Source organism: Proteus sp. STS61-E (assembly GCF_040932335.1).
GTDB lineage: Bacteria > Pseudomonadota > Gammaproteobacteria > Enterobacterales > Enterobacteriaceae > Proteus > Proteus mirabilis_B.
In genome coordinates this window covers 115,343-173,013 of the sequence record NZ_JBFQGE010000005.1, presented here as the reverse complement: position 1 = coordinate 173,013, position 57,671 = coordinate 115,343, and the positions used below count along the sequence as shown (strand labels likewise).

The following is a 57,671-nucleotide window of genomic DNA, read 5'->3' as shown; positions in this document are numbered from 1 at the left end:
GGAGAGTCAATTCCGTCTTCCTCAGAGTAATCTAACTCAAAATAATGCATATACTCTTCTTCAGAAGAAAAATTACTGCCAATCCATAAATGTACTCTATTTTCCATATTGATTACCCTGCGAAATGCCATTGTGCATAGCATTAATATCATTAATAAATTCTAAGATAGTGATATCAAATATTGAAAGCAAGAAATAGTGGCTTAGAAAAATACGGGAAGAGAAAATTGCTGAGGCTGTAAAACGCAAAAACCCCAGCATTTATGCTGGGGTTTGGAATGTTGGCGGAACGGACGGGACTCGAACCCGCGCCCCCCTGCGTGACAGGCAGGTATTCTAACCAACTGAACTACCGCTCCGCGTATCCTTTCGGACGAGGTGAATATTACGAATCTCTTGCCTTGTCGTCAACTGTTTTTCTAACAAAAAGATGCATTTGGATAGTTTTTAATCTCAACTAACCATTTCTGCTTTTTTTATATTCAGACTGCCTCATCATTTGATGCCGGACGCCATAAACAATGTCCGCCTTTCTTTTCAACTAGGTCTAATCGAGACTCATGCTCGGCAAGTTCTTCTGCAGTTGCTCTTATTACTCTTAATCCTGAAACGGGGCGTTCAATACGCTGAATATCATTTTGCTCTTGTTCGTTACTTGATTCACCATCCATTGAAAATGCTAGTGCTGTTTGTCCACCGGTCATCGCCAAGTAAACATCAGAAAGTATTTCAGCATCCAATAACGCGCCGTGAAGAGTACGTTTAGAGTTATCTATTAAGTATCTATCACATAAGGCATCAAGGTTATTTCGTTTACCGGGGAATAATGCCCTCGCCATTGCAAGGCTATCGGTAATTTGGCAGAACGTTTCAGTAGGCGGAATATCCCGATTAAGCTTTCTAAACTCATAATCCATAAAGCCGATATCGAACGATGCGTTATGAATGATAAGCTCTGCGCCACGAATATATTCTAAAAATTCATCAGCGATATCAGCAAAAGAAGGACAATCCTCTAAAAACTCATCACTAATACCGTGAACTTCAAACGCTTCGGGATCAACTAATCTTTCAGGCTTAATATAAACATGGAAATTTCGCCCTGTTAATCGACGATTGATAACCTCTACGGCACCAATTTCAATGATATTATGACCTTCATAATGAACGCCCAGCTTATTCATACCGGTGGTTTCGGTATCAAGTACAATTTGTCGTGTGATTGGAGTGCTCATAATCCGTTTTTATGTCAGACTTAGGGTTAGTTTTTCGTATTAATCAAAAAGGATAAGTCGCCTTTATGCACAAGCAGGTAGAAATATTCACCGATGGTTCATGCTTAGGCAACCCAGGCCCCGGTGGTTATGGCGCTATTTTACGCTATCAACAACATGAAAAAACCCTGAGTGAAGGTTTTTTTATGACCACCAACAACCGAATGGAACTTCTTGCCGCTATCGTAGCATTAGAAACATTAAAATTCCCTTGTAAAATTACACTGACAACAGATAGCCAATATGTCAGGCAGGGTATTACGCAGTGGATCCATAGCTGGAAAAAGCGCCAGTGGCGTAAAGCAGACAAAAGCCCTGTGCTTAATGTCGATTTATGGAAACGCTTAGATAGTGCTATTACTCGTCATGAAATTGAATGGCATTGGGTAAAAGGCCATGCAGGTCATGATGAAAATGAACGTTGTGATGAATTAGCAAGAACGGCGGCTCAATCACCCACACAAGAAGACACTGGCTATATTGAAAGCCAGAAAGATAAAACAGCCAACGAGTAATGTTTTATGGCTCTGAGTGATTGCGTGTAGCCCCTAAAACTCGACCTTTTACACTCATGCGAGGCAATGCAAATTTCAACGCTGTGGGTGTTAAAGGAAGCGTTCTTTTGCGAGCGATAATTAAATTTAAACAGCCACCAGTGTGATAGCGGCTACCATCACGTTTTATTGGTCTTGAAAATGGCATAATCTGGAAGTTCTGTTGTGTCATCACTTCGTAATTTAGCACACTAAGCCAATCAATTTGGCGACGAAGTGAAAACATACGACTTGAATAAGGCTGTTTTTGTCGCAAAAGAGGCGTGCATTTGCCCAGTCCTAGTAAACTAATAGGGTTAAAGCTCGTTAATACTATCCAGCCATCATCAATTAAAACACGATCAGCTTCTCTTAATAGCCAATGGGGATCTGCACTATAATCAAGTACATGAGCCATAAGGCAAACATCAACCGATTTATTTTCAAAGGGTAGATAATCTAAAGACGCGATAACATCCGCATTTATTGCATTCGATGTCACATTGACTTGATGTGAAACGATACTTAATTTGGTATCCAGTTCGGCACTGAGTTGACCGAGTTTCAGCAAATGAAAGCCATACATTTTCGGCCACCAGTTTTGTAAACGCAGTTCAATCGCCATGCGATAATATTCTCCCCAAGGAATATCACGCCAAGAATCCGGCATTGTAATTGGTTTTACTGAACGCGCTGCTTTCATCGTTTAACCCTTTATATTTTATAAGTAAGGTAACTTATATGGAGCTTATCAGAATTCCTGCTTTATCCGATAACTACATTTGGCTATTAAGTAATGAAAATAGTGAATGTGTGATTGTAGATCCGTCACAAGCCAAACCTGTTATTGAAATGCTCTCACAACGCTCACTAACACCTATCGCGATTTTATTAACCCATCATCATGACGATCATGTTGGTGGTGTTGCTGAACTTGTAAAAAAATATCCTAACATCGACGTTTTTGGCCCACAAGAAACACAAAGTAAAGGGGCTGAAAATATTATTCATAATCAAGAGCGCATTATTGTTGGCTCTTTTACTTTTAATGTGATTGGCACACCAGGCCATACATTGGGTCATGTTGCTTATTATTGTGAGCCCTATTTATTTTGTGGAGATACACTTTTTTCTGGTGGTTGTGGTCGTTTATTCGAAGGCACAGCACAACAAATGTTCAGTTCATTACAAAGATTGAGTTCTTTACCTGATAACACATTAATTTGTTGTGCTCATGAATACACCCTATCAAATATGACCTTTGCACATCATATCATGCCAGAAAATGCACTTATTACCGATTATTTAGCCCAAGTTAGTGAAATGCGTAAAAATTTACAACCTACTGTGCCAATAACACTGAAAAACGAAAAGAACATTAATCTTTTTTTGAAATCTGACGATATTGATTTGCAAAGGATTTTAGGTATAACCACTAATACTTATGCTCCAATTAAGACATTTACAAAATTAAGAGAATTAAAAGACAACTTTTAATTCCTATTGGTTGTTTTATTTTGGCACACTAAGTATCATTTGGTTCAAAAAACACACAGGATGAATTTTTCTATTATGAAGACAAAAGCGATTTTGTTCTCCATATTGCTACTGGCAGGTTGCCAGCAATCGGAGAACATTAAACCTAATTTGTCTGCGATCACACCAATATCAACGAAAGGGACTTCAACTTCTCACCAACCTCAATATGATGTAAAAACCAATTTATGGGGTTATGTGGTAAGTGAATTGAAAATGGACCTCCCTGAAAATGAAAGGATCTCGCAGCAAGAATTATATTTTTTAAATAATCCCAAACATATACAGAGCGTTGCTGCTCGTGCTGAGCCTTATATGTATTCGATTATTGATGAAATTGAAAAACGTGAATTACCGATGGAGCTTGCACTTGTTCCTGTCGTTGAAAGTGCGTTCAATCCCCATGTTACCTCTTCTGCAAATGCAGCGGGTTTATGGCAATTTGTACCAATAACTGGTAATTACTATGGTTTGGCACAAAACCAATGGTATGACGGTCGTCGTGATGTCATGGCATCAACTAAAGCGGCACTTGATTTGCTAGAGCGCTTGTATGTAATGTTTGATAGCGATTGGGCACTTGCCCTTGCTGCTTATAACGCAGGTGAAGGCCGTGTTATGCAAGCAATAAAGGCAAATGAGAGTCAAAACTTACCAACAGATTATTGGTCGCTTTCTTTACCTAAAGAAACGATGAATTACGTACCGAAAATTCTTGCTTTAAGTAAGGTTATTCGTGAAAACGAAGAAAACATTACCTTTCCCAAAAGCAACTATCGCGATAAAGCATTAGCTTCATTTGATGTCGGTGAGCAAATCACGTTAAATAAAGTCGCTGAATTAAGTCAGTTACCTATTAATACCGTGAAAGACTATAATCCCGGCTATAAACGTGGAATAACTGCACCGAATGGCCCTCATGTCATTATGTTGCCTCGCAATAAGCTTGACCAATTCCGTAACGCTTTTGAAGATGAAGCTGTATTAGAAACTATTCGCTTGGCTGTTGCCAAAACGAATCAATCTATTAAGCAAGAAGGCATTTATAAGGTTCGTTCAGGGGATTCGTTTTACGCTATTGCTCGTCGCTATAATATGAGTATAAAAGACTTACAGCGTATTAATGGGTTAAATGCAAAGAGCACTTTGCTGGTTGGTCAGACATTAAAAATTCATAATGCAGGTAGTGTCAGTAGCACTACAACAACGAAACCAACAAAACCTTCACCAAGCTATTATAAAGTGCGCCAAGGTGATTCTTATTACAGTATTGCCCGTCGCCACGGCATTAACCTAAAGCAGTTAATGAGCTGGAACGCTGACATTAAAATGTTAAAACCGGGTACTCAATTAACACTGTATGTAAAATAGTCTTCTGTACTTTAGTTTCTTTAAAGCCATCAATATATTTAATACCTTAGAGGTGATAAATAGAGATGGCTTTTTTCTTTCTTCTCTATGGGTGATCCTTCCCAAGAAAACCGCATCTTTCCATTCTTTTAATTCTTTTCATTCTTCCCTTTATTCCTTTCCCTCTATTTGAGTTCGTATGATTACGACGCCCTCTATTACTCCAAATGATAGGCAATAAAAAAAGCGCCTGATATTTAACTATCAAGCGCTTCATTTTTATCTTTATTTGATTAATTTAGCGTACTAACTTATAGCCAGAAGAACCAAGCAAACAGAGAGATAACTAAGATACACACTAGGTTCAGTACACCACCGACACGTACCATCTCTGTCTGTTTAATATAACCAGAGCCAAAGACAATCGCATTTGGTGGGGTGGCAACAGGTAACATGAACGCACAAGATGCACCGATACCGATAATCATAGTTAACGCCATTACTGGCATACCTAATGCTTGTGCAACTGTTGCAAAGATTGGTACTAATAACGCCGCACTCGCTGTATTACTGGTAAATTCAGTTAATACGATGATGAAGGTTGTTACTGCAAGGATAATCACGAACCAGTGGCTTGCACCGAAGGTTTCTTTCATGAAATCTGCCATTACAAGGCTTGCACCAGAAGACTGTAAAATAGCGCTCAGTGTTAAACCACCACCGAACAGCATTAATACGCCCCACTCTGTGTTTTCTTGGATTTGGCTCCAACTTGCTACACCTGTTACACCGATAACAATCGCTGCACTGACTGCAATGACAGTATCTAAATCTTTTACACCACCAAAAGCACTGCTGATGAAAGAACTGAAGATCCAACATACTACGGTAACTAAGAAGATAATCATGGTGATAACACGTTTGTTATTCCACTCTAACACTTCTAATTTCAGGTCAAATTTATGTTTTAAGTTAGGGCGTAGCATCAGGTACATCACAATAAACATGATAGGCAATAACACCACCATGATTGGAATACCATACTTCATCCACGTGATGAAATCTAAGTTCAACTGAGCCGCTGCAATCGCATTTGGTGGGCTACCAACCAGCGTACCTAAACCACCGATACTTGCACTATAAGCAACACCTAATAATACGAATACAAAAGTATTGCGCTCTGAACGAATATCTAAGTTAGATAAAATACCTAACACTAAAGGTAACATCATTGCCGCTGTTGCTGTGTTACTGATCCACATTGAGAGTAATGCGGTAACACCAAATAACAGCAATACAGCAATTGAAAGTTTACCTTTTGCAATCATCAACAAGCGGTTAGCAATTAAGCGATCTAGCCCTTGAATATGAAGCGCTGTCGCTAATGCAAAGCCACCGAAGAATAAGAAAATGATGGGATTCGCAAATGACTTTAATGACTCATTGGTATTCATTAGCCCAAGTACAACGGCTAAAATAGGTATAAATAATGCTGTTATCGTAACGTGAATGGCTTCTGTCAGCCATAACACACCCACAAACACCATTAATGCTAAACCTGCATTGGCCTTTGGATCATAAGGTAAAAATTCTAGCAGAAGCAGTAATAACACCACATCAATAGCTAGAATGATTAACCCTCGTTTGTTTATCGGGCTCGACTTCGCCGATGGGGCTAAATTGGACGCGTCCATGATAATACTCCACATTAGCTGATATGAACATTAGGTTCACTAAGCCATAATTGTTAACGAAATAGGTTATATGTGAAATATAAAAACATTTCTCGTCATTGAAAATGCGCAAAACTAATAATTGGGATCTCATCCACGAGAATTAACCAATTTATTAATAAAAGAGTAATAATTGAACACTATTTCCTCTTACACATCACACTTTTTCAAAGATGTTAAGAATAAATATTCTGTTTTTTCTGAAAAAAAATTAAAAAAAAGAGGAGAACTTAAGGTTCTCCCCTTTCAAATTAATAAGATTTTTTAATCAAAGGTGCAAGATTATGCTTGGCCTTTAACTTCTTTCAGACCGTTGAAAGGTGCTTTGTTACCTAATGCTTCTTCGATACGGATCAGTTGGTTGTATTTAGCAACACGGTCAGAACGGCTCATAGAACCCGTTTTGATTTGACCTGCTGCTGTACCAACTGCTAAGTCAGCGATAGTTGCATCTTCAGTTTCACCAGAACGGTGAGAGATTACAGCTGTGTAGCCAGCATCTTTCGCCATTTTGATTGCTGCTAAAGTTTCTGTCAGTGAACCGATTTGGTTGAATTTGATCAGAATTGAGTTAGCGATGCCTTTGTCGATACCTTCTTTCAGGATCTTAGTGTTAGTTACAAACAGGTCGTCACCAACCAGTTGGATTTTGTCACCAAGAACTTTAGTTTGGTATGCGAAACCATCCCAGTCAGATTCGTTTAAACCATCTTCGATAGAAACGATTGGGTATTGTTTAGTCAGTTCTTCTAAGTAATGAGTGAACTCTTGTGAAGTGAAGGTTTTGCCTTCGCCTTTCAGTTCGTAGTTACCCGTTTCATTGTTGTAGAACTCAGAAGCTGCACAGTCCATAGCCAGAGTAACGTCTTTACCTAAAACGTAACCTGCTTTCTCAACTGCTTCTTTGATAGCAGCTAATGCAGCAGCGTTAGATTCTAAGTTTGGTGCATAACCACCTTCGTCACCAACTGCAGTGTTCATACCTTTTGCTTTCAGCACTTTTGCTAAGTGATGGAAGATTTCTGAACCCATACGCACAGCTTCTTTCAGAGAAGGCGCGCCAACTGGTTGGATCATGAATTCTTGGATATCAACGTTGTTATCTGCGTGCTCACCACCATTGATGATGTTCATCATTGGCAGAGGCATAGAATATTGACCGTGAGTACCGTTCAGATCAGAAATGTGCTCATACAAAGGCATACCTTTCGCAGCAGCTGCTGCTTTTGCGTTTGCTAAAGAAACCGCTAGGATTGCGTTTGCACCAAAGTTTGATTTGTTTTCAGTACCGTCTAAATCGATCATGATTTTATCGATGTTAGCTTGGTCTTTTGCATCCTGGCCAAGGATCGCTTTAGCGATTGGACCATTAACAGCTGAAACTGCTTTCAGAACACCTTTACCTAAGAAACGTGATTTATCACCATCACGTAATTCTAAAGCTTCGCGAGAACCTGTTGATGCGCCTGATGGAGCAGCCGCCATACCAACAAAACCACCTTCTAAGTGAACTTCTGCTTCAACTGTTGGGTTGCCACGAGAATCAATAATTTCACGACCAAGTACTTTAACGATTTTGGACATTCGGTTTTCCTCTGTACAAGTTAAATTTCCGAGAAGAGATACCCTATCTCTTCTCATATATCCTATTTCAGCAGGCCTTTTTGGTTATCAAAGGCTGCTTTCACAAAGCCTGCAAATAACGGATGGCCGTCACGCGGCGTTGAGGTAAACTCTGGGTGGAACTGACAAGCAACAAACCAAGGATGGTTTGGATTTTCAATAATTTCCACCAGTTTGTTATCTACTGAACGACCTGCAATACGTAAACCCGCATCTTCGATACGTTTTAATAGTAGATTATTTACTTCATAACGGTGACGATGGCGCTCTGTAATGGTGTTTTTGCCATACAGTGTACGAACTAAGCTATCACCACTTAAATGGCAAGGCTGAGCACCAAGGCGCATCGTGCCACCTAAATCACTTTCATCTGAACGCACTTCAATGTTGCCATTTTCATCGCGCCATTCAGTAATTAATGCGATAACTGGATATTTGCAATCTGGTGCAAATTCAGTGGAGTTTGCGCCTTCCATACCAACGACATTACGTGCAAACTCAATCATAGCAACCTGCATACCTAAGCAAATGCCTAAGTAAGGGATTTTATTTTCACGCGCATATTGAGCAGCCATAATCTTGCCCTCAACACCACGTTCACCAAAACCACCTGGTACTAAGATTGCGTCTAACCCTTTAAGCATTTCTACGCCACGGGTTTCAACGTCTTGTGAATCAATTAATTTGATATTTACAGTAACACGGCTTTTGAAACCACCATGTTTTAATGCTTCAATCACTGATTTATAGGCATCTGGTAATTCAACATATTTACCAACCATACCAATGGTGACTTCGCCTTCAGGATTAGCTTCTTCGTAAATAACTTGTTCCCACTCTGCAAGATTTGCAACTGGGCAATCTAAGCTGAATCGTTTACAGATATAATCATCTAATCCCTGTGATTTCAATAGTGCAGGGATTTTATAAATGGAATCGACATCTTTTAATGAAATAACCGCTTTCTCTGGCACATTACAGAACAGTGCAATTTTGGCACGTTCGTTTGCAGGAATAACGCGGTCTGAACGGCAAATCAACGCATCAGGCTGAATACCGATCGACAATAATTCTTTTACAGAATGCTGAGTTGGTTTGGTTTTCACTTCACCAGAAGCGGCTAAATAAGGCACCAATGTTAAATGCAGGTAGAATGTGTGCTCACGGCCCACTTCTGCAGCCATTTGGCGAATCGCTTCTAAGAATGGTAAAGATTCGATATCACCAACCGTCCCGCCGACTTCAACTAAAACGACATCATGGCCTTCACCGCCACGGATGATGCGTTCTTTGATTTCATTAGTGATATGAGGAATAACTTGAATTGTAGCCCCAAGATAGTCACCACGGCGCTCTTTGCGTAATACTTCAGAGTATACGCGACCTGTCGTGAAGTTATTACGACGAGTCATTTTCGTGCGAATGAAGCGCTCATAGTGTCCTAAGTCGAGATCAGTCTCAGCACCATCGTCAGTGACGAAGACTTCCCCGTGCTGAATTGGGCTCATAGTACCTGGATCGACGTTGATATACGGATCCAACTTCATCATGGTGACATTGAGTCCACGGGCTTCGAGTATAGCCGCCAGAGAGGCTGCGGCAATGCCTTTACCCAGAGAGGATACGACCCCGCCGGTCACAAAAATATAATTCGTTTTCATGCTGAACCTGAAAGTTTAGGTGTATTAGGATGATGGATATAACTGGACGGGAACACAGTATACCCGAACCTTATTTTCGCTACAAACATTCTTAGTAGTATAAAGTTCTTTTTCATCACGCCACTTATCCGTTTAAACACGAAAAAACAGTAAAAATTCAATAAACTAAACCCGTGAAAATATTTCTCAAGCATTTTAGCTTAATCCTTTCAGCTAAGATACCACTTTTAGAAAAGAGATGCTTTATTTTTTTCACGACATTAAGTGTAGCAGGTTTATAGCGAGATCTTTTGCTTATGATCATGCTTTTAATTTTTTTGAGGTTAATCACATTTTTAATGCAATAAAATGTAACTACAATATTTAAAATCACCTAAAAACAAAAAAACGAAATTACCTTTTATAATTTCGCTTTTTAAAAATTTTTATAAAAATAGCTGAAAAAACGAGATGTTACAGGCTATTTTTATCGCATTTTATGTCACGCTGGTGTTAATTTGCGAGTCACAATTCACTCAATCTGTTGTTTCTTTGCTTTCTGCCAACAGATCTCCATCTCTTCCAATGAAGCATTTTCTATGCCTATGCCATCTTCCGAGAGTGTTTTTTCAACAAAGCGAAAGCGTTGTTCAAATTTACGGCATGCTCGATTTAATGCTTGTTCTGGTTTTTGTTTTAAATGCCGAGATAAATTTACAACTGAAAATAGTAAATCACCCAATTCATCTTCAATTTTAGACGCATCTTGAGGTGCTTTTTTCACCTCAGCCATCACTTCATCAATTTCCTCAAACACTTTACCTAAAACAGGTTCAAGTTCATTCCAATCAAATCCGACAGAAGCACATCGTTTCTGAATTTTTTCTGCTTTCATCAAAGCGGGTAATGTGGCGGGAATATCATCTAATAATGAAAATTGTGCTTTTGCCTCACGCTCTTGCGCTTTAAGTTTTTCCCAGCGATGTTTTTCTGTTGATAAATTGTTTTCGCTTTCAGAGGCAAAAATATGAGGATGACGACGTTCTAGCTTATTACTAATGGCGTCACAAACATCATTAAAATCAAATAACTTTTGCTCTTGCGCCATGCGTGAATAAAAAACAACTTGATAAAGTAAGTCGCCTAACTCTTCTTTTAAATCAGTAAAATCTTTACGAGTAATAGCATCTAACACCTCATACGTTTCTTCTAATGTATAAGGTGCAATAGTGTCAAAAGTCTGCACTTTATCCCATTCACATCCAGTATTAGGATCACGTAACTGCGCCATAATTTCTAATAAACGAAAGATTTCACGATTTTCTGACATCATATTGCCTTTTAAATAAGAGTGAGCTTTATCCTGTTTAACACATTTTTAGATAAAAAAATGCCGAGAACAGTTGTCTCGGCATCTTATCATTTTAATGTTTTAGTGAGAAAAGCGTTTCGCCTCTATCACATCAGGCAACTGATTAAGTTTTGCCAAAATACGACCTAATACTTGGAGATTATAAATCTCAATATTCATGTCGATTGTTGCAATTTGTTGCTTCACATCACTACGGCTGCTGACACCTAGCACATTGACTTTTTCATTCGCTAAAATAGTGGTGATATCACGTAATAATCCACTACGATCATTGGCAACAACGCGAACGACTAATGAATAACCGCTAGAATAATTCTCTCCCCATACCGCATCAACAATACGTTCTGGTGCATGAGAAAGCAGTTCAGCAAGTTGCTCACAGTCTGCTCGGTGAATCGAAATACCACGACCTTTAGTAATAAAGCCGACAATATTGTCACCCGGAATAGGTTGGCAACAACGTGCGATATGATGCATTAAGTTACCCACACCTTCGACAACAATGCTTCCACCTGATCCTGTGGCTCTAGGTGCTGGCGTTTTGTTTTCAAGTGTCCGCAGAGCTTCTTTATCTTCATCTTCCGCAGTGGCTTTATTTAATTTACTTTGAATAAAGTTCACTAACTGGTTAATTCTGATATCACCGACACCAATACCAGCTAATACTTCATCAACACTATGCACGTTATAACGCGCAATCAGCAGTTTTTCTGCTTCTTTCATGTTGATATCCATATGCGCCAATTCATTATCTAAAATCTGGCGTCCAGCAAGAATATTTTTATCGCGATCTTGCTTACGGAACCAATTATGAATTTTCGCACGCCCACGACTTGTGGTGACATAGCCTAAGTTAGGATTTAACCAATCACGACTTGGATTAGGGTGTTTTTGCGTGATAACTTCAATTTGATCGCCCATCTGTAATTGATAGCTAAACGGTACAATACGCCCGCCAATTTTCGCCCCAATACAGCGATGTCCCACATCACTATGAATATGATAAGCAAAATCAAGAGGTGTTGATCCCGCAGGTAAATCAACTACATCACCTTTTGGTGTAAAGACATAAACTCTATCATCAAAGACTTGGCTACGGACTTCATCCAGCATTTCGCCAGAATCTGCCATCTCCTCTTGCCATGCAATCAGTTTACGTAACCATGCAATACGGTTTTCATAACTGCCTGTACCGCCTTTCGTTGCAGCGCCAGTTGCACCTTCTTTATATTTCCAGTGCGCAGCCACACCCAATTCGGCATCTTCATGCATTTGGCGAGTACGAATTTGAATCTCAACTGTTTTGCCTTCAGGCCCTAACACAACAGTATGAATAGATTGATAGCCATTAGGTTTTGGATTTGCGACATAATCATCGAATTCATCAGGTAGATGACGGAAATGCGTATGCACAATCCCTAATGCCGCATAGCAATCTTGAAGCCGTTCCACGACGATACGTACCGCTCTCACATCAAATAACTCATCGAATGCGAGATTCTTTTTCTTCATTTTGCGCCAAATACTATAGATGTGTTTGGGACGTCCATAGATATCTACATCGACATTCTCTTCTTTCATATAACCACGTACTGTACTGACAAAATTATCAATGTACTGTTCGCGATCGATACGACGCTCATGAAGTAAACTTGCTATTTTTTTGTATTCATCAGGATGAAGATAGCGGAAACAAAAATCTTCTAATTCCCATTTTAATTGACCAATACCCAATCGGTTGGCTAATGGTGCATAAATATTAAAACACTCTTTAGCAGCCAGTACGCGCTCATCTTCTGTGGCATCTTTCACTTCACGTAAATGGGCAATACGTTCTGAAAGTTTAATGACCACACAACGGAAATCTTCCACCATAGATAACAGCATACGGCGCACGTTATCTACCTGAACCGAACTTGTTTCATTAGTGTGTGTCGCTTTTAATTGGCGTATGGCATCCATCTCCATAACACCACGCACTAAGCTCCAAATAGCATCACCAAAGTGTTCAGTAATAATTTCCTGATCAATAAGATTTTCTTCAGCAAGTGGGAAAAGAAGCGCTGCCCTCATGCTGTCTTTATCCATGCTTAGTGTCGAAAGAAGTTCAACCATTTCAACACCACGCCACAATAACAGTTCGGCATCTTCACGCCCTTGAACAGTACGATGGCAGTATTCCCAGGTTTGCATGATTTCACTACCCGCATTGACATGGGTTAAGTTCAAGCTATTGACCCATTTATCAACAGCAAACTCTCCTGCAGGTGTTAAGTGAGCACTTCTTACTGCAACCATATTCTCTCCCTACACGGTATAAATCTTATTTGCGACTTATTTACTGGCTAACTGTTTATTTTCGACTAAACAGCGCCATTGATTCCAGATGACCCGTTTGTGGAAACATATCCAACATTTTTAAACCGGTTAGCTGATATCCAGAATCTAATAATATCTTACTATCTCTGGCTAACGTGGTCGGATTACAGGAGACATACACGATTTTTTCTGCGGATAACTTCACAATATGTGACATTACCTCCAAAGCGCCTGCTCTTGCGGGATCTAACAACACTTTGTTAAACCCTTCTTTCGACCACGACATCGCAGAAAAATCAGCCGATAAATCTGCATGCCAAAAATGCGCATTACCTAGTTGGTTTAGTTCTGCATTCTTTTTCGCCATTTCAACTAGCGCAGGTACACCTTCGATACCCACTACTTCACTGACATGTTTTGCGATAGGTAAAGTGAAGTTACCCATACCACAAAACAGATCTAACACGCGATCTTCTGGCGATAAATCAAGCCATTCAATAGCTTGAGCAACCATCTTAGGATTTATTTCATCGTTTACTTGAATAAAATCAGTAGGTGCAAAACGTAAATTTAGACCTTCTATTTGATAGAAGGGTTCCTTCTCAATTGAAGTTAATCGTGCTATCTCGCTATTATCACCTGCAAGATACATCGTAACTTGATGAGTTTGAGAGAAATCACGCAAACTCTGTTTATCACTCTCTGACAATAGTGATAAATGACGTAAAATCACCAACGGCCCATTATCAGCGAGCACCATTTCAACATGCCCTAAATCACGTACTGATGTTAATTGTTTAAGACATGTCCAAAGAGGAGACAATAAATCATTTAACTGAGGTTTTAATACTGGGCATTTTTTTATCATGACCAAATCATTAGAGCGTTCTTGGCGAAATCCCATTACCAACCCCTTTTCAGGCTGATAACGCAAACCCAATCTTGCTCTACGACGATAACCATATTCAGCCCCAGCAATAACAGGCTCCGCTGAAATTACCACACCCGTTTCACGTTTAATAAGATGTGATAACACACTTGCTTTTGTTGTACGTTGTAGCGCAATCGGCACATGTTGCTGCTGACAACCACCACAACGCTCATAATATTCACAATGAGGCGTTATACGCTGTCCACTGGTAGTTAAACGCTTAATAACCTCGCCTTTAGCAAACTGGCGCTTTTCTTCTGTTAAACGAATACGAGCAGTTTCTTGTGGGAGTAATCCTTTTACAAAAATCGTTTTGCCCTCAGCATGAGCAATACCTTGACCATTTGCATCCAATGCACTGGCGGTCACTTCCAGAGTTGTCGCCTGTTTTTTCACAGAGCGTTTTTTAGGGGAATAAAACTGCACCATAGTATTAAATTAAGTATCAATGACGGATTAACAGTGAAATGACATCGTTTTAGAATACGCTGTATGTTTTTCAGCGTTACATGAATGACTATGCATTTCAGAAGAAAACATGGGGAGAGTATAACATCGAACAAGTTATTTACTTAACTGATATAAGCAATATTTTTGTTAAATTGAGAAAACTTTTAATGATAACAACCTAAGACACTCGTTTTATGGATTTTATATTGTTCTATAACTAACAAATATTATATATAACTTTTATATTGAATATATTTACAATTAATAACATCTATTTTCTGTTATTTTAATAAATCTTTATTATCTCTAAGAAAAGTCTAAAAATTATCACCAATCAATTAGATAGCATTTTTCTTAATGATTACAAATTAATCACAAACCATTAATTTTCTATATTCTTCATAAGCATAATGATCAGTCATTCCACTGATATAATCTTGAATTAATCTGGTACGATAATAAAACTCTAAAATTTTTCCTCTTTCAGTATTTATATCATTTAGCTTTTCTAACATTTCGTTATAAGCCAGTTTATGTTTAACAGAAAGCTTATGATATAAACGCGTCTCAATGACATATTTAGGATGTTCGTTATATTTATGCAATTTTAAAAAATCTTCAGTTGATAATAAAAGCAAGGGCTTATAGATATCGAGTAATCCACTGATCACGCGATACCCTTTCATTTCAAGCTCTTCAACTTCAGGATGGCTAAACACCCATTTTTTAGCGACACTTTTTAAGGTTGTTAATAAGCGATGCTCAGCACTATTCCCTTCCAATAATGCATGGTTAAAACTTCCTTCATAAACTTGAGGAAGATTTTTTATAAATCGATGTGCCGTATAAGGGACTAATTTCCCTGTAATATAAACTCGTAAATACATAAAGAATTGATCTTGCATACTGCGTTTGGCTTCATTTTGATCGACTTTTTTATAAGCACGATTCACAGTAATATCGAATAAATCACCTTCGGTCACATCACCATTTTCACGCCACGCATCTCGTAAAAGCTGAACAAGGCGGTTGATATCAAAAATCCCCTTTTCTACTGCATCATCTAAATCTGCAATGCAATACGAAATGTCGTCAGCAGCTTCCATAATATATGTGAGAGGAAAGCGACAGAACTCACCCATATTTAGTTTTTCTTGTACTTCTTTTACGAATGCTAATTCAGACCAGTAATATCCCGGTTTCTTCATTAAATAGCTATATTCTTTAGGGACTTCACCTTGCCAATAAGCGGGACGGGTATATTTTAATACACAGCCAATTTGAGCATAGGTTAAATTCAATTTAAGAAGATGATGCGCCATTCGAATAGCTTGAGCATTACCCTCAAATTGACATAAATCTTGGCGTAAAGTTTGTCGCAATTCATTTAATTGCACTTTAGCTGAATACTGCATAGGGATAAACGGACAACTATCAAATTCAGCTGTCGCCTCTGGTGATAATACTTTTTGAAACCAATGTTTAATCGCAGCCTCACCAAAATGACCAAAAGGAGGATTACCAATATCGTGCATTAAGCACGCCATCTCAATTAAACTTTCAAGGCTATCGATGCGATCAATTAAGCCATACACTTCAAGCTTATTTTGTTTTTTTAATTCACCGATAATTTGTTTAGCGATATAACGACCAATTTGCTGAACTTCAAGAGAATGAGTAAGACGGCTACGTACTGCGGAATTTTGCTCTAAAGGAAAGACTTGTGTTTTCTGTTGTAAACGCCGAATAGCTGCTGAGTTAATAATACGGCCACGATCACTTTCAAATTGACGAGAAACCTGTATTTCATCGTTAATATCGATATCACTGCTGTTATATTTGCGTTGATAATTTAACTTCAGCTTAAAATCGATCATTTCTGTCCTCTTTCTGGTTTCGATGAAACGAATTCTCTATTCTTTGTGTTATATCGTGTTTTTCCGATAGATGTTAAACTCTATTTAAATTTCTATTTATTATTAACCTACAAGTGAGTATGACACAATGAGAGTTGGCGTAATAGGTGCAATGGAGCAAGAAGTCACACTTCTGCGTGAGAAAATTGAAGATTGCCAAATCTTATCTCGTGGCGGTTGTGAAATTTATACAGGCACAATCAACGGTGTTGATGTTGCATTATTAAAATCAGGTATTGGTAAAGTTGCGGCTGCGATTGGCACAACTTTATTGCTTGAGCATTTTCGCCCTGATGTCGTCATCAATACTGGCTCAGCGGGTGGTTTAGATTCGAGATTAAATGTCGGTGATATTGTTGTTTCAACAGAAGTTCGCTATCACGATGCAGATGTGACTGCGTTTGGTTATGAACCAGGTCAAATGGCACAATGCCCTCCTGCTTTTATTGCAGATCCTAAACTTATTAGCATCGCAGAAGAGTGTATTGAATCGCTAAAATTAAATGCTGTTCGTGGTTTAATTTGTAGTGGTGATGCATTTATTAATGGTGCAGAACCTTTAGCGCGTATTCGTCGCACATTCCCAGATGTTGCTGCCGTAGAAATGGAATCCACCGCGATTGGTCATGTTTGCCATCAATTCAACACACCATTTGTTGTGGTTCGTGCTATTTCTGATGTGGCTGATAAAGAATCGCATTTAAGCTTTGATGAGTTTTTATCTGTTGCTGCAGAACAATCGAGCTTAATGGTGACAGCGATGTTGGATAAATTAAAAGACTAATTAAGTCGAGATGATCCTAATATCGTTTTATCAATACCCCACCTTTATTTTTTGTTTATTCTAAGATAAAAAATAGGTGGGTATTTTTTATTATCGGAAAAGTAATGCGTTTATTTATCAATCTTGGATTATTACTCTGTTCATTATTTTGGCTAAGCTTTGCCATTGCTATCACACCTGCTGATCGTGTTATTACGTTATCGCCATCAGCCACTGAAATGGCTTACGCCGCAGGTATGGGGGATAATATTGTCGGAGTTAGTGCTTACTCCGATTATCCAGAGGCTGCCAAAAGTATTGAACAAGTCGCTAATTGGCAGGGTATTAATATCGAACGCATTCTATTATTAAAACCTAATTTAGTGATTGCATGGCAAGGCGGTAATCCACAACGCCCATTAGATCAGTTAAAAGCTTTGGGTATTCCTATCATTTATTCTGATCCACAAAGTATTGAAGAAATCGCAGACGATCTCGTTACTCTTTCCAGTTATAGCCATCATTCTGATATTGCAATAAAAAATGCCCAACAATTGCGTCAACAATATCAAGTGTTACAACAGCAATATGCATCAACTATATCGAATCACTCCAAGAAAAAAGTATTTATTCAATTTGGGATGCAGCCGTTATTTACTACATCAAACAGCACATTACAAAGCCATATCACTGAACTTTGTGGCGGTGAAAATATTTTCGCTAATAGCCCTGTGGCGTGGCCTCAAGTAAGTCGTGAGCAAGTACTTACAAAGCAACCTGATTTAATTATATTCAGTGGTAAAGCAGATCAAATACCTACAGTACGAGCATTTTGGCAACCTCAGCTTACTGTACCGATTATTGCTATTGATGAAGACAGTTTTAGCCGACCTGCACCGCGTATTATTAATGCAACACAGCAAATTTGTGAAGCAATAGCAACGAACCATTAGCAAAATAATTAATTACTCAATAGCCACTAATACACAACCCTTTAAACAACCACATTGCACTTTATGCCCTTCTAATGCGACGGGAATTAAACAGGCAATTTCATGTATTTGCTTTGCTAATAAAGAACCGCTTAATACGGTTCCTTTAGTATTGGTAGTATCATTTTTTAAAATGATTTTTCGTCCTTGAATTGTGCTACGCATGTTTGACTTTCTTTTTATCAATTTCGGCTAAAATACAACTTATTTGTTGCTCAAAATCAGTAGGGAGTGGGTTTTTATTAAACCAAACAAGCGGTTTTCTTCGACTATAATTAGTCTGGCTAATTGCATCTCGACCTTCTTTCATAAACGTATTAATAAAAGTCACAAAATGCTTATTTTCAGCTGTTCGACTCACTAAAAGACCTGTTGAGTATGAAATATTGGGTTTAAAATAGCCTTCTATTAATTTTCCTGTTTTTTTATCAAGACAATAAAGTTTTAAGAACATTAATGTACCCGCATAACCAAATTCAGCATCACAATAACGTGTCACTAATAACTGTCTGGAATTCCAAACATAAAGAATTTGCCGTTTTCTATCTACTTTTAATACCACCCAAGGCATATAAAAAATAATCAGCCCCATTAGTATCATTCCAATTAGTGGCATAGAAAATAATGCGATATCTTGATAGATGGCATTTTTAGTTCCTTGATAAAAATCACCAGAATAATACGCTTTTAGGTAATCCCAATAAGTAACTTTTTGGTTAAAATATGGCTTGTATTTATTAAATACAATTACCCAATCTTCACTTAATTCCAAGTTATTCTTATTATATTTATTCTCAACCAAAATAACATCATCAATAAACCCCCTCTTCCCATAATAAATTTTTTCATATTTATCATGTAATAAATAAATAAAACTAAAAAAAAGCACAATAAAAATAGGCACAGCTATATTATTGATAATATTTCTATTAGGAGAATCAACTTCACATTCATCTTCTGTTAATTTATTTAAAAAATCAAAGTCTTTTAACTTAATATTGGAATTATAATTATCATTATCTCTCTTAAAAAAATTCATTTCTATTTTATGAGGATTATTTGTACCACTAAATAAACTTGCCATTATCTTTCCATAAAAATGATTAATTACTCAATAGCTACTAATACACAACCCTTTAAACAGCCGCATTGCACTTTATGCCCCTCTAACGCGACAGGGATATTGTTTATTTTCATCATGGTATCCCCCTCAATAATTTTGCCTTTTTGCTGACAAGCAGGGCAATAAACTTCATCGCCTAAACAGGCAATTTCATGTGTTTGCTTTGCTAATAAAGAACCGCTTAATACGGTTCCTTTAGTATTGGTGGTATCATTTTTTAAAATGATTTTTCGTCCTTGGATTGTGCTACGCATGTTTATATATCCTTTTATAAATTATTAACAGCAAACTTAGCTAAAAAATCTAAATAGAATGCTTAATTGCTTCCGATAATTTATCTTCTATTTCTTTACAAGGTGGCAGCTCTTTATCAACCAAAACAACTTGTTGTTCTATTTGTCTATCAAGATCTTTGGGAATAGGCGCTTCTCTAAAAATAGAATATTTTTTTCTTGTGTACTTGCCTTCAATCAAAGGTGCTAATCCATAAAATAAATATTTGGTAATATATCCTAATCCCCATGCTTTATCATTACTACTTCCGCCTCCTAAAAAACTAAACACCGTTAAGTTTGGATAATATTTATGTTCTATCAACTTATTATTTTCATCAACTCGATATAAAATAAGTGCTAATGTTGGTTTCATATCTGCAAAATTAATTTGAGAATACTTAGCAACATAAACATTCATTTTCATGTCCCAAGTATAAAATAATTGTTTTTCTCGATCGCATATTAGATAAGGTCTATTTCTAGCAATAAAACCAAAATAGATCATTGGTAAAGAACATAATAGTGGAGTTAATAATAAAAATAAATCTAAAAAAACATTCTCCTCATAAGCATAATAATTATTATTATAGTTATAATGCAAAAAATCAAAAAAAGAAAGATGACCATTTTTTATATAAATATCTTCATATTTATATTCTCTTTCTAGTGTTTTAAAAAAATATCTATTTTCATCTTTGGGTACTTTTTTATATTCCAAACTATGTAAAAATATTCTTTCAGTATTTTTCCAAGGATCAATATAAATTGTTTTAACGCCATAGCTGAAAGCCCAAAGTAAACCGATAACAAAAGGGATCGCTAACATAGTCCTGCCATTAGAAAAAGCATGGCGTATGACTAATCGTAAATTATCTATTTTTTCCACAAAATCAAGCGCACCAGCTTGATATTGAGTCATTTTTGATGTTTCTGTTTGTAATAGTGATTCACAGTGATCACTGAGTTTGTGTTTTAGTTCCATGGATTCCCCTTTGATCTAAGCTTCATTAATCCATAATGTTTTACTTCAAGATCTGAAATTTCATTATCATCCCAATCGTATCGTAATGGTACAATATTATCTTCAAATGGTCTGTAATAGAAAAAGATTTCATTTCCATAATAAAAATTTTCTGGTGTTTTTATAACCATTTCTAAGACAGAACTTCCATTATTATCAATGTAGTTATTTTTTATATTCTCATTAAACTCAGCATCTAGTTCTGTATAATCTATTTTTTTGTATACACTATTATCGTAATGAAATAATTTATTTTTTTCTCTGTATTCGGTATAAACACTTGGAATTCTTGAGGTCATTTTACGACAAATTTGATAAAAAATCTGAGAATCATAAGGTATGAAGTTATTTAACTCCATTTTAATAATTAGTTCTTTAGCACTGTATTCCCATTCTAATTTTGGCATATAAAATATATTAATAAATTCTTGATTTTCAATTAGAAAACCATTTCTTATTTCTTTTTTATCTTTTTCAATTAATTCAAACTTATTCTTAAAATCTACTTTTTTCATATTCCAAAATGGATATTTTTTAGAATTACCCCAAAAACTACATTTAATCAACGCTTCTAAATCCCCCCATGTTGTAGCTAAATCACCAACTGTTCCTACTAACATTAAAGCAGTTCCTAAAAATATAAAAATAGGCCATAGAGCTAATTGGAAAAATATAGTACCAAGAGTTCCAATAGCTAATAAGCTATAACCAGCACCAGTAATCCCTTTAAAAATACTATTTAAATTATTTCCAATTCGCCAAGAATTATAAGCTTCATAAAAAGATATCCCCGCTAATACGGTAAAGCTAACTGTTGATAAAAATCGGAAGCTTTTTATAATAGAAAGCTCTCTCAATTTAGGTGATTTAGGAATATTAGCAATAGAACGAATTATTTTATTGTTAGCCAATAATTTCATTTTTTGTAGTTGTTTTGCTCCCATTACCGTAAATTTACTATTTTCAACAGTAGCAACAAAGCCTTCAGCTATTTTAAATGCGTAATATCCTAAACTTCGTGTCTTTAATGGATTATTTCTGCTGTAAAAACTTTGATTACTTAAAGATAGTACTATTAATGCATTAACACAAAATGCTAATCCTGGAATGGTTTTATCTATATAAGGAACTATGTTCTTTCCATTTAACGAATTATTTTTAGTGCCTACTGATTTTAATGATGACGTTATCTTATCTATACTTGGTAATTTTATCCATGCTTCATTTTTTAATCTTGAAGTTATTTTATCCCAATTAAATAATCTATTTCCCATCTTTAGATTTTCGGGTCTAAGTTTGTCTTTTAATAGCACTCCCCATTTTTTCAACTCGATCTCTAACTGTTGCCCCGTAAAGAGTTTATTCATGTTAATATTAATTTTAATTCCTGATAATTTAGCTACCTCAATAGTAAAGTCAGCCATCAGCTTTCTTCCTTTAAGAAAGGATGAGTTTTGGGATAAATTATCCATATATACAAGTGAAGTTGAAAAACTTTTTCCAAAAATAATTAATATTTTGTCAAAAGATTTAACTAATAGCTTTTTTAATTCTGGGTTTTCTACAAGCTTATTATCTAGAAATGTTCTTAATGCAACTAAAGTATCTTTCCAATCATCAATTAAATTATCATCTTCTGTTGGAAGTGTATCTGAAAATTTTTTGAATGCCTTTTTACTAATCTCTGTATCAAGCATCGTTGTTGCAACAGAAGGTAAAAGATCATATGACTCCATCAAAGAATAGGTCAGTATGTATTTACCTAAACTAGATCGTTCTTGAAGCTTTTCAATCACAGATTTTGGTGTTAATTCTTTATTAAAGAATCTATCTAATATTACAGAACCTAATTCTGTAAACTGCAAAGAATTTGTAATATCAAAAAATAATCCAGAAAAAATATACACCTCATCAATATAGCTTTCACCTGATAATTCAGCGTCACTTAAAAAGCTAAATAAACCTGTTAAATGTAATTTAAGCCCATCATATTTTTCTGAAGACAGTTTATAATTAAAAGCAAATGCATTATATAAGGATAAAATTTCTGCCGTTCTTGCATGAATATTGGAAATATTATTTTTAATTTCTTTCCAGTTAGTATTCCATTCATCTTCATTTAAACTTGATCTTACCGTTTCACGGACTTCACTAGAGTCATTTTTGAGCAGTGCTTCAATATAATTCCCAATAGTTATTGGATAGTTATAACTTTCCATATAAGATTTTAGATATGTAACTAAAAGACTATAAACGTCTAATATATCTTTTTGTCTACCAACAGGATCATGTAAAATAACCAGAGTTCCTTTTTCTCCTTTATTACAGTACGCTTTGAATATATTATCTTTTTTTTCTGGATCTATATAATAACTTTGTTGTGTAGTTCCATAACCCAACTGATAACCACAATCAGCATCTAGTTCCAATTCATTATAGCACCAATTAAATTGCTCATTTTTAATCTTATAATCTTCAACTAAATCTGATAAATTTTCTTTATTTAATTCTAATGTATACTTTTCCTCTGCATCTAAATTAATAAACTGCATTATGTTCTTTCTATATGCTGTATTATCATTTAATTTTTTCAAAATACTTTTTGATAAAGGAATATCACTAAATAATATACTGATGTTTTTAACATCTTTCTTTATCGGTAAAAAACCACAAGGTTTGCATAGTTGTTTTTTTTCTTGATAACTATTATTTTCATTGTTAAATTCGTATTCATAAAAAATCTCACTGACAGAAGCAATGTCACCTTCTTTCTCACTCTCAATTTCATTTAATATATGTTTAAAAATTAGTATTCTATTTTCACTCTGTGAGCCTCTTGTTTTTAATGGAGCCTCTTCTTTTACATATACCCATCCTTCACGTAAAATACGGGCAGTATAACCACCAACTTGATCTAATGACGTCGCAGCCATTAAATCTTGAATTGAAGGTGGTAATTGAGGCTTATATAAATCTTTTGTAAAAAAATTCATATAAGCATAACGTACAGGATATACAGGTCTAATATTACGATAACATGGTGAAGAGATTTTTGTAATGTCATCACTATCTGAAAAAATACTATTTGCTTTATCAACTATATTTATAAGATTATTATTTATTGGAAAGTTCATATTTTATCTCTACTCATTTTATTAATAGTTAAATCAAGATAATGTAATGCTCTAATTTCTTGTGATGATGAGTAATGGCTTGCTTCATTCCATAATGATAAAAACTCTTCGTTGAAAAAATCAATTTGAGCAATTATAAAATAATATATTGCTTTAGGATTTGTTAAACCCAATAAATATGCTTTATTTAATTCATTAATAAGTTCTTTTTTTTCTTTAATATTTAAATCTCTTTTATGAATTTTATACTTTGGCAAATTAATAGCTATTTTTTTCATAAAAACAGATTGTTGATAATCATGAAAAACTTTTTGTAAATATGGTGTTATTATTAATTTATTTTTTGAATAAAAATTATAATCAACAGTATTATTTTTCAAAGAAAAAAAACAATTATCTTTTAAAAAGAAGATCTCATCTATATTTTTATAAAAAATATTAGACTCAACTTCATTCAAATGTTCTAAAACCAATGAAAATATATTAGGATCATAAAACCTAAAATAGCTCCAATTATCTTTTCCATACACCTCCAAATATGTAAACTTTCTCAAATGTTTACTTAACTCAAGTAAACTTAAACTTGTTTTAATGAAAATGCAAATTGGATTATCCAAGCATAATTTTACAAATTGCTTTTGAATTATATCCATTTCACTTCTATTTTTTATTTTTATTAAATAAGGAGCACTTCTTTCTAGAATTGATTGAGTTTTTCCTTTAAGTAAACACGTCCAATCAAACCCAAGAACATGTAGTTTAGTTAAAACAAAATCACCACTTAAATGCTCATATTTACTAGCATCAATTAATATAAAAGTATTACTATCAATAAAATCATACTCTATTTCTATTTTACTCAATATAATAGCTGAACTTTCAATTGCTAATGGAAACGATACTTCTCGTTCTTCAAAAACAATCACATCCTGTTTATCTATATTATCCATTGCATTTATACATAATAGTTCTGATTTTTCACTTTGATTAATATAGCTTTCAAATAACAATATTGATTTATAATAAAAAAAAGATTTTTCATATGTGGAAAAATAATCTCTAAATTTTTCTATAGCGCTTTCTTCAGTATCAGAATTTACTAATAGTTTTCCCTCAATTTTACTTTCAGTTGATTCAAAATAATACTCAAGAACCCAAGTTTTTTTAATTTTTTCAAATAGAGATAACATTTAATTCCCTTTATCAATCATCCAATTTTTGACAGTCTTCAGCTAATGCTAATCCTTCATTTGAGGCATTATCTAAAGATGATACTGATTCTGGACTCCCTGATTCAATCGAGACATTCCCACAAATATTAATATTACCTGTTAACTTTATGCCTTGAGAGTCAATCAAAATAGAACCTGACTTACTCTTTATTAAAATAGTTTCACTAGCCTGTAAAGTATATATTTTAGTATTTGAATGAATTCCATCTGATGCATTTATATGATATTTTTTCTTTATATTAGATAATTTATCCTCACCGATTTCTTCTATGAAATTAGAGAAAATTGTTTCTGTCTTAGCATTACCAATTTTTATAATTTTATCTTTATTAATTTCTTCAAATTGGTTTAGTCCAATATTTATATGTTGCTCATTAACTATACGAATAAATTCATCATGACAAACCTCATGTTTGCGATCATTTGCAACTTCATGAGATTCATTTTTACCAATATATTGAAATTTATTATGGTTAATATGCGTATTTTGATCCCTCTGCGCATGCAAATACACTTCTTCGCGTCCGCCGGCATCCTCAAATCGTAACTCATTAAACCCTGTGCCTTTATGCGTCTTGGTACGAAATGTGGTTCGGGTTTTTTCTTTGGGTAAATCAAGCGGAGGAGCATTACGACCGTTATAGGTGCAACCGGTGATAATTGGTCTATCAATATCGCCATTTAAATAAGACACAATCACCTCTTGCCCAATGCGAGGGATCGCCATAAATCCGAAGCCATCACCATTCCAACCTTGTGCCACTCGCAACCAACACGAGCCACTATGATCAGGCTTTCCGCGCCTATCCCAATGAAAATAGACTTTTACCGCGCCTTGTTCATTGGTGTAAATCTCCTCACCTTCTGGACCAACGACTGTCGCCAACTCATCACCATCCGCCAGCGGTTTATAATGAAAAGGTGGACGCCATTCTTGTGTGCCAGGAATAAATGTCACGTGATTGCTCAACTGGGTGCCTTCACCGCCCCCGTTATCCGCAGAGGGCTGTACACCGTGATGCGAAACGCTGATCACTTGCCAACGCGAATTCATACGTGCACTTGGATGATTGGTTAAGGTAAACACTTTGCCCGGCATTAACGCAAAACAGTTAGTGCTTGCTGAGCCTGTTTGACGATAATTTTGAGATTGCTCATAACGCAGTTGATTCAATGGCTGCGCTTCTGCCTCTTCTTGAAAACGGCCATAGCTTTCAAAAACAGGGTGTTGCTGATGAACGTCACCCGTTGTGTTTTGTGATAACGGGTAAGAAGGACGTATTGGGTTATAATCTTTGTCAATACGCACATCACTGCATAAACGTTCGGTATAGCGCCATGTGGTGGCAGTGGTATCCGTAATATCGGTTTCTGCTTGTGGGTTATAGGTTAGCGTGATCCCCGCCGTCATCCCTAAATGATTGTCGCTATAAAACAGTTTTGGCCCTTCTTCAAACCAAAAATTGATCCCTTCTTCAAACGCTAAACGACACCAGAAGGCATAAGCGGATTCGCGCTTTTGCGTGATATAGCGGCGAGTTTGATGCAGTTCGGGTTGATAGAGCTGGTTGTCATATTTGATATGCGCTTCATCTAGTAATTGCTGAAGAATTTGAGGTACCGTTTTATGTTGGAAAATACGGCTATCTTGATTAAGCGTCATCACCCACATTTCAGGGCGAATAACAAATTGATACCACGTTTTAACGCCGTCGGTGTTGCCTTGTTCAGCACTCGCCAGTAAGCCTTGAACCGTGCGGATTGTTTTACCGTCACGACTGACAGTTAATGATGAAGCCACACCTAATTGGTTGGCAAAATCAATATCGCGTTGCTCACTCACCGCGTGTATCGAAAGCGTGAAAAGCTCTGATAATCCTTCGTTTAAATCAAACTGAGTGACTTGAAAAGTGCTTTTAGGTAAATCGCCAATTTGGCAAGTAAACACTAACCCTGTATGAAGTAATCCCTTTCCTAGGGTGTCGAGTAATTCACTGTATTTTTTAATGCGAGCTTGCTGTTCAGAGAATGTCATCCCTATTTCAAAAGGGCGAGATGATGCCGGATCATCTAATACCAAACGAGGTTTAGGGGTATTGTTAGCGTCATTCGTTGACATAAAAGCTCCCATTTAAATGTGACAAACACGCAATAAAAAAGACAAAAAATGCAGAGAACAATGGGCCCATGACAGAGCCCATAAATAAAGTGTGAAGAATTAACCTTCGAGTGGCGCACGCCAGTCGTCAGAGCCTGATGTCCCTGCAACGGTGTGTTCCCAATCAATTTTGCGATAAGAAAGAGACACTTCGATCAGTTGAGTGAAGTCAGACTTAGTCGGATCTTGGCAGTGTGGCATTTGGCAATCGATATTCACGATGGTGGCATCAGTTAATGTGGTGGTGAAGAAATGCTCTTGCTTCCCTTCAACCGAGGTGCGATACCATTTTAATGTGATTTTTGGCAACATTTCGCCCGAGGCTAAGGCGTTATACAGCAGAGGAACCGCTTTGTTTAACGCCACCGTAAAACGGAAAGGTTTATGCGCACGTTGACCTGAAGGCTGACCTGATTGTGGATCAGTGGGCACAGTCACTACATGAGAGAATGCTTGCACCAGCATTTCATCTTCGTGGCCTTGAACATAAATATTTCCTACTGATTCAGCCGTAAATGCACCCGCAGTAATATTGCCTTGGGTTTTTCCTTCAATGGAGATATAGCATGGAGTTGGCATGGCAAGTCCTTAATTAACTATCAGTTATTGTTTCTCAACAAAACTATTATTGTTGATGTCCTTTTCAAAAAATCAGCCAGTGCGCACCGCGATTTGATTAGAGTAGCTTAAGTAATTTTAAGGGGAAGTAAAGGGAGTGACGGAAAAGAAGGACGTTGTATCCTCGTAGGATAAGTGACTTAGCGTAAAATAATTGTTCAGACGTTATTTACTGCTTTCGTTTCTTAAAATAAGTGTATTTACTTACATCATTCTCTTTCGCAAATGTCCGAAATCTCGCTAAAGCCAGTCAGTTCTAATGTACATGGATTTTTAATATGTAACAAAGTGTGTATTTTGTTTCAATTTGTAACAATGTTGATTTATAAGGAAAAAATAGCCCTATTTTCAAAATAATAAGCAAACTACGATTTTTATTTTCAAAGGACAAAAAATCCGCACCTAAAATTTAGCGTATCGCAGAAGATCTATTTAACTAGAGGCAAAAATATCACCCATAGAGTGATTTTATGAAATAAGCTCAGAAAGAATAAATAACGAAAAGAAGAGAAGAGAAGAGAAGAGAAGAAAAGAGTAACCAATAAACTCTCACAAACAAAAGTCGTGAGCGAGCAAGCAGTGCAACAAGGCAGACAGCGCACAGTAAGCGGAGCATACATTAGTATGTGAGCATTACGAGCACTGCTCTAACGCCGTGGCACTACTGCACAGCCACGACGCCAAAGAAGGATCAGATACTGAAAGAGGAACCGCAACCACACGTACTCGTCGCATTAGGATTCGTCACAATAAAACGCGACCCCTCCAATCCCTCAGTATAATCCACACAGCCGCCCACTAAATACTGCAAACTCATCGGATCAACCACTAAGGCAACGCCTTGTTTTTCTATGGTCATATCACCTTCATTCATTGCATCATCAAAGGTAAAACCATACTGGAATCCGCTACAACCGCCGCCCGTGATATAAACACGTAAACGCAGATTTGGATTTTCTTCATCCGCAATCAAATCTTTTACTTTATTTGCAGCCGCGTCAGTAAATTGTAACGGCAGAGCCATATCATCACTCATTGTTCACTCCAGACTGGGTATTCCAGCAAAAAAACAGCCAGCAAAAATTTATATTTCTTGCTGATATAATGTGATGATTATCTAATACCTGCTCATAACCTTCAAGTTTGTTGTGGACAAAATACACTTTTTGCTACCTATCGCTTTTTACGATAAATCGCGCACCCACAATAACAGTGATAAATCAAAATGTTGTTGTCGTGTATTTGGCTTCATCTGCGCGGTGCTTTAGAATACGCCTTAATCTTACGCTCACCCATCATTAGGAGTCTGACATGAGCAAGTCTGAAACGCTTTATAATCTCGCACAACAAGTGATCCCCGGCGGTGTCAACTCACCTGTTAGAGCATTTAACGGTGTAGGTGGAACCCCTCTTTTTATTGAACGTGCTAATGGTGCGTATATTTATGATGTTGATGGACGAGCTTACCTTGACTATGTCGGCTCATGGGGACCGATGGTTTTAGGTCACAACCACCCTTCCATTCGTCATGCTGTTACTGACGCGGTACAAAAAGGTCTAAGCTTTGGCGCACCAACGGCTGCTGAAGTTGAAATGGCAAACCTAGTCACTGAACTGGTACCTTCCATGGACATGGTTCGCATGGTGAACTCAGGTACAGAAGCGACAATGAGCGCTATTCGCCTTGCTCGTGGTTACACGGGTCGTGACAAAATCATTAAATTTGAAGGTTGCTACCACGGTCATGCAGATTGCCTATTAGTTAAAGCAGGCTCTGGCGCGCTAACGATGGGACAACCAAATTCACCAGGTGTACCCGCTGATTTTGTAAAACACACCTTAACCTGTACTTACAACGATTTAAATTCTGTACGCCAAGCATTTGAAAATTACCCTGAAGAAGTCGCTTGTATCATTGTTGAGCCTGTTGCGGGCAATATGAACTGCGTACCACCAAAAGCAGACTTCTTACCGGGCTTACGTGCATTATGTGATGAGTTTGGTGCATTGCTGATTATTGATGAAGTTATGACAGGTTTTCGCGTGGCATTAGGTGGCGCACAAGCTTATTACGATGTTGATCCTGATTTAACATGCTTAGGTAAAATCATTGGTGGCGGTATGCCAGTGGGTGCATTTGGTGGACATATGGAAGTGATGTCTAAACTCGCACCAATTGGCCCTGTTTATCAAGCAGGTACTTTATCAGGCAACCCAATTGCAATGGCAGCAGGTCTTGCGTGTTTACACGAAGTATCACAACCCGGTGTTCATCAAACATTAAATGAACTAACAACAATGCTGGCTGATGGTTTACTTGAAAAAGCACAACAAGCGGGCATTCCAATGGTTATAAACCATGTTGGCGGGATGTTTGGTCTGTTCTTTACGGATGCAAAAGAAGTCACTTGCTATCAAGATGTGATGAACTGCGATGTTGAACGCTTTAAACAATTCTTCCATTTAATGCTAGAAAAACGTGTCTACCTTGCACCTTCTGCATTTGAAGCAGGCTTTATGTCTATTGCTCATACTAAAGAAGATATTCAACGCACTATTGATGCAGCGGAATATGCTTTTGCTCAGATGAAGGGCTAATATTCGATTCGTTTTTTAATAAAAATAAGATGCGAATAAACAAAAAACGGCACTTATGTGCCGTTTTTATTTTAGCTAATCTATGTGATTACTTACTCAGAAAACAAATCTTGTAACCATTTCGGTGCGCCACTTTCATCAGTATCTTGCTGAACAGGTGTGCATAATCCATCTGGATTTGCTGTCCATACAGGTAGAGTACGAACACCACCGCCATAACAAGCAAAATTACCTTGAGCATCGACAGACATCTCTGCGATATCTTCTGGCACTGGTGGATTTAATTTCAGCGGTGCCTGATTCTCTAAATAATTACGGTACAGCAACAATGCCCCTGTTGAACCCGTTAAGTTCGTTGGGCCATTATTATCGCGTCCCATCCACGAAATCGTCACTTCCTTACCATCAATTCCCGCGAACCAACTATCACGGAGATCGTTAGTGGTACCGGTTTTACCTGCAAGGTTGTAATTACCAAATTTTGGTTTTAATACGCGCCATGCTGTTCCCGAATTCACCACTTGTTGCATACCAAATAGCGTCATATAAGCTGCTTGAGGTGAAACAGTTGTTTCAGCTTGAGGATAACTTTGGTAAAGCACTGTACCATCTTGGGCAATCACAGAACGCAATGATGACAATTTTGCGCGATTACCTAAACTACCAATTGTTTGGAAGGTTTGAGCCACTTCCATTGGTGTTAAGTTTAATGCACCTAATAACATCGCTGGCACTTTTTCTAGATTTTCCGCTGGTGCGCCTAAGTTGATCCATGTTTTGATCACTTGGTCTAATCCCACTTCTAAACCAAGATTTACTGTAGGTATATTACGTGAGGTTGCTAACGCATCCACCAGCATTAATTTACCTTTATAACCACGATCGTAGTTACGAGGTTGCCAAGGTTTCCCCCCCGGAATAGGCACAGAAATCGGTTCATCAGCAAGCCATGTATTTAAACGAAAACGCTCTGGTTCACTTAATGCGGTTAAATAGGTCGCGGGTTTTGCCAAAGAGCCAATCGAGCGACGGGCTGATAATGCACGGTTAAAACCTGCATATTGTGGTTGAGATCCCCCCACTAAGGCTCTTACTTCACCACTTAAGCGATCCACAACAACCATCGCCCCTTCAAGATCGTCAATTTTACGAACTTTACGGATATCCGCGACACCCACTTCAACCGCTTTTTCAGCTGCATCTTGTGAGACAGGATCTAATGTGGTGAAAATTTTTGTACCTGATAAATCTTTCACTTTATCGCCCAAGGTTGTTTGTAACTCTTGGCGAACCAGTTGCATAAACGCAGGTTGAGGTGTTAACGCTTCGCTACGTGGCTTCACACCCAAAGGACGCGCACTAAGCACATTGTAAAGCTCTTGGTCGATTATCTCTTGGGTTTGCAGTAGTTTTAATACCACATTACGGCGCTCTAACGCTGCTTTAGGGTTACGCCAAGGATTATAAGCAGATGCACCTTTAACCATACCCACTAAAAGCGCTTGCTGATCAAGGCTTAATTCATCAACAGGACGACCAAAATAGTAAAGGCTAGCTAAAGGGAAGCCTCGAATTTGCTCATCACCACTTTGCCCTAAAAAAACCTCATTAAGATACAGTTCTAAAATACGATCTTTGCTATAACTCGCATCCATAATGATCGCCATATAGGCTTCATTAAGTTTTCTTTTTAACGTTCTTTCGTTAGTCAAAAACAGGTTTTTCACTAACTGTTGCGTTAAGGTACTCCCACCTTGAACTGCTTTACCTGCCGTAAAGTTCGCTAAGACTGCACGGCCAATAGAATAAAGGCTGATACCGTCGTGCTCATAGAAACGGCGATCTTCTGTTGCAATTAACGTATCCACTAATAATTGTGGAAATTTATCCCTTGCTAAGAATAAGCGTTGTTCACCATTTGCAGATTGCATCATGGTAATTAATTTAGGATCAAGACGGAAAAAGCCAAATTGCCGTTGATTATCCATGTTAGTAATACTAACCAAGGAATTTTGCTCAAAGGCTAATTTAGCTAAAATTTGTTCTTCACGACCATCAGGAAAATCGAAAGGTCGGCGCAACATTTCAATCGTGTTGCCTCTTACCACAAATTCGCCGGGACGAGTGATTTTGTTAACATTGCGGTATTGCATACCCTCAAGTAAGCTCACCATCTCTTTTTGGCTATAATTCATGCCCGGTTCTAAGTTAACGGTACGTCCGTAAACCGCGGCAGGTAATTCCCAAACATTGCCATCAAGGCGCTCTTTAATTTGAGAATGTAAATAAACACCATAAATACCCATTAAAACCGCAACCACAATGGCGATTTTGACAAATAACCAAAACCAAGAACGACCTCTTTTGGTTTGTTTCACTGGTCTTTTCTTTCTACTCATGAACTGTATCTCTCATTAAAACCCCTTTATCACGGGATAAAGAAGCCTAACATTGTCGCTATTTTTCTGTGTGATCCCACAAGAAAGCTCTCAAATACGAATAAAACTAGGGTAAAACTAATATTCATTTATTGGCTATATTTTTTTACTCGCCGTGTGGGTGCGGTATCTGCGGGTGAGTCAGGCCATAAATGCTTGGGATAACGCCCTTTCATCTCTTTTTGCACCTCTTTATAACTTCCTGCCCAAAATGTCGCCAAATCTTGTGTTTTCTGAATAGGTCGATGAGCAGGTGATAATAACTCCATCACAACGGGTAATTGACCATTCGCCACAATAGGGCTTTGCTGTTCGCCATAAACCTCTTGAATGCGGATAGCGATCACAGGAGGTAACTCCAAATCATAGTTGATAATCACTTTTGTGCCTGTTGGCGCCAAATAATGCGTCGGAAATAAGCGTTGAAGCAACTGATTTTCATGCCATGTTAATTGGTTTTTTATAATCGTATTAATATCAACTTGTTGTAACGCTTTTAATGTCTGAACTTCTCCCAGTTCAGGCAATAACCATGTTTCTAACGTTTCAAGTAACACCATTTCTTCTAAATCAGGTAATAAGGCTTCTGGGCACCATTTTTTCGCCAAAGAAAGGCGTATAAAAAGCTGTTGAGTTTCTTCATTCAGTGCTAAAGCATTTAAACCGTTATCTCTCAGCCAATTCAATAATGCTTGCTGCATTTGCTGTTTATTGGGTTTGTCTAATTGGCGCTGGCTTAAGGTTAATCGCCCTAATTGGCGTTGTTGCCATGCGACCAACGTACCGCGTTTTTCATCCCATTCAACAGTCGTATTATTTTCAATAAGCTCTGGAAAAGTAGCTGATATTTCATCGATATCAATCGGTAGTGCTAATAAAATGCGGACATCAGCATAATGCACATTTTGTAGTAATAATGGTGCTAAGATCCACGGTGTATCACTTATTGAGTGCGAATGTTCCATCATGGCACCTTGCCCATTCGCTAAACGAAAACGACCTTGATTATCTCGATTTTTAGCAATCCTATCAGGAAACCCAACCGCTAATAATAAACCTAACAATTCAGGGTAAAACGTCCCTTTCCGGTGTTGAGAAAGCTGTTTTTCACGTCGTGTCCAGAAGGTGTTTTTTTGTTGAGCAATCCACTCCAGATTAATTTCTTGTCCTCGGGGCGGCTCTTCTAAGATTGCACATAAGCGTGCTGCCGTCGCAAGATGATTGTCACTTTGCTCACTTGCATAATCTAAGATAGCAGCAAGTCGAGGCTCTATGCCCCATTGAGCCATGCGCGAGCCTCGTGCGGTTAATCCACCTTGTTTATCTATTGCACCTAAACGATACAATAAATCTTGAGCGGCATGTAGTGCTTGAGGTGTTGGCTTATCCAACCAATTCAACTGATTAATGTCGCGACAACCCCACTGCAAAACAGAAAGCCATAACGACGATAAATCACTACTTAAAATTTCAGGTATTTGGTGAGAAGCAACACGCGCTGCCTGCTCTTGGCTTATTAAATGCCAGCAAATACCAGCCTCAAGACGTCCTGCTCGTCCAGCTCTTTGTGTCTGTGATGATTGGCTAATTCTTTGACGCAATAAACTAGTGACACCGCTTTTCAAATCAAATTGAGCTCGTTTTTCAATAGCGCTATCAAGAACCAAGCGAATACCTTCAATAGTCAGACTGGTTTCTGCAATATTGGTGGCAAGGACGACTTTTCGATAGCCTTTTTCTGTCGGCTCAATCGCTTTTTGTTGTTCTGCTAATGAAAGCGCACCATAAAGCGGAAATAGCAGAACATTGTTATCTACTTTATCTTTTAGTATTTCTGCAACACGCACTATCTCTGCACTACCCGGCAAGAATATCAACATAGAACCGGTTTCTTGTGCTAATAATCGCAACGCCATTGTGGCAATTTCTTGTTCAAAAGGTTGATGCGTACTGATAGGAGAATACACTCTTTCGACAGGGTAACTGCGCCCTTGAGCGCTGATCATGGGGGCATCTGGTAATAGTGAAGTGAGTTTTTGGTTATCTAAGGTTGCAGACATAATCAAAACACGCAAATCATCACGTAACCCCATCTGCACATCAAGCAATAGAGCCAGTGCTAAATCTGCCTGCAAACTACGTTCATGAAATTCATCTAAAATCACTAGGCTTACGCCAGCCAACTCAGGATCTTGCTGTAACATCCGGTTTAGTACTCCTTCTGTTACCACTTCGAGTCGAGTTTGTGAACTGACTTTGCTTTCCGCCTTCATTCGATAGCCTACCGTATTTCCAACATCTTCATTTAGTTGACTGGCTAAACGGTAAGCAATACTTTTAGCGGCAATTCGTCTTGGCTCTAATAAAATAATTTTGCCATCAAAGCAATTTTGCTCCAGCAAATAGAGCGGAAGCGCCGTGGATTTACCTGCACCAGTAGGTGCATGAAGCAAAACTTGTGGGGATTGTTTTAATGCAGTAACGATTTTTTCTGTTACATCAAAGATTGGCAATAAATGCACACAGGCTCCATGGCTCATTAACTTTCTTGGCTAGGCATTGTAGCATTAGCGCTTTATTAAAGGTCGTATTTTCATCGGAGTCGTCATGAAATTTGAGCAACCGCTACAATCTGCCACTTTACTAAAACGATATAAGCGTTTTTTAGCAGACGTTGTTACCCCAAATGGGGAAGAATTCACGCTCCATTGCGCCAACACAGGTGCAATGACGGGATGTGCGACACCCGGTGATACCGTTTGGTACTCCACCTCTTCAAATGCAAAAAGAAAATATCCGCATAGCTGGGAACTGACTCAAACTCAAACCGATGATTGGATTTGTGTAAATACCTTAAGAGCGAATGGAATTATTGCTGATGCTATTGAGGCGGGTGACATTCCAGAATTATCTGAGTATGACGAGATAAAACGAGAAGTGAAATACGGTAGTGAGAACAGCCGTATTGACATTTTACTTAAATCAAATCATAAAGTTGACTGTTATATTGAAGTGAAGTCAGTCACCTTGCTAGACAACGGTATGGGCTATTTCCCTGATGCAAAGACAGAACGCGGTCAGAAACATCTTCGAGAGTTGACGGCTATCGCAAAATTGGGTTTAAGGGCTGTCTTATTCTACGCAGTTCCCCATACTGGGATTACGGAAGTGACTGTTGCTAAAGAGATTGACCCAGCCTATGCTTCACTGCTAAAAGAAGCCAGTGATGCAGGGGTTGAAATCTTGTGTTATCGCATCAATATTAGTGAATACAATTTAACAATTGGACAGCAATTACCTTTTATTTCAAATAGTTAATTTAAAACCGTGGTATTAGTTAAGCATTTTTTAACTAAAAAGGGACATTTACTTGCGTGCCTTCACACCATGAGAAAACTTATTGAAGGAATAATTGCTATCCTCGCGGGCATCTGCTATTTATAGCGCCCTATTTTTTCCCCTTCCTGTTTTGAAGGTGGGGATTATTCAGAAATGCGTATGTAGGAGAAGCATTATGCAAGAAGGGCAAAAGCGTAAAACATCGTCCATGAGCATTCTCGCTATTGCTGGCGTTGAGCCATATCAGGAAAAAGCGGGCGAAGAGTACATGAACGAAGCCCAATTAGCGCATTTTAAGCTAATACTTGAATCTTGGCGCAATCAGCTCAGGGATGAAGTCAACCGCACCGTTACTCATATGCAAGATGAGGCGGCAAACTTCCCCGATCCCGTTGACCGTGCTGCACAAGAAGAAGAATTCAGTCTTGAGCTGCGTAACCGTGATCGTGAACGTAAACTCATTAAGAAAATCGAGAAAACACTGAAAAAAGTCGAAGATGATGACTTTGGTTTCTGTGAATCTTGTGGAGTGGAAATCGGTATTCGCCGTTTAGAAGCTCGTCCTACAGCCGATTTATGTATCGACTGTAAAACATTAGCTGAAATCCGTGAAAAGCAGATGGCTGGCTAATAATGAGCAAACGCCTCGACCTAATACGTTGAGGCGTTCATCTGAATCTTTCGATGCACGAGATTACAGGCTATATTGGGCGCTTTGCGCCATCGCCAACGGGTCAACTTCATTTTGGCTCATTGGTTACTGCACTTGGCAGTTATCTTCAAGCTCGCGCACACCACGGGCGTTGGCTTCTACGCATCGATGATATCGACCCTCTTAGAGAACCTCCCGGTACTGCATCCCAAATTATTCGCACATTAGAACATTATGGTTTGTTCTGGGATAAAGAGATCCTCTATCAATCGCAACGCCATGATGCTTACCGTGAAATTTTATACACTCTTTGGAAAGAAGGTGTTTGCTACCATTGTCATTGTAGTCGTCATCGTTTACATGACTTAGGGGGCGTGTATGATAACCACTGTCGTCACCGTGAGCCACCCACCAATAATGTGACTCCTTTTGATAAAGAAAGTGCATGGAGGTTGATCCAACAGCATCCTGTTTATCATTTTGAAGATGTTATTCAAGGTACATATTATTCAAAGAGTACGTCTATCGTGTTAGAAGATATGATTATTCACAGAAAAGATAACTTATTTGCGTATAATCTAGTGACGGTGATTGATGATAGTTATCAGGGTGTAACCGAAGTTGTTAGAGGTGCTGATCTACTTGATCCCACGTTGCGACAAATCAGTTTACATAAACAACTGAATTTACCTATTCCGCATTATGCTCATTTACCTTTAGCAATAAATCATGACGGTAATAAATTATCAAAACAAAATCACGCGCATGCGTTACCAGATACTGATCCAAGACCCGTCATTATCGATGCTTTACGGTTTCTCAATCAGCCTATTATTGCGGGTTGGCAAGATTATTCGTTAGCATCATTGTTAGAGATTGCGACTGCACAGTGGTCACCTTCTGAGATTTTAAAACAAAATCATCAGCAACAAGGGTATGAATAAACCACACAAAGCATTCTCAAAAAATGTTCAGTAGGCTATGATTAGCCGCTTAATTTTTTTAATTATTAGAATTTATTATTCGAGGTGTCATATTTTTAATCGAGTAGCACATTTCTGCCGTAATCTGCTAGGGCGACAAACAACGTCATCAGACACACAACCGGTAGCAAGTGAAAGGCCAGTCACTGCATCTGACCGACCAATACAAGAAACACAGAAACCTGTGCGTCGGCGTCCTGCTATATCCGCAGACCGTCCCCGTAAAAAAAAGAGTAATAAAGAAAAGGCGAACGGGAGTGATTTGCCAATGACTGTGATCCCAAGAGATCAACACCCAATTTCACGTAAAGACATCAGTGATAATGCATTAAAAGTGCTTTATCGCCTCAACAACTCAGGCTTTCAGGCTTATTTAGTGGGTGGTGGTGTCCGTGACTTATTACTGGGAAAAAAACCAAAAGATTTTGATATTGCCACTAATGCAACACCTGAAGATGTACGTCGATTATTCCGCAACAGCCGTTTAGTCGGTCGTCGTTTCCGTCTTGCTCATATTATGTTTGGCCCTGAAGTAATCGAGGTTGCGACTTTCCGTGGCTCTCATGAAGATCATGAGGTTTCAGACAATAACCAATCTCAGCAAGCACAAAGCGGCATGTTACTGCGCGACAATATTTTTGGCTCAATTGAAGAAGATGCCATTCGTCGTGACTTTACATTAAACAGCCTTTATTACGGTGTTGATGATTTTGCTGTACGTGATTACGTTGGCGGTTTAGCGGATCTAAAAGCAGGTATTATTCGCTTAATTGGCGATCCTGAAACACGCTATCGCGAAGATCCCGTCAGAATGCTTAGAGCCATTCGCTTTGCCAGCAAATTGGATATGCAAATTGCACCTGAAACCGCAGAGCCAATTGGCAGACTCGCCCCTTTATTACGTAATATTCCATCGGCTCGCCTTTTTGAAGAGTCACTAAAATTATTACAAACAGGGCAAGGCTACAAAACTTACAAGTTAATGTGCCGCCATCAATTACTTGAGCCACTGTTTCCGCTGATTGCTTCTAAAATGACGGAGCAACATGATACGCCGATGGAGAGAATGTTAGATCAAGTTCTCAAAAATACAGACTATCGCATTAATAAAGAGATGCGAGTCAATCCGGCGTTCTTATTTGCAGCAATGTTGTGGTATCCATTAATTGAACATGCCGAAAAATTAGTCCAAGAAAGTGGTCTTTCTTACTATGACTCTTTCTCTATGGCAATGAACGATATTTTAGATGAGCAATGCCGTACTATTGCGATACCAAAACGTATTACCACAACAATGCGTGATATCTGGCAATTACAGCAACGTTTACCTAAACGCCAAGGCCGTCGTGCGAATAAATTACTTGAGCACCCTAAATTCCGTGCAGCGTTCGATTTACTGGAATTACGTGCCAATGTACAACACAATCCAGAGCTTGAAGCGTTAGCAAGTTGGTGGGCTGATTTCCAAGCGTCTAACAATACGCAACAGCGTTCAATGGTATCTGAATTAGGTCAAGCACCTGTTCGCAAACGTCCGCGTCCACGTAAACGCCCTCGTCATCCAAGTGCAAAACCTGCATCTAGACAAGAGAGCACCAATGAATAAACAGAAGAAACGTGTTTATATCATTCTGGGAAGTAATTTGAATTCACCTGACGATCAGGTGAATTCAGCGATTAAAGCAATCAGTGAGATCCCACAAACAACATTGATTGCACAATCATCTTGGTATCGTACTCGCCCAATGGGACCTCAAGATCAGCCTGATTACCTAAATGTCGCTGTTGCGATTGATACAACATTAGCGCCAGAAGAGTTACTTGATAACACTCAAGCGATTGAATTGGCGCAAGGTCGTGTTAGAAAAGAAGGTAATCGTTGGGGACCAAGAACGCTTGATCTTGATATTATGTTATTTGGTGATGACGTGATCCAAACCGAGCGATTAACCGTACCTCATTACGGACTTAAAGTACGTGAATTTATGCTTTATCCATTAGCTGAATTAGCACCTGATCTTCGCTTTCCTGATGGTGAGTTATTAGCAGATAGACTGGTGTTAGTGCCTGAAAATGGCATGGAAAAGTGGTAACTTCACACTAATACGCCCTTAATGCTAAAGGTTGATACTTTAAAAAACATAAACAGTATCAGCCTATCTCTTCTCCTTTGCTTTCCCTCAATTTTTCAAACGTCCCTCACCGCCTCAATCTCTAAACTCTTCTATATTTATTTTTTACATATAACCAATTGATGAATATAAATAAAAATTATCATTTGTTATTTTTTATTACTCATTTAGTTACTTTTTCTTCGTTTTTAGTCCTTAAATGCTACAATCGAAAGCGGCTTTATTTTGATAATCCAATATTTTCTTTAATAAACAAACAATTATGTGAAGTAATTAATTTTATCTACACACAAAAAACGACAATGATGGAGTTTGTTACAATGAAACCCACTACGCTTTCAACGCTAAATCGCTATAAGCAAGAAAAGAAAAAATTCGCCACCATCACCGCTTACGATTCAAGTTTTGCCCGCCTTTTTGCACAAGAAGGTATTCAAGCCATGCTGATTGGTGATTCGTTAGGAATGACATTGCAAGGCCATAACAGCACGCTCCCCGTTACTGTTGAGCAAATTGCCTATCACACCCGCTGTGTAAGAGCAGGCGCACCTAATGCTTTCTTAATTGCCGATATGCCCTTTATGTCTTATTCAACACCTGAACAAGCTTGCCTTAATGCTGGCATTTTGATGCAAGCGGGTGCCAACATGGTGAAAATTGAAGGTGGAAGCTGGTTAATTCCTACCGTTAAAATGCTGGCTGAGCGTGCAGTTCCTGTCTGCATCCATTTAGGATTAACACCCCAGTCAGTTAATATTTTCGGGGGTTACAAAGTCCAAGGTAGAGAGCACGATGAAGCCGAACAATTAAAGCAAGATGCTATCGCCCTTGAAAATGCAGGTGCTCAATTGGCGGTATTGGAATGTGTTCCTGTTACTCTAGCGAAAACAATTACAGACGTATTAACAATGCCTGTTATTGGTATTGGCGCGGGTAATGTTACTGATGGGCAAATTCTTGTGATGCATGACTTATTGGGTTTAACTCCCCAAGCACCTAAATTCTCAAAAGATTTTTTACAAGAAGCAGGTTCATTAAAAGGTGCTGTCAGCCTTTATGTTCAACAAGTTGAACAAGGTCTGTTTCCCGAAGAAAAACATTCGTTTAACTGATTTATTATCTTAATTATCAATATCGTTTAAAGGAGTCACGCCATGCTAATTATTGAAACTACGCTTATCTTACGCAGAGAAATCAAGCGATTAAAGCAAGAAGGTAAACGCATTGCATTGGTTCCAACAATGGGTAATCTTCATGAAGGTCACCTAAAATTAATTGAAGAAGCCCGTATTCACGCGGATGTCGTGATAGCGTCTATATTTGTGAATCCACTTCAATTTGATAGAGAATCGGATTTAGCAAACTACCCGCGCACGTTGCAAGAAGATTGCGAGTTACTACGTGATAAACATGTCGATATTATCTTTGCACCTTCAGCGAAAGAGATGTATCCACACGGTATGGAAAACCAAACCACCGTTGATGTGCCTGTATTATCTACCGTATTAGAAGGTGCAAGCCGTCCTGGTCATTTCCGTGGTGTCACAACGGTTGTCAGTAAGCTTTTCAATCTTGTACAACCTGATGTTGCGATGTTTGGAGAAAAAGACTTCCAACAACTGCAAATTATCAAAAAGATGGTAAGTGATTTATGTATGGATATCAGCATCGTTCCTGTTGCTATCGTTCGTGACAAAAATGGTTTAGCGCTCAGTTCGCGCAATCGCCTATTATCTGATAGCGAAAAACAACAAGCTCCTGCACTTTATCAAGCAATGCAAGAAATCGCAGAACAATTAAAGTCGGGTGATCATGATGTCAATCAGTTACTGCAAAATGCAAAAAATACCTTAGAGCAGCAGGGTTTTCGTGCAGATGAGTGCTTTATTTGTGATGCAGATACACTCACACCATTAAGTGAAGAAAGCCGTCGAGCCGTTGTTTTAATGGCGGCATGGCTGGGTAATACACGCCTTATCGATAACCAGCAAGTTAATCTAGTGTCTTAATTATTAGAATATAGGAAACACAACAATGCTACGCACTATGTTACAAGGCAAACTTCATCGCGTAAAAGTGACACAAGCCGATCTTCATTATGAAGGCTCTTGTGCAATTGATCAGGATTTTATGGATGCCGCAGGTATTCTTGAAAATGAAGCGATCGACATTTATAACGTTGATAATGGCGAACGTTTTTCAACTTATGCCATTTGTGCAGAAAGAGGTTCACGAATTATTTCTGTCAACGGTGCTGCCGCTCGTCGTGCCGCCGTTGGTGATCGCTTAATTATTTGCTCTTATGTACAAATTCCTGACAGCGATGCGCGTAGCCATAAGCCAAATATTGCATATTTTGAAGACAACAATGAAATGAAGCGCATTGCCAAAGCGGTGCCTGTTCAAGTTGCTTAATCAATAAAATATTGTCCACTTCCCATAGGCAGAGGTTCCCTGCTTATGGGAAATAATAACAAGAACAATAAATAACCTATTGTTATTACTTGCTTGTCACGATTCACCTTGATAAAAACGAGATATAAGGTTCAAAACCGGGTTTCTTCTCCATTTTTCCTCGCTTATCTTTCTGTAGCTTGTTATAAATCATATAAGTATTGTCTGACTACTCTCTGACTAATAAAAAATTATGATAAAAGTTGCTTTAGTAGATGATCACATTGTTGTGCGTTCTGGTTTTGCACAACTCCTCATGCTAGAACCCGATATTCACATCGTGGGTGAATATTCTAATGGGCAAGAAGCATGGCCTTATTTAGCACATGACGATATTGATGTTGCCGTTATGGATCTCTCTATGCCCGGCGAAAGTGGTCTACAACTCCAAAGCCGTTTAAAACAAAAGCGCCCTGATTTTCGAACTATTATTTTAAGTATCTATGACACACCAGCCTTTGTTCAAAGTGCGCTAGACTCTGGTGCTCGTGGTTATTTAACCAAACGTTGCGGCCCTGAAGAGTTAGTACAAGCGGTACGCGCTGTACATCAAGGTGGTTGTTATCTCTGTTCTGATGCCATGAAAGCATTGCGACAAACACCTGAAAAAGAAGATGCACTACATACTTTAACACCTCGTGAAAGAGAGATCTTTAATCTGTTAGTTCAAGGTGTTAATGTCAAAACTATTGCCGTACAACTTAATCTTAGCCATAAAACCGTACACGTTCATCGAGCCAATATACTGGGTAAATTAGGCTGTGAAACCACCATCGATTTAGTTCATTTCGCCTTAAAGAATCAGTTGATCACAGGCTCGCTGTAATATGAAAAGAGGACTGCGTTTTCTTCTTCAATCCCTCTTTTTATTACTCACCTACTCTTTACTTTGGCTATCACTTTGGGTGATTGGCTTCTATTTAAGTAAAAATGGGCAACAAGCTGCCCTTTTCTTACCCCAAGGTCTACGACTAGCCCTGATAATTTTACTCTGGCGTCGCTTTTGGCTTCCGATGTTATTTGCAGAATGGGGGCTTTATTACTGGTTGGCGCAAGAGCAATTAATTACCCACACCATTATTTATCTTTCTCCAATACTAAGCCTCGTTGTTGCGCTAGAAGTTCAGCGTATTTGGTGGCGATATCCTCTTTATTGGCAACGCTTAACCCTATTAATTGGTGCCGTAGGTTTTAATAGCCTACTACAAGCCTTTATTCTCGGTTTCTTTATTAATACCACCAGCGGGATTTTCCTCACATCGGTAACGGGCGGCATATTACTCGCGCCTTTTGTCTTTTTACTTTATGAATATCTTCGTGAATTACAAAGTCGCGCCTTAGTCTCTGATGGTACTCCCGATCCTCCGCTAAGAACTTCCTTGCTGATGTGGGGATTTCTATTTTGCCTGATCGGGTTAAGTGCTCAGTTTTTCTTAACTCCCGAAATAGAGCGCTTATTAGTTATCCTTGTGTTTATTCCTAATGTCTTTATGGCTTACCGTTATGGCTGGCAAGGTGGCGTTTTATCCGCACTGTTAGGCAGTTTGATTATTACTTTTGCTCGCCAAGTTAATGGCGCTTTTAATGATTTGCGTGAGTTAGAAATGTTTTTAACCACACAAGCCATTATCGGTATTGGCTTAGGGATTGCGATTAGTCGCCAACAGCAACTTGCTCATAATTTACGTCATTACCGTTTACGCCTAGAACAAGAGTTACAAGCTCGTCGTGATCTAATGGAAAAACTGGTTCATACCGAAGAGGACGTGAAAAAAGCCATTGCTCGCGAATTGCATGATGAAATTGGGCAGAATATTACGGCGATCCAAATTCAATCAATGCTAATCAAAAGAACTGCGGATAACGACAAAACACGCCAAACCGGAGAGCAAATTGAACGGCTCGCCCTACAAATTCATCAATCCACACGTCAACTACTCCGACAATTACGCCCTCCTGTTTTGGAGGAGATGTCGCTTGAAAAAGCCCTTCATCATTTAATCAATGAGTTTGCTTTTGATGACAACGGCATTACCTGTAATTTTAATTACTCGTTAGATAAAGAGCCTGAAAACGAAACCATTATTTTTACCCTCTACCGTTTGGTGCAAGAGCTGTTAAACAACATTAGTAAACATGCTAATGCAACCTATATCCAAGTCTCACTGACTCAAAATCAAAATCGTTTACGGCTAATTATTAGTGACAATGGCGTTGGTATGTTGCCGACATCATTATCAGCACAACAAGGTAGTGGCTTTGGGTTACGCGGCATAGAAGAACGCATTCGCGCTTTAGGCGGAGAATGGGAAGTGATTAACCATCACGGTACGAAAATAATTGTTAACTTACCCACAAATTCAAAAGAAAACAGTGAAAACTAAGAATAAGTCTTAGTCATCTACAACCTTATCTCATTCTTTTTCGCGACATTTTTTTTACATTTGCAACATCAAAGAGGATGTTATGTCAGGTAAAAATTCGGCATCAATTAATAAGACCTATAATTTTTGGCGCAAAAATTTAATGCTGTCGATGATTATCGGTTATGCCACTTTCTATCTCACACGTAAAAGCGTCAACTTTGTCATGCCCGTTATGCAGGTTGAATTGAATTTAGATAAAGGAGATATCGGTTGGATAGCCAGCCTTTTTTATCTCACTTACGGTTTATCTAAATTTGTTTCCGGTATTTTCCATGATAAATGGGGATACCGTTGGTTTATGGGTGTGGGATTAGTCATGACAGGCATTATGAATATTATTTTTGCCTATTGTCTTTCGTTTCCCGCGCTGCTTTTGGTCTGGGCACTAAATGGTTTCTTTCAAGGCTTTGGTTGGCCGCCTTGTGCAAGGTTGTTAACACACTGGTATTCACGCAATGAACGCGGTTTCTGGTGGGGATTATGGAATATCTCAATCAACCTTGGCGGGATGAGTCTTCCCATTTTAACTGCGTGGCTAGCGACACATTATAGTTGGCAAGTCGCACTGCTTGTTCCCGGTATTATCGGCATCATCATCGGGTTGTGGTTGTGTGTACGATTAAAAGGTACTCCCGCAGAGGAAGGGCTTCCTACTGTGGGTGTGTGGCGGCGCGATGTTTTTGAATTACGTCAAGAGCAGTCATCTCCCCCTAAACCTATGCTAACTATTTTGAAAGAGACCATTTTATTTAACCGAATGATTTGGTTACTGGGTTTTTCCTATATTTTGGTTTATCTCATACGTATGGCGATTAACGATTGGGGAAATATCTGGTTATCAGAAACACATGGCGCCAACTTATTGAGTGCTAATGCCATTCTCTCTTTGTTTGAAGTGGGTGGCTTACTCGGGGCGTTATGTTCAGGCTGGGGCTCGGATTTATTATTCCGTGGCCAACGAGCACCAATGATATTGCTGTTTTCACTCGGACTTTTTACCGCAGTAACAGCACTTTGGTTAATTCCAATTCATCATTATGCTTTGCTCGCAGCTTGTTTTTTTAGTATCGGTTTTTTTGTGTTCGGACCACAGATGTTAATCGGGCTTGCTGCAACAGAATATTGCCATAAAAACGCAGCAGGCACGGTAACTGGCTACTTGGGATTGTTTGCCTATTTAGGGGCAGCAATGGCAGGTTGGCCATTAAGTCAGGTCATGGCGCATTATGGTTGGACTGGGATGTTTGCATTATTAACCAGTGCTGCGGCCTTAATGGGACTCTTACTAATGCCGTTGTTGATTGCTGATGTTAGCAAACAAGAGCATTTAGTTCGCCCACTTTCATTTTCCGATGACGACACATTTAAAAGGTTCTGAACATGAAATTGAAAACCCTCTCTACACTCGTTGCTGCTGGTCTGGCTCTTTCTGCGGTTAGCTTATCAACAAATGCAGCTGGTCGCTTAGTAGTTTACTGTAGTGCGACAAATGCAATGTGTGAAGCTGAAACAAAAGCTTTTGCCGAAAAGTATGATGTTAAAACGACCTTCGTTCGTAATGGTTCAGGAAGTACTTTAGCTAAAATCGAAGCTGAAAAACGTAATCCACAAGCTGACGTTTGGTATGGCGGTACAATGGACCCTCACTCACAAGCGGGTGAAATGGATCTACTAGAGCCTTATGTTTCTCCTAACCTCGATCAAATCATGCCACAATTTCGTGATCCCGCGAAACGCAAAGGGAACTACTCTTCTGCGGTTTATGTCGGTATTTTAGGTTTTGGCGTCAATAAAGATCGTTTAAAAGAAAAAGGCATCGCTATCCCAACGTGCTGGAAAGATTTAATTAAACCTGAATATAAAGGTGAAATTCAAATCGCTGATCCACAAAGCTCAGGTACAGCTTACACAGCTCTTGCAACCTTTGACCAATTATGGGGCACTGAACAAGCCTTTGATTATCTGAAGAAAATCAATACCAACATTTCTCAATACACCAAATCAGGTATTGCTCCAGCACGAAATGCAGCTCGTGGTGAAGCCGCCATTGGTATTGGTTTCTTACATGACTACTCATTAGAAGTTGAAAATGGCGCTCCACTTGAATTGATTTCACCTTGTGAAGGTACTGGCTATGAAATCGGTGGTGTGAGTATCATTAAAAATGCCCGCAATATGGATAACGCAAAATTATTCGTAGATTGGACACTCTCAAAAGAAGCTCAGGAAATTAGCTGGAAAGAAGGTAAATCTTACCAAATTCTAACCAATACCTCGGCTGAATCTTCACCAATGGCACTGAAATTATCAGACTTAAAACTCATTAACTACGACATGGATAAATATGGCGATAGCGAAGTGCGTAAAGAGCTGATTAATAAGTGGGTTACCGAAGTAAAAATGGGTAAATAGCTCATAAATAGAGCGAGATAACCTCTCGCTCTCTTTTTCTCATAATAATAAATACATTTACTCTCGGGGGATTTATGTCTCACACACTCGCTTTACCTGAAAAAAAGAGGCGGGAACCCATATTTTTATGGGTCCTAATTGCATGGATGGCATTTGCTTTACTGCCGTCATGGAGCCTGGATTACGGTCTTTTAGATTCTACAGCAGATGAATTGCTCACCTCTTACGGCTGGAGTAGCGTTAATATCAGTTGGCTCTGGTTTTTATTACCAAGTTTACTGTTATTTCGCCCATTAACTGCCCCTAAGCGTGAAAATCGCTCTCGCCACTATTTTGATGCAGGTTTTGCGCTGTTTTGTGCATTTATTGCAATCGTTAGTGCAACCCTCGAAGGACGTGGTTTAGGTTATTCTGCGATCATCCTCTTCATTTCTCTGGGAATGATCATGAAAACCGCCTTAACACGCCTTGAATGGCTGGGTGGTGATAGCTTTGTTATTGGCTCTTTAATCGCCGTTGTGGCGCTGATTGGTGCCTTTATCATCTTCCCAAGTATCGCTATTTTTATTCCGATGTTTAAAGATAGCGCGGGCAATTTTGCACCTTTTGAGTTTATCGCTATTTTAAGCCAAGCTCATATTGTGCAAGTGATGCTCAACTCTATTGTGCTCTCTATCGCAGTGGGTATCGGTTGTACTTTCTTTGGTTTAATTCTGGCAATTTATACGTCTCGTATTGCGGTACGTTCTGCCATTATTGGTCGTGTATTTTCTATCTTACCTATCGTTACGCCTCCTTTTGTTGTCGGTTTAGGGGTGACATTAATGATGGGACGCTCTGGCTATGTGACAGAGTTTCTCGCCACTTATGCAGGACTTGAAAATACCAACTGGTTATATGGTTTTACAGGGATTTGGTTAGCTCAAGTGCTCGCCTTTACCCCAATGTCATTTATGATTTTAGATGGCGCCATAAAAACTATTCATCCTTCATTAGAAGAAGCGTCTTACACCTTAAGAGCTAACCGCTATCAAACCTTCTTTAACGTCTTTATGCCGTTACTTAAGCCTGCGTTAGCCAATGCGTTTTTAATTGTGATTGTGCAATCTCTCGCCGACTTTAGTAACCCGCTGGTTTTAGGGGGCAACTTTGACGTTATCGCCACACAGATTTACTTCTATATCACAGGCTCTCAACTGGATTATCAATCAGCAAGTACATTAGGTGCGTCACTGTTAGTTTTCTCACTATTAGTGTTCTGTGTGCAGTATATGTGGATTGGTAAACGCTCTTACGTCACGGTATCTGGTAAATCTTATCGCGGTGACGTTCAACCTCTTCCGTCTTCATTGATTGCATTTGTGACTACTGTTTTAGGTATTTGGGTTGTCTTTAATATCCTGCTTTATGGCAGTATTTTCTACGGCAGTTTCACTGTTAACTGGGGGGTTGATTACACCTTAACACTCGACAACTTTATCAAACTATTTGGTCAAGGAATGAGTGACGGTGCATGGCCTTCGTTGTTAGATACCTTGTTATATGCAGGTATTGCAGCACCGATTACAGCCATTCTAGGACTATTAATTGCCTATATCGTGGTACGCCAAGACTTTAAAGGTAAGAAAAGTATCGAGTTCACGACAATGCTTTGTTTTGCTGTACCGGGAACCGTCGCAGGTGTCTCTTATATTCTTGCGTTTAATGACTCGCCTTTCTACTTAACGGGAACGGCTGCAATTGTCATTATCTCTATGACAATGCGTAATGTGCCGGTGGGAATACGTGCAGGTATTGCGGGATTAGGACAAATTGATAAATCGCTTGATGAAGCCTCTCTAAGTTTAAGAGCGAACTCAATGAGAACTATTTTCTATGTGCTATTACCGTTATTACGCCCTGCTATTTTATCTGCGCTGATTTATAGCTTTGTGCGTGCCATTACCACAGTCAGTGCCATCGTTTTCCTTGTTACACCAGATACTCGCGTTGCCACCGCTTATATTTTAAACCGTGTTGAAGATGGTGAATACGGCGTCGCAATTGCCTATGGCTCGATTTTAATCGTTGTGATGTTGGCAATTATTTTCTTATTTGACTATTTGATTGGCGAAGCCCGTGTTTCACGCTCTAAAGCCAAAAATGCACAGTAATACGGAGTATAAATCATGACACAACAACATTTCGTTGAACTGAAAAATGTCGTTAAGCGTTTTGGCTCTAACACGGTTATTGAAGAGCTCAGCCTGTCTATTCCACAAGGCAAAATGGTTTCATTATTAGGGCCTTCAGGTTGTGGTAAAACCACGGTATTACGTTTAGTTGCAGGGTTAGAAAAACCGACCGAAGGTAAGATTTTTATTGATGGTGAGGATGTTACTGACCGCTCAATCCAGCAACGTGATATTTGTATGGTGTTTCAGTCTTACGCCCTTTTCCCTCATATGTCTTTGGGGGAAAACATTGGCTATGGCTTAAAAATGCTAGGACGTCCTAAAGCTGAAATTAAACAACGTGTTTCTGAAGCCTTAGAGCTGGTGGATTTAGCCGGTTTTGAAGACCGCTTTGTTGACCAAATATCTGGTGGTCAACAGCAACGTGTTGCCTTAGCTCGTGCGTTAATTTTAAAACCTAAAGTACTGCTTTTTGATGAACCATTGAGTAACCTTGATGCGAACTTACGTCGTAGTATGAGAGAGAAAATTCGTGAGTTACAACAACAGTTTAATATCACATCACTTTACGTAACCCATGACCAAAGTGAGGCATTTGCGGTTTCTGATATGGTTTTAGTAATGAATAAAGGGAAGATAATGCAATTAGGTTCACCGCAAAATCTTTATCGCCAACCCGCATCTGAATTTATGGCAAGCTTTATGGGGGATGCCAACTTATTCCCTGCGACATTGGGCGCTGATTATGTTGATATATTCCAATATCGTTTACCAAAACCAGATACATTTAATACGACTAAAACAGAAGTGAGAGTCGGTGTTAGACCTGAAGCGATCACCTTATCTCAACAAGGCGATGCTTGTCAGCAATGCAAAATTGTCCATGTCGCTTATATGGGACCTCAATATGAAGTGACAGTGGAATGGCAAAATCAAACTTTGCTATTACAAGTCAATGCCACACAACTTCAACCTAATGTCGGCGATAGCTATTATCTGCAAATCCATCCTTATGGCATGTTTATTTTAGAATAAGCACCTTTAGCCTATTTTCTTATTTATCTTCAAGGCGCCATTATGGCGCCTTTTTATCTCTTCTTTTTTACATCCTTTCTTTTATTTTTTTATTATTAAATTACAAAAACTTATAGTGTTTTTATTATTTTAAAAAAATCATCACTTGCTAATGATAATTATATTTACTTACAATATTTACAAAATGTTATGTTATAACATTATAAATAAAGGAGGATTAATGGTATGAAGAAATCTATTTTTAACTACACAACACTTTTTATTTCAATAAGTTACTCTTTACTTGCAAATGCAGACCCTGCAACAAAATCGAAAGAAAGTCAGAATAATGAGGTATTAAAGGTCTATTCAACACCTTTACAGACGCCACAAGAGAAAATGGCAATCCCCGTTGCCGTTCTGACTCAAGAAGATCTACGCGCTAATCGGAGTGCATCTATTGCAGAAACGTTAACATCCTTACCGGGTTTTCATGCTAGTTTTTTTGGCGGTGGTTCGGTACACCCTGTTATTCGTGGAATGTCAGGAAATAGAGTCAAGGTATTACACAGTGGTAGTGATCTTATGGATGTTTCATCTATTGGCGCAGATCATGCGATCACTAGTGAACCCTTTTTAAGCCAGCGTATTGAAGTATTAAAAGGGCCTGCAACATTACTTTATGGAGGGGGAACAATTGGTGGTGCAGTAAATGTTATTGATAGCAAAATGCCTATGTCAGTACCTAAAAAAGGTTACGAGGGTGAATTACAGTATCAATACGATTCTGTTTCTAAAGGAAATACAGGATCAGCTGGATTAACATTAGGGCAAGATAATTTAGCGCTACGTATTGAAGGCACTAAACGTTATCAAAGCGATTACAAACAACCAGAATCTTTACATCAAGGAGAGCCTAGCCGTTTAGCTGGTTCTTATCAAGATAACCAATCTGCAAATATCGGTGCATCTTGGATCTTCGATGATGGTTATATTGGTATTGGTTATGGCGAGCAACACCGTCGATATGGGTTACCTGGTCATACTCATTTTCACGATCACGATGAAGATCACCCTCACTCACCTATTACCCCACCTTTAGCTGGTCATCATCATCATGATCATGAATACCCTGATGAACAACATGAACATGGTATTCCTTATATTGTTATGGAGAGTAAACGATGGGATCTTCGTGGTGAAAAAAACAATCCATTTGCCGGTATTGAATCTGTACGTTTCAGTGCAGCCAGAACCGATTATCATCATGATGAAAAAGAAGGTCATGAAGTCAGCACCCAATTTAAAAACAAAGGAGATGAATTAAGGTTTTCTTTTACACATCAACCAATTTTAGGCTGGCATGGCGTTATTGGTGGGCAATTTAATCAACGTGATTTTAGTGCTGACGGAGAAGAAGCCTATGTTCCCGCAACAAAAACAAAAAATCACTCACTCTTTTTATTAGAAGAATATCAATTAGGTGATTTTCGCTATGAATTAGGATTTCGCCAAGAGTGGCAATCACTGTTAAATAGAGAAACTCAAAAAAACAATAAACAAAGTGCATCTTCTGTTTCTGCCGGATTAGCGTGGAATTTGACACAAGACTATTTTTTAAATCTATCACTATCACACACAAAAAGATTACCCGTTGCAGAAGAGCTATACGCGAATGGTGTTCATGCAGCAAATCGGACTATTGAAAAAGGTGATCCTAATTTAACTGCAGAGACTGCAAATAATATTGATATTGGAATAACGAAAGTAACTGGAGATACTCAATTCAATATTAGTGCCTATTACAACCGTATAAATAATTATATTTATGGTCAATTTACTGGAGCTGAATTAAATAATGGCTATCGTTCATTACAATATGTTCAACATGATGCACAATTTAAAGGTGTAGAAGGAAATATTGATTATTACTATAACCAAGACAGCTTAATTGGTATTTCTGGTGATTATGTCAGAGCAAATTTACTGCATAACAAAGGAAATATACCAAGAATACCAACTTATCGATTAAGTGCTTATATTAAACATAGTTTTGCAGAAAACTTAACAGGACAAATTCGTGTTGACCATTTTGGAAAACAGAATAAAACAGCCGAGTATGAAACACCTACGGATGCTTATAACACAGTTAGCTTAGGCAGTGAATATATTGGTTATTTAGATAACACCGATTATACCTTGTATGCCAAGATTAATAATCTCTTTGATGCGAAAGGAAAAAATAGCACTTCTTATATTAAAGATGAAATGTATTTACCAGGTCGTAATATTATCTTAGGCACTACTCTTACATTCTAATATAAATATCATGAAAAAAAGTAAACTCTCTATTATCTTACTTATGCTTTTGTCATCTCCTTTATATGGAAAAGAGAGTCATGAAGATAAAAGCAAAGAAAAAGAAATCCCAAACGATGTAATAAAAGTTAAAGGTACACTAATAAAAAATAAAGAGACCTTCTCTTCTTTATTACTTAATAATCGAGAAGAAATAAAAGGAAAACAACTTGATCAAATAAAAACGAATACTATTGGTAATACCGTTGCAAAAGTCGCTGGAGTACAAGCCGAAGGTTTTGGCCCTAATGCTGCAAGACCAGTTATCCGAAGTTTATCAGGAAACCGTGTCGGCATTTTAGTCAATAATCTACCAATTAATGATATTTCATTTATTAGTGGAAATATGCCTATACCCATTGATATGAATAGAATTAATGAAATATCGATCAGTAAAAATTCTGAAGCCCTCTTTTATGGTGGTGGCACAAGCGGTGGTGCTATTCATTTATGGGATGACAGAATAATGACACAGTTACCAGAAAAAGCGATTTCAGGTACAGTGACATTTAATGGCAGCACTAATAACGGTAATGGTGGCTCTGCAAATATTAAATTCAGTGATGAACAAAATTGGATTTTTAATCTTTCTGGTGCATCAAAGCGTGTCTCTAGATATAAAATTCCAACACATTCTAAAGCGGGGGCTTGTTACAGCTTTCAGCAACTCAAAGAACACTTTGCATTACGAGATCAATGCCAAGTGGATATGAAAGTTTTTACCAGTCGTAATCCTGAAGCTTATCCTTATATTAGTGAATTCTGGAAAAAATATAAGATTGAATATGAGTTAAGTGAAGACGATAAATATACCTTTAAAGATAAAGATTATTTTTCAGGTATTGGCTATGTAGATAACGAAGCTAATTCACAATATAAACCCGGAAGTCCAACATCTATTGAACATGTTACTCCCCCTAAACATTATGTTGAAAATAATAATAAAGAGATCCCAAATAGTTTCCTAAAAAGCCAAAGTGGTAATGCATCTCTTTCTTATATTCGGGATGAAGGCTATATAGGTTTATCTGTTACTGACTTTCAGACGTCTTACGGTGTACCGGGATATGCTTATCTCACCACAAAAACCAGCCGAGAAATGTATAAACCTGTTTCGGTTTCAAACCATAATCGGCGGATAGATATACAAGGAAAACATGAACACTTAACGCCTTTTTTAAGGGACAGTGCTTTTTATTACTCTTATTCTGAATCTAAAGACGAAGAATTAGTGGGTCAAATCGCATCATCAGTCTTTGAGACTAAAAATCACCAATTAGCATTGGAAACTGCGCATGTGCCACTTTTCAATCGTTTGAATGGCGCTATTGGCGTTAATGGTAATTATCGTGATCTAAAAACCTCTGGTTATGATGCTTATTTACCGAGTGTATTAACCAAAGAATACGGCATATATTGGGTTGAATCTCTAACTTTATCTCCTTTTGAAATCACCGCGGGATACCGTAAAGGTCATACTCAGCACCATCTTAATATTCCAGATAATTATAATAGCGGTAGAGGACAAGGTTCGAATTTACAAAACCGTGATTTTGATACGAGTGCAAATACATTAGCATTATCTTTTACACCGATTGATGAATGGACATTAAAGCTACAACAGAATATTTCTTATCGAGCACCAGAAATTAATGAGCTTTATACACATGGACCTCATTATGCTTATCTGATTGAAGAACAAGGTAATAGTCAATTTAATACAGAGAAAAGTAAAAGTATTGAATTATCATCTGTTATTGAGATTGGTAATTTCTCTAATAAACTTAATTTATATAAAACTGACTACAGTGATTTTAAATTTAGGCGATTAACGGGTGTCAGCCGTGGTGGTGTTACCGTTATGGAATGGGATGAAACTGATCTCGAAACTAAAGGGCTAGAATACGAATTTAAATATCTATATGAAATGCCTCACGAGCATAATCTTACATTTACACTATTCGGTGATTTTGTCGAAAATAAGAGTAAAAGAAAGCTGTTTATTGCCGGTAATTACTTACCAAACTTACCTAATGAAAAACATGGTATTAGTATTAATTATCAACATGATGAATTAACAGCATTTAGTAGCGCAACTTACTATAAAAAACAGAAAGAGAGTGGTGGATTAATGTATGGTGGAGATATTACTTTTCCTTCCTATACTTTAGTCGATGCAGGTATTGGTAAAAAATATCACCTTGATAATCTAGATGTTTCGGTTGATTTTATTATTAATAATCTCACCAATACTGAAGCAAGGCCCGCATCTTCTCAATTAAAATACTTAGCCCCATTACCGGGTCGAAATTATGGGGTAAATGTCAAAATTGATTTTTAATCTATACAGATCCAACAAGAGATAAAGTAAGCGAGGCACCCAATGGGTGCCTCTTTTTTATAATAATACTACGACATTTTCCCCTGGTGTGACATCCTGGTGTGAATGTTTGATGTAACACTTGGTGTAACACATTGCTACGCTATTATTGTTTTAGATACTAATTAGAGATACTTGTACTACTCCCTTTATTTTTTAAGATGCTATCAGAACAAAAGCTGATAGCACCCGTTCTACGCTCTATTTTCCTTGAGCGAGATATTTTTGCATTTCATCCGCAGGAACCATACCACCGCCAGTCGCCCATACTAAATGCGTTGCATTTTGTATTTTCTGACTGTCTAGTGATAAACCTTGCAGATAATCTTTAGCTTGAGTGACATGAACAGCACCTGTCATTCCTGCTAAAGCCGAAGGTTCTAACTTAATCCCTTCTTCTTTATTTAATAAACTGAGTAAGTCATAAAGCTCTTGGTCATCAATAGTGTAATAACCATCAATTAAGCGCTCCATTGCACGACCTACAAAGCCTGATGCACGACCAACGGCAAGACCATCAGCGGCAGTGACGTTATCAATACCAATTTCTTGTACTGAGATGCCTTCATGTAATTGGGTATAAACGCCCAATAACATACAAGGTGAGTGCGTTGGCTCTGCAAATAAGCAGTGTACTGCGTCACCAAATGCCAGTTTTAGTCCAAAAGCAACACCACCAGGACCACCACCAACACCACAAGGCAGATAAACAAACAGAGGATGTTCACTATCAACACGAACACCTTGTTCTTCAAATTGGCGTTTTAAACGTAATCCCGCTACCGCATAACCTAAGAATAATGTTTTTGAGTTTTCATCATCGATAAAGAAACAGTTAGGATCTTTCTCTGCTTCTTTACGACCTTCTTCTACTGCGATACTGTAATCTTGTTCATATTCAACAACATTCACGCCATGTGAGCGTAATTTATCTTTCTTCCACTGACGTGCATCAGCAGACATATGAACACTCACGCTAAAACCTAATTTCGCACTCATGATCCCAATAGACATACCTAAGTTGCCTGTTGAACCTACCGCGATACTATATTGGCTAAAGAATTCACGGAATTTATCAGAAAATAATTTTTCATAATTATCATCTGTACTTAATAATCCCGCGTTAATCGCCAATTTCTCAGCATGAGTCAGTACTTCATAAATTCCACCACGTGCTTTAATTGAACCTGAAATAGGCAGATGACTGTCCTTTTTCAAACGCAATTGACCGCTAATGGAGGTGTTATAACGCTTTTCAAGAGCAACTTTCATCTTAGGAATATCAATCACTTCTGATTCGATGATCCCTTTAGTAACCGCTGTTTCTGGAAATGCTTTAGCTAAATAAGGTGCAAAACGTTGTAACCGTGCTTGTGCGTCAATTACGTCATCTTGTGTTAAACCAACATATGGAAGTCCCTGGTCAGTGGTGGTCACTTTTGGGTTAAACCAAACCACTTCTTTTAAGTCCACTAAGTCATTAACTAGTGGAAAATTACTTTTTAATTTATTTATATCTATATGGCTCATAGTCGTTCTCTTTTATATGACAAAAGAAAGCATAAATGTACCGCCTAATGCGACAAAGGAGGCAATAAAGGTCGCGACACTGTAAAAACGAAAAGTTTCACTTAAAGTTGCATTACAATACTGTTTCACTAACCAAAACAGTGAGTCTGTGACGATGGTACAACCAATAGCACCTGAACCAATTGCTAATGTAATAATTTCAGGGCTAATGTCTGGGTATAAAGGCATGAGTGGTGCAACAATTGCAGTAGCGCCCATCATTGCAACAGTTGCAGAACCAACGGCAGCATGAAGGATAATGGCGACTAACCAAGCCAATAAAATTGGATGCATATCTAAGTTAGAAAGAATTAACGCTAAAGATTCACTTAAACCACTACCTTTTAAAATGCCGTTAAAAGCACCACCCGCACCAATAATTAATAAGATGTTGGCAATAGAGCTAAAGCTATCTTCTGTTTTCTTTAATAAAGTATTCATGCCCATATTACGGCGAATACCTAACACATAATAAGCAACAAAGGCAGCAATAAACATCGCAGTAATTGGGTTACCAATAAACTGTAATGCAGTATAAACCGATGTACCTTTCGTCATATTTAATTCTGCTGCCGTTTTTATCAGCATCAGAACAATCGGTAATAAAACAGTAAACAGAGTAGCACCTAATGAAGGTAAATCTTTTTCTTCACGAATTTCCATATCAGAAAATTCTTCAGGTACGGTTTTAAATGGTAAGCGCTCGCCTAATATTTTTAAGAATAAAGGACCACCAACTAAAGATGCGG

45 protein-coding genes and 1 tRNA gene (2 of these 46 running past the window's edge) are annotated in these 57,671 nt (G+C 38.2%); 22 read left to right on the top strand and 24 right to left on the bottom strand.

All coding sequences use genetic code 11. The features are described 5' to 3' along the window. The 3 genes from AB4J89_RS13115 to dnaQ form a co-directional block, all read right to left on the bottom strand. Positions 1–107, bottom strand: partial view of an immunity 22 family protein gene (locus AB4J89_RS13115; RefSeq protein ID WP_270754186.1) — the start only. 289 nt of this gene lie to the left of the window's left edge; only the first 107 of its 396 coding nucleotides appear in the window; its start codon is at positions 105–107; the stop codon falls past the left edge of the window. 175 nt (positions 108–282) lie between these two features. Then, positions 283–359: transfer RNA gene (locus tag AB4J89_RS13110), tRNA-Asp, on the bottom strand. Positions 360–482: 123 nt separating this feature from the next. After that, positions 483–1,235, bottom strand: coding sequence for a DNA polymerase III subunit epsilon (gene dnaQ / locus AB4J89_RS13105; RefSeq protein ID WP_088493582.1), 753 nt, complete (start codon positions 1,233–1,235; stop codon positions 483–485). Positions 1,236–1,300: 65 nt separating this feature from the next. On the opposite strand from dnaQ, the gene rnhA reads away from it, so the two are divergent. Next, a complete protein-coding gene (rnhA, locus tag AB4J89_RS13100) occupies positions 1,301–1,789 on the top strand; it encodes a ribonuclease HI (RefSeq protein ID WP_318620014.1) in 489 nt (162 codons plus the stop codon). Between the two features lie 4 nt (positions 1,790–1,793). On the opposite strand, the gene AB4J89_RS13095 is transcribed toward rnhA, so the two are convergent. Then, positions 1,794–2,510 (bottom strand): methyltransferase domain-containing protein, encoded by a 717-nt coding sequence (locus AB4J89_RS13095; RefSeq protein ID WP_075673395.1) that lies wholly within the window; start codon positions 2,508–2,510, stop codon positions 1,794–1,796. A 38-nt stretch (positions 2,511–2,548) separates the two neighbouring features. Here AB4J89_RS13095 and gloB point away from each other — a divergent pair, with 38 nt between their 5' ends. Together gloB and mltD are read left to right on the top strand one after the other, a co-directional pair. After that, positions 2,549–3,304, top strand: coding sequence for a hydroxyacylglutathione hydrolase (gloB, locus tag AB4J89_RS13090; RefSeq protein ID WP_088493584.1), 756 nt, complete (start codon positions 2,549–2,551; stop codon positions 3,302–3,304). A gap of 75 nt (positions 3,305–3,379) precedes the next feature. Next, positions 3,380–4,714 (top strand): murein transglycosylase D, encoded by a 1,335-nt coding sequence (mltD, locus tag AB4J89_RS13085; RefSeq protein WP_368469540.1) that lies wholly within the window; start codon positions 3,380–3,382, stop codon positions 4,712–4,714. Between the two features lie 290 nt (positions 4,715–5,004). On the opposite strand, the gene AB4J89_RS13080 is transcribed toward mltD, so the two are convergent. From AB4J89_RS13080 to dgt, 7 genes are all read right to left on the bottom strand, one after another. After that, positions 5,005–6,387, bottom strand: coding sequence for a DASS family sodium-coupled anion symporter (locus tag AB4J89_RS13080; protein ID WP_088493586.1), 1,383 nt, complete (start codon positions 6,385–6,387; stop codon positions 5,005–5,007). Between the two features lie 321 nt (positions 6,388–6,708). Then, a complete protein-coding gene (gene eno, locus AB4J89_RS13075) occupies positions 6,709–8,010 on the bottom strand; it encodes a phosphopyruvate hydratase (RefSeq protein WP_072070732.1) in 1,302 nt (433 codons plus the stop codon). Positions 8,011–8,072: 62 nt separating this feature from the next. After that, complete coding sequence (gene pyrG / locus AB4J89_RS13070; RefSeq protein ID WP_075673391.1) at positions 8,073–9,710, bottom strand: glutamine hydrolyzing CTP synthase; 1,638 nt, start codon at positions 9,708–9,710, stop codon at positions 8,073–8,075. A 511-nt stretch (positions 9,711–10,221) separates the two neighbouring features. Continuing rightward, a complete protein-coding gene (gene mazG / locus AB4J89_RS13065; protein ID WP_368469537.1) occupies positions 10,222–11,019 on the bottom strand; it encodes a nucleoside triphosphate pyrophosphohydrolase in 798 nt (265 codons plus the stop codon). A 102-nt stretch (positions 11,020–11,121) separates the two neighbouring features. Continuing rightward, the gene (relA, locus tag AB4J89_RS13060) at positions 11,122–13,359 is read right to left on the bottom strand and encodes a GTP diphosphokinase (protein ID WP_088493589.1); all 2,238 of its coding nucleotides are present in this window, start codon (positions 13,357–13,359) and stop codon (positions 11,122–11,124) included. 55 nt (positions 13,360–13,414) lie between these two features. Beyond that, a complete protein-coding gene (gene rlmD, locus AB4J89_RS13055; RefSeq protein WP_368469535.1) occupies positions 13,415–14,740 on the bottom strand; it encodes a 23S rRNA (uracil(1939)-C(5))-methyltransferase RlmD in 1,326 nt (441 codons plus the stop codon). Between the two features lie 389 nt (positions 14,741–15,129). Further along, the gene (gene dgt / locus AB4J89_RS13050; protein WP_088493591.1) at positions 15,130–16,638 is read right to left on the bottom strand and encodes a dGTPase; all 1,509 of its coding nucleotides are present in this window, start codon (positions 16,636–16,638) and stop codon (positions 15,130–15,132) included. A gap of 127 nt (positions 16,639–16,765) precedes the next feature. Between dgt and mtnN the strand changes: the two genes are divergently transcribed. Together mtnN and btuF are read left to right on the top strand one after the other, a co-directional pair. Then, positions 16,766–17,461 (top strand): 5'-methylthioadenosine/S-adenosylhomocysteine nucleosidase, encoded by a 696-nt coding sequence (mtnN, locus tag AB4J89_RS13045; RefSeq protein ID WP_098941009.1) that lies wholly within the window; start codon positions 16,766–16,768, stop codon positions 17,459–17,461. Between the two features lie 104 nt (positions 17,462–17,565). Further along, positions 17,566–18,393, top strand: coding sequence for a vitamin B12 ABC transporter substrate-binding protein BtuF (btuF, locus tag AB4J89_RS13040; protein WP_368469532.1), 828 nt, complete (start codon positions 17,566–17,568; stop codon positions 18,391–18,393). 12 nt (positions 18,394–18,405) lie between these two features. Here the strand turns inward: btuF and AB4J89_RS13035 are convergent, their stop codons facing one another. The 9 genes from AB4J89_RS13035 to erpA all read right to left on the bottom strand — a co-directional run bounded on the left by AB4J89_RS13035 (position 18,406) and on the right by erpA (position 29,029). After that, positions 18,406–18,597 carry a PAAR domain-containing protein gene (locus AB4J89_RS13035; protein WP_368469530.1) on the bottom strand — a complete coding sequence of 64 codons (192 nt, stop codon included), beginning with the start codon at positions 18,595–18,597 and terminating at the stop codon, positions 18,406–18,408. Beyond that, entirely contained in the window at positions 18,590–19,516 is a 927-nt protein-coding gene (locus AB4J89_RS13030; protein ID WP_368469528.1) for a hypothetical protein, read from the bottom strand. The genes AB4J89_RS13035 and AB4J89_RS13030 overlap by 8 nt, the downstream gene beginning before the upstream one ends. A 23-nt stretch (positions 19,517–19,539) precedes the next feature. Next, positions 19,540–19,809, bottom strand: a complete 270-nt coding sequence (locus tag AB4J89_RS13025) for a PAAR domain-containing protein (protein ID WP_088493597.1) — start codon at positions 19,807–19,809, stop codon at positions 19,540–19,542. A 49-nt stretch (positions 19,810–19,858) separates the two neighbouring features. Beyond that, positions 19,859–20,812, bottom strand: coding sequence for a hypothetical protein (locus tag AB4J89_RS13020; RefSeq protein ID WP_368469525.1), 954 nt, complete (start codon positions 20,810–20,812; stop codon positions 19,859–19,861). After that, entirely contained in the window at positions 20,803–23,985 is a 3,183-nt protein-coding gene (locus tag AB4J89_RS13015; protein WP_368469523.1) for a toxin VasX, read from the bottom strand. Before AB4J89_RS13015 ends, AB4J89_RS13020 begins: the two co-directional genes overlap by 10 nt. Next, positions 23,982–25,175 (bottom strand): DUF4123 domain-containing protein, encoded by a 1,194-nt coding sequence (locus AB4J89_RS13010; RefSeq protein WP_368469521.1) that lies wholly within the window; start codon positions 25,173–25,175, stop codon positions 23,982–23,984. Before AB4J89_RS13010 ends, AB4J89_RS13015 begins: the two co-directional genes overlap by 4 nt. Positions 25,176–25,188: 13 nt before the next feature. Next, positions 25,189–27,336, bottom strand: a complete 2,148-nt coding sequence (locus AB4J89_RS13005) for a type VI secretion system Vgr family protein (protein ID WP_368469520.1) — start codon at positions 27,334–27,336, stop codon at positions 25,189–25,191. A 99-nt stretch (positions 27,337–27,435) separates the two neighbouring features. Beyond that, positions 27,436–27,954: an Hcp family type VI secretion system effector gene (locus tag AB4J89_RS13000; RefSeq protein ID WP_036933014.1), complete on the bottom strand. Its 519-nt coding sequence runs from the start codon at positions 27,952–27,954 to the stop codon at positions 27,436–27,438. 730 nt (positions 27,955–28,684) lie between these two features. Beyond that, positions 28,685–29,029 (bottom strand): iron-sulfur cluster insertion protein ErpA, encoded by a 345-nt coding sequence (gene erpA / locus AB4J89_RS12995; protein ID WP_088493601.1) that lies wholly within the window; start codon positions 29,027–29,029, stop codon positions 28,685–28,687. Between the two features lie 275 nt (positions 29,030–29,304). Here erpA and hemL point away from each other — a divergent pair, with 275 nt between their 5' ends. Next, complete coding sequence (hemL, locus tag AB4J89_RS12990; RefSeq protein ID WP_109407918.1) at positions 29,305–30,591, top strand: glutamate-1-semialdehyde 2,1-aminomutase; 1,287 nt, start codon at positions 29,305–29,307, stop codon at positions 30,589–30,591. Positions 30,592–30,683: 92 nt separating this feature from the next. Here the strand turns inward: hemL and mrcB are convergent, their stop codons facing one another. Together mrcB and hrpB are read right to left on the bottom strand one after the other, a co-directional pair. Continuing rightward, positions 30,684–32,990 carry a bifunctional glycosyl transferase/transpeptidase gene (gene mrcB / locus AB4J89_RS12985; protein WP_088493603.1) on the bottom strand — a complete coding sequence of 769 codons (2,307 nt, stop codon included), beginning with the start codon at positions 32,988–32,990 and terminating at the stop codon, positions 30,684–30,686. A 128-nt stretch (positions 32,991–33,118) separates the two neighbouring features. Further along, positions 33,119–35,551, bottom strand: a complete 2,433-nt coding sequence (gene hrpB, locus AB4J89_RS12980; protein WP_368469516.1) for an ATP-dependent helicase HrpB — start codon at positions 35,549–35,551, stop codon at positions 33,119–33,121. Positions 35,552–35,636: 85 nt separating this feature from the next. Here hrpB and sfsA point away from each other — a divergent pair, with 85 nt between their 5' ends. The 16 genes from sfsA to AB4J89_RS12900 all read left to right on the top strand — a co-directional run bounded on the left by sfsA (position 35,637) and on the right by AB4J89_RS12900 (position 55,314). Further along, positions 35,637–36,347, top strand: coding sequence for a DNA/RNA nuclease SfsA (sfsA, locus tag AB4J89_RS12975; protein ID WP_088493604.1), 711 nt, complete (start codon positions 35,637–35,639; stop codon positions 36,345–36,347). Positions 36,348–36,543: 196 nt separating this feature from the next. After that, on the top strand, positions 36,544–36,999 hold the full coding sequence (gene dksA / locus AB4J89_RS12970) for an RNA polymerase-binding protein DksA (RefSeq protein WP_023580786.1): 456 nt from the start codon (positions 36,544–36,546) through the stop codon (positions 36,997–36,999). 53 nt (positions 37,000–37,052) lie between these two features. Beyond that, entirely contained in the window at positions 37,053–37,964 is a 912-nt protein-coding gene (gluQRS, locus tag AB4J89_RS12965; RefSeq protein ID WP_088493605.1) for a tRNA glutamyl-Q(34) synthetase GluQRS, read from the top strand. A 37-nt stretch (positions 37,965–38,001) separates the two neighbouring features. Then, on the top strand, positions 38,002–39,609 hold the full coding sequence (gene pcnB, locus AB4J89_RS12960; protein ID WP_102949405.1) for a polynucleotide adenylyltransferase PcnB: 1,608 nt from the start codon (positions 38,002–38,004) through the stop codon (positions 39,607–39,609). Then, positions 39,602–40,096, top strand: a complete 495-nt coding sequence (gene folK, locus AB4J89_RS12955) for a 2-amino-4-hydroxy-6-hydroxymethyldihydropteridine diphosphokinase (protein ID WP_088493607.1) — start codon at positions 39,602–39,604, stop codon at positions 40,094–40,096. Before pcnB ends, folK begins: the two co-directional genes overlap by 8 nt. 359 nt (positions 40,097–40,455) lie before the next feature. After that, positions 40,456–41,247, top strand: a complete 792-nt coding sequence (gene panB / locus AB4J89_RS12950; RefSeq protein ID WP_368469512.1) for a 3-methyl-2-oxobutanoate hydroxymethyltransferase — start codon at positions 40,456–40,458, stop codon at positions 41,245–41,247. Between the two features lie 42 nt (positions 41,248–41,289). Further along, a complete protein-coding gene (gene panC / locus AB4J89_RS12945) occupies positions 41,290–42,144 on the top strand; it encodes a pantoate--beta-alanine ligase (protein ID WP_368469510.1) in 855 nt (284 codons plus the stop codon). A 25-nt stretch (positions 42,145–42,169) separates the two neighbouring features. Then, a complete protein-coding gene (panD, locus tag AB4J89_RS12940; RefSeq protein WP_064719124.1) occupies positions 42,170–42,550 on the top strand; it encodes an aspartate 1-decarboxylase in 381 nt (126 codons plus the stop codon). Between the two features lie 232 nt (positions 42,551–42,782). Then, entirely contained in the window at positions 42,783–43,415 is a 633-nt protein-coding gene (locus AB4J89_RS12935; protein ID WP_368469508.1) for a response regulator, read from the top strand. A gap of 1 nt (position 43,416) precedes the next feature. Continuing rightward, complete coding sequence (locus tag AB4J89_RS12930) at positions 43,417–44,973, top strand: MASE1 domain-containing protein (protein ID WP_349473495.1); 1,557 nt, start codon at positions 43,417–43,419, stop codon at positions 44,971–44,973. Positions 44,974–45,040: 67 nt separating this feature from the next. Beyond that, positions 45,041–46,393, top strand: a complete 1,353-nt coding sequence (gene uhpC / locus AB4J89_RS12925; protein WP_227719039.1) for an MFS transporter family glucose-6-phosphate receptor UhpC — start codon at positions 45,041–45,043, stop codon at positions 46,391–46,393. Between the two features lie 2 nt (positions 46,394–46,395). Continuing rightward, positions 46,396–47,427: an ABC transporter substrate-binding protein gene (locus AB4J89_RS12920; RefSeq protein ID WP_069368510.1), complete on the top strand. Its 1,032-nt coding sequence runs from the start codon at positions 46,396–46,398 to the stop codon at positions 47,425–47,427. A 74-nt stretch (positions 47,428–47,501) separates the two neighbouring features. Continuing rightward, positions 47,502–49,580: an iron ABC transporter permease gene (locus AB4J89_RS12915; protein WP_088493613.1), complete on the top strand. Its 2,079-nt coding sequence runs from the start codon at positions 47,502–47,504 to the stop codon at positions 49,578–49,580. 15 nt (positions 49,581–49,595) lie between these two features. After that, complete coding sequence (gene fbpC, locus AB4J89_RS12910) at positions 49,596–50,636, top strand: ferric ABC transporter ATP-binding protein (protein ID WP_088493614.1); 1,041 nt, start codon at positions 49,596–49,598, stop codon at positions 50,634–50,636. Between the two features lie 225 nt (positions 50,637–50,861). Continuing rightward, a complete protein-coding gene (locus tag AB4J89_RS12905) occupies positions 50,862–52,934 on the top strand; it encodes a TonB-dependent receptor (protein ID WP_368469503.1) in 2,073 nt (690 codons plus the stop codon). A gap of 10 nt (positions 52,935–52,944) precedes the next feature. Beyond that, the gene (locus AB4J89_RS12900) at positions 52,945–55,314 is read left to right on the top strand and encodes a TonB-dependent receptor (protein WP_311755370.1); all 2,370 of its coding nucleotides are present in this window, start codon (positions 52,945–52,947) and stop codon (positions 55,312–55,314) included. A gap of 240 nt (positions 55,315–55,554) precedes the next feature. Here AB4J89_RS12900 and AB4J89_RS12895 read toward each other — a convergent pair whose 3' ends face one another. Together AB4J89_RS12895 and dsdX are read right to left on the bottom strand one after the other, a co-directional pair. Then, a complete protein-coding gene (locus tag AB4J89_RS12895; RefSeq protein ID WP_088493616.1) occupies positions 55,555–56,883 on the bottom strand; it encodes a D-serine ammonia-lyase in 1,329 nt (442 codons plus the stop codon). Between the two features lie 12 nt (positions 56,884–56,895). Next, positions 56,896–57,671 carry the 3' portion of a D-serine transporter DsdX gene (gene dsdX, locus AB4J89_RS12890; RefSeq protein ID WP_100159298.1) on the bottom strand. Its footprint extends 562 nt past the window's final position, so 776 of the gene's 1,338 nt are visible here — the last part of the coding sequence; its start codon lies beyond the right edge, outside the window; its stop codon occupies positions 56,896–56,898.

Excerpts from the sequence above, each read along its gene's own strand:
- eno (WP_072070732.1), bottom strand. The coding sequence starts at position 8,010 with ATGTCCAAAATCGTTAAAGTACTTGGTCGTGAAATTATTGATTCTCGT.
- AB4J89_RS13095 (WP_075673395.1), bottom strand. The coding sequence starts at position 2,510 with ATGAAAGCAGCGCGTTCAGTAAAACCAATTACAATGCCGGATTCTTGG.
- AB4J89_RS13080 (WP_088493586.1), bottom strand. The coding sequence starts at position 6,387 with ATGGACGCGTCCAATTTAGCCCCATCGGCGAAGTCGAGCCCGATAAAC.
- rnhA (WP_318620014.1), top strand. The coding sequence starts at position 1,301 with ATGCACAAGCAGGTAGAAATATTCACCGATGGTTCATGCTTAGGCAAC.
- AB4J89_RS12915 (WP_088493613.1), top strand. The coding sequence starts at position 47,502 with ATGTCTCACACACTCGCTTTACCTGAAAAAAAGAGGCGGGAACCCATA.
- AB4J89_RS12935 (WP_368469508.1), top strand. The coding sequence starts at position 42,783 with ATGATAAAAGTTGCTTTAGTAGATGATCACATTGTTGTGCGTTCTGGT.
- AB4J89_RS13015 (WP_368469523.1), bottom strand. The coding sequence starts at position 23,985 with ATGAACTTTCCAATAAATAATAATCTTATAAATATAGTTGATAAAGCA.
- AB4J89_RS12900 (WP_311755370.1), top strand. The coding sequence starts at position 52,945 with ATGAAAAAAAGTAAACTCTCTATTATCTTACTTATGCTTTTGTCATCT.
- AB4J89_RS13000 (WP_036933014.1), bottom strand. The coding sequence starts at position 27,954 with ATGCCAACTCCATGCTATATCTCCATTGAAGGAAAAACCCAAGGCAAT.
- AB4J89_RS13030 (WP_368469528.1), bottom strand. The coding sequence starts at position 19,516 with ATGGCAAGTTTATTTAGTGGTACAAATAATCCTCATAAAATAGAAATG.
- pyrG (WP_075673391.1), bottom strand. The coding sequence starts at position 9,710 with ATGAAAACGAATTATATTTTTGTGACCGGCGGGGTCGTATCCTCTCTG.
- pcnB (WP_102949405.1), top strand. The coding sequence starts at position 38,002 with ATGATTAGCCGCTTAATTTTTTTAATTATTAGAATTTATTATTCGAGG.
- fbpC (WP_088493614.1), top strand. The coding sequence starts at position 49,596 with ATGACACAACAACATTTCGTTGAACTGAAAAATGTCGTTAAGCGTTTT.
- panC (WP_368469510.1), top strand. The coding sequence starts at position 41,290 with ATGCTAATTATTGAAACTACGCTTATCTTACGCAGAGAAATCAAGCGA.
- gluQRS (WP_088493605.1), top strand. The coding sequence starts at position 37,053 with ATGCACGAGATTACAGGCTATATTGGGCGCTTTGCGCCATCGCCAACG.
- AB4J89_RS12930 (WP_349473495.1), top strand. The coding sequence starts at position 43,417 with ATGAAAAGAGGACTGCGTTTTCTTCTTCAATCCCTCTTTTTATTACTC.
- mrcB (WP_088493603.1), bottom strand. The coding sequence starts at position 32,990 with ATGAGTAGAAAGAAAAGACCAGTGAAACAAACCAAAAGAGGTCGTTCT.
- relA (WP_088493589.1), bottom strand. The coding sequence starts at position 13,359 with ATGGTTGCAGTAAGAAGTGCTCACTTAACACCTGCAGGAGAGTTTGCT.
- folK (WP_088493607.1), top strand. The coding sequence starts at position 39,602 with ATGAATAAACAGAAGAAACGTGTTTATATCATTCTGGGAAGTAATTTG.
- panD (WP_064719124.1), top strand. The coding sequence starts at position 42,170 with ATGCTACGCACTATGTTACAAGGCAAACTTCATCGCGTAAAAGTGACA.
- AB4J89_RS12905 (WP_368469503.1), top strand. The coding sequence starts at position 50,862 with ATGAAGAAATCTATTTTTAACTACACAACACTTTTTATTTCAATAAGT.
- AB4J89_RS12895 (WP_088493616.1), bottom strand. The coding sequence starts at position 56,883 with ATGAGCCATATAGATATAAATAAATTAAAAAGTAATTTTCCACTAGTT.
- dnaQ (WP_088493582.1), bottom strand. The coding sequence starts at position 1,235 with ATGAGCACTCCAATCACACGACAAATTGTACTTGATACCGAAACCACC.
- mtnN (WP_098941009.1), top strand. The coding sequence starts at position 16,766 with ATGAGAGTTGGCGTAATAGGTGCAATGGAGCAAGAAGTCACACTTCTG.
- mltD (WP_368469540.1), top strand. The coding sequence starts at position 3,380 with ATGAAGACAAAAGCGATTTTGTTCTCCATATTGCTACTGGCAGGTTGC.
- AB4J89_RS13025 (WP_088493597.1), bottom strand. The coding sequence starts at position 19,809 with ATGCGTAGCACAATCCAAGGACGAAAAATCATTTTAAAAAATGATACC.
- rlmD (WP_368469535.1), bottom strand. The coding sequence starts at position 14,740 with ATGGTGCAGTTTTATTCCCCTAAAAAACGCTCTGTGAAAAAACAGGCG.
- panB (WP_368469512.1), top strand. The coding sequence starts at position 40,456 with ATGAAACCCACTACGCTTTCAACGCTAAATCGCTATAAGCAAGAAAAG.
- gloB (WP_088493584.1), top strand. The coding sequence starts at position 2,549 with ATGGAGCTTATCAGAATTCCTGCTTTATCCGATAACTACATTTGGCTA.
- AB4J89_RS13010 (WP_368469521.1), bottom strand. The coding sequence starts at position 25,175 with ATGTTATCTCTATTTGAAAAAATTAAAAAAACTTGGGTTCTTGAGTAT.
- AB4J89_RS13035 (WP_368469530.1), bottom strand. The coding sequence starts at position 18,597 with ATGCGTAGCACAATTCAAGGACGAAAAATCATTTTAAAAAATGATACT.
- mazG (WP_368469537.1), bottom strand. The coding sequence starts at position 11,019 with ATGTCAGAAAATCGTGAAATCTTTCGTTTATTAGAAATTATGGCGCAG.
- AB4J89_RS13005 (WP_368469520.1), bottom strand. The coding sequence starts at position 27,336 with ATGTCAACGAATGACGCTAACAATACCCCTAAACCTCGTTTGGTATTA.
- btuF (WP_368469532.1), top strand. The coding sequence starts at position 17,566 with ATGCGTTTATTTATCAATCTTGGATTATTACTCTGTTCATTATTTTGG.
- dksA (WP_023580786.1), top strand. The coding sequence starts at position 36,544 with ATGCAAGAAGGGCAAAAGCGTAAAACATCGTCCATGAGCATTCTCGCT.
- AB4J89_RS13020 (WP_368469525.1), bottom strand. The coding sequence starts at position 20,812 with ATGGAACTAAAACACAAACTCAGTGATCACTGTGAATCACTATTACAA.
- sfsA (WP_088493604.1), top strand. The coding sequence starts at position 35,637 with ATGAAATTTGAGCAACCGCTACAATCTGCCACTTTACTAAAACGATAT.
- hemL (WP_109407918.1), top strand. The coding sequence starts at position 29,305 with ATGAGCAAGTCTGAAACGCTTTATAATCTCGCACAACAAGTGATCCCC.
- erpA (WP_088493601.1), bottom strand. The coding sequence starts at position 29,029 with ATGAGTGATGATATGGCTCTGCCGTTACAATTTACTGACGCGGCTGCA.
- dgt (WP_088493591.1), bottom strand. The coding sequence starts at position 16,638 with ATGATCGATTTTAAGCTGAAGTTAAATTATCAACGCAAATATAACAGC.
- AB4J89_RS12920 (WP_069368510.1), top strand. The coding sequence starts at position 46,396 with ATGAAATTGAAAACCCTCTCTACACTCGTTGCTGCTGGTCTGGCTCTT.